At 55.0% G+C, this 57,135-nt stretch carries 46 protein-coding genes, 1 pseudogene and 1 riboswitch (1 of these 48 only partly in view); of the genes and pseudogenes, 19 read left to right on the top strand and 28 right to left on the bottom strand.

Going from position 1 to position 57,135, the window contains the following annotated elements; genetic code table 11:
* On the bottom strand, positions 1 to 886 hold the 5' portion of the coding sequence (gene pepN, locus HP566_RS18775; RefSeq protein ID WP_249978839.1) for an aminopeptidase N. 1,745 nt of this gene lie to the left of the window's left edge; the window shows 886 of its 2,631 coding nt (coding positions 1-886); its start codon is at positions 884 to 886; its stop codon lies off the left edge, out of view.
* A gap of 82 nt (positions 887 to 968) precedes the next feature.
* Positions 969 to 1,454 carry a YajQ family cyclic di-GMP-binding protein gene (locus HP566_RS18780; RefSeq protein WP_249978840.1) on the bottom strand — a complete coding sequence of 162 codons (486 nt, stop codon included), beginning with the start codon at positions 1,452 to 1,454 and terminating at the stop codon, positions 969 to 971.
* Positions 1,455 to 1,662: 208 nt separating this feature from the next.
* Between HP566_RS18780 and cobO the strand changes: the two genes are divergently transcribed.
* Positions 1,663 to 2,262: a cob(I)yrinic acid a,c-diamide adenosyltransferase gene (gene cobO, locus HP566_RS18785; protein ID WP_249978841.1), complete on the top strand. Its 600-nt coding sequence runs from the start codon at positions 1,663 to 1,665 to the stop codon at positions 2,260 to 2,262.
* An 85-nt stretch (positions 2,263 to 2,347) separates the two neighbouring features.
* On the opposite strand, the gene HP566_RS18790 is transcribed toward cobO, so the two are convergent.
* The 11 genes from HP566_RS18790 to HP566_RS18840 all read right to left on the bottom strand — a co-directional run bounded on the left by HP566_RS18790 (position 2,348) and on the right by HP566_RS18840 (position 15,512).
* Positions 2,348 to 3,643: an adenylosuccinate synthase gene (locus tag HP566_RS18790; RefSeq protein ID WP_249978842.1), complete on the bottom strand. Its 1,296-nt coding sequence runs from the start codon at positions 3,641 to 3,643 to the stop codon at positions 2,348 to 2,350.
* Positions 3,643 to 4,836, bottom strand: a complete 1,194-nt coding sequence (locus HP566_RS18795; RefSeq protein WP_249978843.1) for an ATP phosphoribosyltransferase regulatory subunit — start codon at positions 4,834 to 4,836, stop codon at positions 3,643 to 3,645. The genes HP566_RS18790 and HP566_RS18795 overlap by 1 nt, the downstream gene beginning before the upstream one ends.
* 198 nt (positions 4,837 to 5,034) lie before the next feature.
* Positions 5,035 to 5,919: a protease modulator HflC gene (gene hflC / locus HP566_RS18800; RefSeq protein WP_249978844.1), complete on the bottom strand. Its 885-nt coding sequence runs from the start codon at positions 5,917 to 5,919 to the stop codon at positions 5,035 to 5,037.
* Positions 5,920 to 7,200 carry an FtsH protease activity modulator HflK gene (gene hflK, locus HP566_RS18805; RefSeq protein ID WP_249978845.1) on the bottom strand — a complete coding sequence of 427 codons (1,281 nt, stop codon included), beginning with the start codon at positions 7,198 to 7,200 and terminating at the stop codon, positions 5,920 to 5,922.
* A 165-nt stretch (positions 7,201 to 7,365) separates the two neighbouring features.
* Positions 7,366 to 8,676, bottom strand: a complete 1,311-nt coding sequence (hflX, locus tag HP566_RS18810; RefSeq protein ID WP_249978846.1) for a ribosome rescue GTPase HflX — start codon at positions 8,674 to 8,676, stop codon at positions 7,366 to 7,368.
* Positions 8,677 to 8,713: 37 nt separating this feature from the next.
* Positions 8,714 to 8,962 carry an RNA chaperone Hfq gene (gene hfq, locus HP566_RS18815; protein ID WP_009099947.1) on the bottom strand — a complete coding sequence of 83 codons (249 nt, stop codon included), beginning with the start codon at positions 8,960 to 8,962 and terminating at the stop codon, positions 8,714 to 8,716.
* A gap of 151 nt (positions 8,963 to 9,113) precedes the next feature.
* Positions 9,114 to 10,052 carry a tRNA (adenosine(37)-N6)-dimethylallyltransferase MiaA gene (gene miaA, locus HP566_RS18820; protein ID WP_249978847.1) on the bottom strand — a complete coding sequence of 313 codons (939 nt, stop codon included), beginning with the start codon at positions 10,050 to 10,052 and terminating at the stop codon, positions 9,114 to 9,116.
* A 37-nt stretch (positions 10,053 to 10,089) separates the two neighbouring features.
* Positions 10,090 to 12,012: a DNA mismatch repair endonuclease MutL gene (gene mutL, locus HP566_RS18825; protein WP_249978848.1), complete on the bottom strand. Its 1,923-nt coding sequence runs from the start codon at positions 12,010 to 12,012 to the stop codon at positions 10,090 to 10,092.
* 22 nt (positions 12,013 to 12,034) lie between these two features.
* On the bottom strand, positions 12,035 to 13,468 hold the full coding sequence (locus HP566_RS18830; RefSeq protein WP_249978884.1) for an N-acetylmuramoyl-L-alanine amidase: 1,434 nt from the start codon (positions 13,466 to 13,468) through the stop codon (positions 12,035 to 12,037).
* 29 nt (positions 13,469 to 13,497) lie between these two features.
* Positions 13,498 to 14,007 (bottom strand): tRNA (adenosine(37)-N6)-threonylcarbamoyltransferase complex ATPase subunit type 1 TsaE, encoded by a 510-nt coding sequence (gene tsaE / locus HP566_RS18835; protein WP_249978849.1) that lies wholly within the window; start codon positions 14,005 to 14,007, stop codon positions 13,498 to 13,500.
* Positions 14,008 to 14,018: 11 nt separating this feature from the next.
* A complete protein-coding gene (locus HP566_RS18840) occupies positions 14,019 to 15,512 on the bottom strand; it encodes an NAD(P)H-hydrate dehydratase (RefSeq protein ID WP_249978850.1) in 1,494 nt (497 codons plus the stop codon).
* 90 nt (positions 15,513 to 15,602) lie between these two features.
* Here HP566_RS18840 and queG point away from each other — a divergent pair, with 90 nt between their 5' ends.
* On the top strand, positions 15,603 to 16,724 hold the full coding sequence (gene queG, locus HP566_RS18845) for a tRNA epoxyqueuosine(34) reductase QueG (RefSeq protein ID WP_249978851.1): 1,122 nt from the start codon (positions 15,603 to 15,605) through the stop codon (positions 16,722 to 16,724).
* Between the two features lie 10 nt (positions 16,725 to 16,734).
* On the opposite strand, the gene orn is transcribed toward queG, so the two are convergent.
* Positions 16,735 to 17,325 (bottom strand): oligoribonuclease, encoded by a 591-nt coding sequence (orn, locus tag HP566_RS18850; protein WP_249978852.1) that lies wholly within the window; start codon positions 17,323 to 17,325, stop codon positions 16,735 to 16,737.
* A gap of 146 nt (positions 17,326 to 17,471) precedes the next feature.
* On the opposite strand from orn, the gene rsgA reads away from it, so the two are divergent.
* The 3 genes from rsgA to asd all read left to right on the top strand — a co-directional run bounded on the left by rsgA (position 17,472) and on the right by asd (position 20,410).
* The gene (gene rsgA, locus HP566_RS18855; RefSeq protein ID WP_249978853.1) at positions 17,472 to 18,491 is read left to right on the top strand and encodes a small ribosomal subunit biogenesis GTPase RsgA; all 1,020 of its coding nucleotides are present in this window, start codon (positions 17,472 to 17,474) and stop codon (positions 18,489 to 18,491) included.
* Between the two features lie 24 nt (positions 18,492 to 18,515).
* Positions 18,516 to 19,358, top strand: a complete 843-nt coding sequence (locus tag HP566_RS18860; protein WP_249978854.1) for a sulfurtransferase — start codon at positions 18,516 to 18,518, stop codon at positions 19,356 to 19,358.
* Between the two features lie 218 nt (positions 19,359 to 19,576).
* Positions 19,577 to 20,410 (top strand): archaetidylserine decarboxylase, encoded by an 834-nt coding sequence (gene asd / locus HP566_RS18865; protein ID WP_249978855.1) that lies wholly within the window; start codon positions 19,577 to 19,579, stop codon positions 20,408 to 20,410.
* A gap of 3 nt (positions 20,411 to 20,413) precedes the next feature.
* Here asd and epmA read toward each other — a convergent pair whose 3' ends face one another.
* Both epmA and efp read right to left on the bottom strand, forming a co-directional pair.
* Positions 20,414 to 21,394, bottom strand: coding sequence for an EF-P lysine aminoacylase EpmA (gene epmA, locus HP566_RS18870; protein WP_249978856.1), 981 nt, complete (start codon positions 21,392 to 21,394; stop codon positions 20,414 to 20,416).
* A gap of 99 nt (positions 21,395 to 21,493) precedes the next feature.
* Positions 21,494 to 22,060: an elongation factor P gene (gene efp / locus HP566_RS18875; protein WP_249978857.1), complete on the bottom strand. Its 567-nt coding sequence runs from the start codon at positions 22,058 to 22,060 to the stop codon at positions 21,494 to 21,496.
* Between the two features lie 105 nt (positions 22,061 to 22,165).
* Between efp and epmB the strand changes: the two genes are divergently transcribed.
* The 10 genes from epmB (at position 22,166) to atzF (ending at position 35,334) form a co-directional block, all read left to right on the top strand.
* Positions 22,166 to 23,188 (top strand): EF-P beta-lysylation protein EpmB, encoded by a 1,023-nt coding sequence (gene epmB / locus HP566_RS18880; protein WP_249978858.1) that lies wholly within the window; start codon positions 22,166 to 22,168, stop codon positions 23,186 to 23,188.
* Between the two features lie 317 nt (positions 23,189 to 23,505).
* Positions 23,506 to 23,628: riboswitch (guanidine-I (ykkC/yxkD leader) on the top strand.
* 57 nt (positions 23,629 to 23,685) lie between these two features.
* On the top strand, positions 23,686 to 24,762 hold the full coding sequence (locus HP566_RS18885) for a putative urea ABC transporter substrate-binding protein (protein WP_249978859.1): 1,077 nt from the start codon (positions 23,686 to 23,688) through the stop codon (positions 24,760 to 24,762).
* A gap of 59 nt (positions 24,763 to 24,821) precedes the next feature.
* Positions 24,822 to 25,649 carry an ABC transporter permease gene (locus HP566_RS18890; RefSeq protein ID WP_249978860.1) on the top strand — a complete coding sequence of 276 codons (828 nt, stop codon included), beginning with the start codon at positions 24,822 to 24,824 and terminating at the stop codon, positions 25,647 to 25,649.
* On the top strand, positions 25,646 to 26,440 hold the full coding sequence (locus HP566_RS18895; protein ID WP_249978861.1) for an ABC transporter ATP-binding protein: 795 nt from the start codon (positions 25,646 to 25,648) through the stop codon (positions 26,438 to 26,440). The genes HP566_RS18890 and HP566_RS18895 overlap by 4 nt, the downstream gene beginning before the upstream one ends.
* Complete coding sequence (locus HP566_RS18900; protein ID WP_249978862.1) at positions 26,437 to 27,159, top strand: urea amidolyase associated protein UAAP1; 723 nt, start codon at positions 26,437 to 26,439, stop codon at positions 27,157 to 27,159. The genes HP566_RS18895 and HP566_RS18900 overlap by 4 nt, the downstream gene beginning before the upstream one ends.
* A 10-nt stretch (positions 27,160 to 27,169) precedes the next feature.
* A complete protein-coding gene (locus HP566_RS18905; protein ID WP_249978863.1) occupies positions 27,170 to 27,811 on the top strand; it encodes an urea amidolyase associated protein UAAP2 in 642 nt (213 codons plus the stop codon).
* A 266-nt stretch (positions 27,812 to 28,077) separates the two neighbouring features.
* The gene (gene uca, locus HP566_RS18910; RefSeq protein WP_249978864.1) at positions 28,078 to 31,713 is read left to right on the top strand and encodes an urea carboxylase; all 3,636 of its coding nucleotides are present in this window, start codon (positions 28,078 to 28,080) and stop codon (positions 31,711 to 31,713) included.
* The gene (locus HP566_RS18915) at positions 31,710 to 32,789 is read left to right on the top strand and encodes an isopenicillin N synthase family dioxygenase (RefSeq protein ID WP_249978865.1); all 1,080 of its coding nucleotides are present in this window, start codon (positions 31,710 to 31,712) and stop codon (positions 32,787 to 32,789) included. The genes uca and HP566_RS18915 overlap by 4 nt, the downstream gene beginning before the upstream one ends.
* Complete coding sequence (locus HP566_RS18920) at positions 32,786 to 33,499, top strand: hypothetical protein (protein WP_249978866.1); 714 nt, start codon at positions 32,786 to 32,788, stop codon at positions 33,497 to 33,499. The genes HP566_RS18915 and HP566_RS18920 overlap by 4 nt, the downstream gene beginning before the upstream one ends.
* 14 nt (positions 33,500 to 33,513) lie before the next feature.
* A complete protein-coding gene (atzF, locus tag HP566_RS18925; RefSeq protein WP_249978867.1) occupies positions 33,514 to 35,334 on the top strand; it encodes an allophanate hydrolase in 1,821 nt (606 codons plus the stop codon).
* Here atzF and HP566_RS18930 read toward each other — a convergent pair.
* Positions 35,328 to 36,431 (bottom strand): hypothetical protein, encoded by a 1,104-nt coding sequence (locus HP566_RS18930; protein WP_249978868.1) that lies wholly within the window; start codon positions 36,429 to 36,431, stop codon positions 35,328 to 35,330. The two genes, atzF and HP566_RS18930, sit on opposite strands and share 7 nt — an antisense overlap.
* A 453-nt stretch (positions 36,432 to 36,884) precedes the next feature.
* On the opposite strand from HP566_RS18930, the gene HP566_RS18935 reads away from it, so the two are divergent.
* On the top strand, positions 36,885 to 38,195 hold the full coding sequence (locus HP566_RS18935) for an amidohydrolase family protein (protein WP_249978869.1): 1,311 nt from the start codon (positions 36,885 to 36,887) through the stop codon (positions 38,193 to 38,195).
* 150 nt (positions 38,196 to 38,345) lie between these two features.
* Here HP566_RS18935 and HP566_RS18940 read toward each other — a convergent pair whose 3' ends face one another.
* Entirely contained in the window at positions 38,346 to 39,239 is an 894-nt protein-coding gene (locus HP566_RS18940; protein ID WP_249978870.1) for an ion transporter, read from the bottom strand.
* Positions 39,240 to 39,490: 251 nt separating this feature from the next.
* Between HP566_RS18940 and HP566_RS18945 the strand changes: the two genes are divergently transcribed.
* Positions 39,491 to 40,336 (top strand): DUF6694 family lipoprotein, encoded by an 846-nt coding sequence (locus tag HP566_RS18945; protein ID WP_340163091.1) that lies wholly within the window; start codon positions 39,491 to 39,493, stop codon positions 40,334 to 40,336.
* Positions 40,337 to 40,393: 57 nt separating this feature from the next.
* On the opposite strand, the gene serB is transcribed toward HP566_RS18945, so the two are convergent.
* The 5 genes from serB to pgi all read right to left on the bottom strand — a co-directional run bounded on the left by serB (position 40,394) and on the right by pgi (position 49,834).
* On the bottom strand, positions 40,394 to 41,599 hold the full coding sequence (serB, locus tag HP566_RS18950; RefSeq protein WP_249978871.1) for a phosphoserine phosphatase SerB: 1,206 nt from the start codon (positions 41,597 to 41,599) through the stop codon (positions 40,394 to 40,396).
* Between the two features lie 3 nt (positions 41,600 to 41,602).
* Positions 41,603 to 43,858, bottom strand: coding sequence for a DNA topoisomerase IV subunit A (parC, locus tag HP566_RS18955; RefSeq protein ID WP_249978872.1), 2,256 nt, complete (start codon positions 43,856 to 43,858; stop codon positions 41,603 to 41,605).
* A 74-nt stretch (positions 43,859 to 43,932) separates the two neighbouring features.
* A complete protein-coding gene (locus tag HP566_RS18960) occupies positions 43,933 to 45,900 on the bottom strand; it encodes a methyl-accepting chemotaxis protein (protein ID WP_249978873.1) in 1,968 nt (655 codons plus the stop codon).
* A gap of 120 nt (positions 45,901 to 46,020) precedes the next feature.
* Positions 46,021 to 47,916, bottom strand: coding sequence for a DNA topoisomerase IV subunit B (gene parE, locus HP566_RS18965; protein WP_249978874.1), 1,896 nt, complete (start codon positions 47,914 to 47,916; stop codon positions 46,021 to 46,023).
* 223 nt (positions 47,917 to 48,139) lie between these two features.
* Positions 48,140 to 49,834 (bottom strand): glucose-6-phosphate isomerase, encoded by a 1,695-nt coding sequence (gene pgi / locus HP566_RS18970; protein ID WP_249978875.1) that lies wholly within the window; start codon positions 49,832 to 49,834, stop codon positions 48,140 to 48,142.
* Between the two features lie 114 nt (positions 49,835 to 49,948).
* Here pgi and cmoA point away from each other — a divergent pair, with 114 nt between their 5' ends.
* The gene (gene cmoA / locus HP566_RS18975) at positions 49,949 to 50,692 is read left to right on the top strand and encodes a carboxy-S-adenosyl-L-methionine synthase CmoA (RefSeq protein ID WP_249978876.1); all 744 of its coding nucleotides are present in this window, start codon (positions 49,949 to 49,951) and stop codon (positions 50,690 to 50,692) included.
* Between the two features lies 1 nt (position 50,693).
* Positions 50,694 to 51,710 carry a tRNA 5-methoxyuridine(34)/uridine 5-oxyacetic acid(34) synthase CmoB gene (gene cmoB / locus HP566_RS18980; protein ID WP_249978877.1) on the top strand — a complete coding sequence of 339 codons (1,017 nt, stop codon included), beginning with the start codon at positions 50,694 to 50,696 and terminating at the stop codon, positions 51,708 to 51,710.
* A 292-nt stretch (positions 51,711 to 52,002) separates the two neighbouring features.
* Here cmoB and HP566_RS18985 read toward each other — a convergent pair whose 3' ends face one another.
* The 5 genes and pseudogenes from HP566_RS18985 to HP566_RS19005 form a co-directional block, all read right to left on the bottom strand.
* Complete coding sequence (locus HP566_RS18985) at positions 52,003 to 53,796, bottom strand: phospholipase effector Tle1 domain-containing protein (protein WP_249978878.1); 1,794 nt, start codon at positions 53,794 to 53,796, stop codon at positions 52,003 to 52,005.
* Positions 53,789 to 54,277 carry a DUF3304 domain-containing protein gene (locus HP566_RS18990; protein ID WP_249978879.1) on the bottom strand — a complete coding sequence of 163 codons (489 nt, stop codon included), beginning with the start codon at positions 54,275 to 54,277 and terminating at the stop codon, positions 53,789 to 53,791. Before HP566_RS18990 ends, HP566_RS18985 begins: the two co-directional genes overlap by 8 nt.
* A 47-nt stretch (positions 54,278 to 54,324) precedes the next feature.
* The gene (locus HP566_RS18995; protein ID WP_340163092.1) at positions 54,325 to 54,801 is read right to left on the bottom strand and encodes a DUF3304 domain-containing protein; all 477 of its coding nucleotides are present in this window, start codon (positions 54,799 to 54,801) and stop codon (positions 54,325 to 54,327) included.
* The gene (locus tag HP566_RS19000; protein WP_249978880.1) at positions 54,795 to 55,658 is read right to left on the bottom strand and encodes a DUF4123 domain-containing protein; all 864 of its coding nucleotides are present in this window, start codon (positions 55,656 to 55,658) and stop codon (positions 54,795 to 54,797) included. The genes HP566_RS18995 and HP566_RS19000 overlap by 7 nt, the downstream gene beginning before the upstream one ends.
* A pseudogene (locus HP566_RS19005) lies at positions 55,655 to 57,135 on the bottom strand (type VI secretion system Vgr family protein); the annotation flags it as partial. The gene HP566_RS19000 and the pseudogene HP566_RS19005, both read right to left, overlap by 4 nt.

Raw genomic sequence — 57,135 nt, forward strand, 5'->3', positions numbered from 1 at the left:
CTTCAACATTCTGGAAAGTCGCATCGGTGGCGGTCTTTGGATGGGTCAATACTGCCGCCGAGTTAAAGATATTAAGCCCTTTGTTCTCCATCGCTCCCATATTGAAGTCATTGACAGCGACAATCATAAAGAGATCTAAATCATATTCACGGCCATAGGTGTGTTCATCCCACGCCATCGCACGCTTAAGTGAGGCCATCGCATGGCCGGTTTTATCGAGATTCTCTTTTTCCACCCACAGTTGTAGCGACACGTCACGACCACTCATGGTGACGAAATGGTCCTCGACTTTATGCAGATTACCGGCAACCAGAGCAAACAAATAGCAGGGCTTCGGGTGGGGGTCTTCCCAGGTAACAAAGTGGCGGCCGCCTTCAAGAGTGCCCTTATCAACCGGGTTGCCATTAGCGAGTAACACCGGCTCGCTTGTGGCATTACCAATCACGGTCACCTTAAACGTCGCCATGACATCAGGCCGGTCGGGATAAAAGGTAATGCGCCTGAAACCTTCAGCTTCACACTGAGTGCAATACATACCGTTGGACTGGTAGAGCCCTTCTAACGCTGTATTGCTACCAGGGGCAATTTCCACCTCGCTCTCTAAACTGAACGCAGCGGGCACATTATCTATACGCAGGCTTTCATCATTAAGCTGGTAGTGTGCTTCAGCAAGTGGTGTGTCGTCGATGGCAAGGCTTATCAGCGTTAAGTGTTCACCATTCAGTACCAGCGGCGCGCTGGCTTCGGCTTCAGCATGTCGCTCAATCAACAGTCGTGCTTTGACGCGGGTAACGGCAGGGTCAAGATCAAACGTCAGCTCGGTATGGGTAACCTGGTAGGCGGGCGGCTGATAGTCGCTTAAATAAACCGGCTGCGGATCAGACATAGTGCGTGACTCCTGTAAGCTTTTAAGGGGTGAGATAGCACAGAGCCAAAAAGTGCTATCGCGTCAACGTTTAACGTGATGATTAGTCACGGAAGTTATCGAACTGTAGTGGCAAATCCGGCCCCTCCTCTCCTCGCAGTAGCGCCATCACGCTCTGTAGATCATCACGCTTTTTACCAGTGACGCGCACTTTTTCACCCTGGATTTGGGCCTGCACTTTTAATTTACTGGCTTTGATGCGTTTAACCACATCCTTGGCTTCGGCTTGATCAAGCCCTTGCTTTAGCACTACTTCCTGGCGCGCCTTTACCCCAGATAACACGGGATCTTTAATATCCATGCAGCGAGCGTCAATACCACGGGCAATCAAACGATTGCGCAGCACATCCAGCATTTGCTTAAGCTGAAAATCCACCTCTGCCTCTAACTGCACTTTATCGCCTTCCAGCGTAAAACTCGCATCCACACCTTTAAAATCAAAACGCGACTGGACTTCCCGGTTTGCCTGATCAACGGCATTGGAGGCTTCGTGCTGATCAAACTCGGATACGATATCAAATGAGGGCATGATGTAATTCCTGACAAGACATGACCCCCTATTCTAGAGCAGCAAGCCCCCACCCGGCCAATCCTCTTCCCAACGAATCGACTGAAGCACGACGAACCCCGGACAAATAGGCATATAGCTACACAGAAATTATCGGCAGGATGTTCATTGCCAGGCGGATACCTTACCCTGCTACGCTGTTTCCCATCAGGTTCTTCTGGAAGGTGCCATGAGTGATCGCGATACACGCCATAAAGCTGCCATGGAAAAATTAAAAGCCCATGTCGATGAGAAGGTGGCCAAGGCCACTGAGCAACGTGGGCTGATACTGGTCAACACCGGCAACGGCAAAGGCAAAACCACCGCCGCCTGGGGCACGGTTACCCGCGCATTAGGTTACGGGTATAAAGTCGGCGTCGTTCAGTTTATTAAAGGGTTGTGGGAGTGTGGCGAGCGCAATCGCCTGGAAGAGGATGCCAATTTAAGCGTTGCGATTATGAAGACTGGCTTTACCTGGGATACCCAGAATCGTGAAGCGGATACCCAGGCTTGCCAGGAGGTATGGCGGGAAGCTGAGAAAATGCTGGCTGATCCGGCAACCTACCTGGTGGTGCTGGATGAAATCACCTATATGCTGAAATTTGGTTATCTGGATATTGCTACCGTTAAACAGGCACTGATTAATCGCCCAGCAGAGCAAACCGTCATTATTACCGGGCGAAATGCGCATCGCGAACTCATCGCTATGGCGGATACGGTGACAGAAATGCAGGAAGTGCGGCACGCGTTTCATCATGGGCTGCAAGCACGCCGCGGCATCGACTTTTAATTTTTGCTGCTCCGCAACACCAAAAAAGGGGCGAATCAATCGCCCCTCTGTTCACTAACGCAGTGTGTTGATGAAGTCTGCCGATTTAATCTTCAAAAGGATTGCGCAGTATGATCGTCTCAACTCGGTCCGGGCCGGTTGAAATAATATCGATGCTGGTGCCCACCTGCTCCTCAAGGAAGCTGATGTAAGCACGGGCATTCGCTGGCAGGTCTTCGACCTTTTTGGCACCCAGGGTGGACTCTTTCCAGCCCGGCAGATCGTGATAGAGCGGCTCAACGGCTTCATAGCCTTCCGAGTCAACCGGATTATCCAGCACATCACCATCTTTGCTGCGGTAGCCTACACAAACACGGATGTTCTCAAGGCCATCCAGTACATCAAGCTTGGTCAGGCAGATACCGGAGACAGAGTTGATCTGCACCGCATGGCGCAACGCCACGGCATCAAACCAGCCACAGCGACGCGGGCGACCGGTGGTGGCGCCGAACTCATGTCCGCGCTCGGCCAGATGACGGCCATGGTCGTCAAACAGCTCGGTGGGGAAAGGGCCAGACCCGACACGTGTGGTGTAGGCTTTGGTAATACCCAGCACGTAATCCAGATAAAGTGGGCCAACGCCTGAACCGGTGGCCGTACCACCCGCCGTGGTGTTGGAGCTGGTCACATAGGGGTAGGTGCCATGGTCAATATCCAGAAGTGAGCCCTGGGCGCCCTCAAACAGGATGTTCTCTCCCGCTTTGCGTAAGTCGTGCACCATACTGACGGTGTCAGACACCATTGGGCGCAGCTCTTCAGCCATTTGCATGGCGCTATCGAGCACTTCCTGGAAGTCCACCGCTGGCTCACCGTGGTAGTTGACCAGTACGAAGTTATGGTAATCCAGCACTTCGCCGAGTTTGGAAGCAAACCGCTCACGATGGAGCATATCACCCAAACGCAGGCCACGACGCGCCACTTTGTCTTCGTATGCGGGCCCAATTCCACGACCGGTGGTACCAATTTTGGCGACACCACGGGCTTTCTCACGTGCCTGATCCAAACGCACGTGGTAAGGCAGAATCAGTGGGCACGCAGGCGAGAGACGCAAACGCTCGCGCACGGGTACACCCTTTGCCTCCAGCTCACGAATCTCTTTGATCAGTGCTTCGGGCGAAAGCACCACCCCATTACCAATTACACAGGTTTTGCCTGGGCGCAGTACACCGGAAGGGATCAGGTGAAGAACGGTTTTCTCACCATCAATCACCAGGGTATGGCCTGCATTGTGGCCACCTTGGAAGCGGACTACCGCTGAGGCTGATTCGGTGAGCAGATCAACGATCTTACCCTTGCCCTCATCACCCCATTGGGTACCCAGGACTACGACATTCTTACCCATTATGCACTCGTCTCTTGTGTCAGGGTCGCTGTCTGCCAACGACCATCGATAAACTCAAGACGGCGGTCACAACTGTGCTCCGCCGGCCCAGTACGCTGCCCAGGCAGCGCTTGAATCACGCGTTCTCCCTGCTTACGCAGCGCAGCAATGGCAGCGTTAAGCGACTCTCCCTCTTGGGCGGGTGCCCAAATAGCACCCCGGCTGGGCGAGGCCAACGCCAGCGATGCCAGTTGCTTTAAATCCATCGAAAAGCCCGTCGCAGGACGCGCTCTTCCGAAAGCACGCCCCGTGTCATCGTAGCGACCGCCTTTTGCCAGGGCATGGCCGTAGCCAGGTACATAAGCGGCAAACATCATTCCGGTGTGATACTGATAGCCACGCAGTTCAGCCAGATCAAAATAGAGCGAGACATCAAAACGTGCCAATACACCTTTATAGAGCGCTTCCAACTGATCCAGCGCCGCTTTAACGGGGGCAGGTGCACCTGCAAAACGTTCGCGGGCCTGGTTCAACACGCTGGCATCACCGTGCAACTCACCCAATGCCATCAGCATATCGGCTAACACCGGGTCGCTAACGCTGGCGTTAACCTGCTCGGCAAGCTGTCCAGGTGATTTTAGCGCCAGTGCTTCAAACAGTGCACGCTCTTGTTCACCGCTGAGCGCCGCCGCCTCCGCAAGGCTGCGATAGATACCAATATGCCCCAGTGCGAGGTGGACTTCTTCAGCGCCTGCGGCTTTTAAACTGGCCAGCGCCAAATGAATAATTTCGCTGTCAGCTTCCAACCCGGCATGTCCAAACAGCTCAACGCCTACCTGAACCGGGCTACGCCCCCCCTGATGCTGATCAGCCTTGGCACGCAGTACATTAGTGCAATAACACAAACGCACCGGCCCCTGGCGCTTCAGGGAGTGGGCATCCATGCGGGCCACCTGAGGGGTGACATCCGCAGACGCCCCCATCATACGGCCAGTCAGTTGATCAGTGAGCTTAAAGGTCTGAAGATCCAGATCCGTGCCGGTACCCGTAAGCAGTGAGTCCAGAAACTCCACTGGAGGCGGCATGACCTGGTCATAGCCCCAGCAATGGTAAAGATCAAGCAGCGCGCGGCGCAGCTCTTCCATGCGGCTTGCCTGAGGCGGCAGCACCTCATCCATGCCGTCAGGCAACAGCCAGCGGTCAGCGATGGTCATGTGAACAATCCTGCGAGACGATGAAGGCCCATGTTGCCGCTTCGCTATCACCCCGTCAGGCGTTAACAAAACAGCATTAGTGAAACGAGGGCCACAAAAAAACCGGGCGACGCCCGGTTGATAAAGTCTACCACGTTTGCGCGTTAGTTGAACCCCGCCAAGCATGTATAAACTCAGCGGGATTCCATCGGCATGATTTTACTCGGCGCCAGAAGGTGCTGCGCTGCGTAAATAGCGGAAGAAGTCGCTATCCGGCTCCAGTACCAGCAGGTTACCATCACCTGCGAAGCTTTCGCGGTAGGCATTCAGGCTACGCCAGAAGGCGAAGAACTCCTGGTCCTGACCATATGCCTGAGAAAAGATGGCGGCGGCTTCCGCATCACCTTCACCACGCAACGTTTCAGCTCGCTCGTTAGCCTGGGCGATAAGCACCTGCCGACGGCGATCCGCATTGGCCCGAATACGCTCTGCTTCTTCCTGACCTTGAGCGCGCCATTCGCGGGCTTCACGCTCCCGCTCAGAGCGCATCCGCTCAAATACAGCTGCCGATACGTCTTCAGGTAAGTCAATGCGCTTGATACGAATATCGCGAACGGCCACCCCAAGCTCTTCACGCATCAGTTCATCAAGTTCGCCTGTAGGTCCGGTCATCAGATCATCACGACGTTCAGCAATGATTTCCTGCAGGTTAAGGCGGCCGAACTCATTACGCAGGCTTTCGTCAACACGCGGCTGGATGAGGCGAATGGCCATCATCTCATCACCAGCGGTCGCTTCGTAGTAACGTGTTGGGTTAATCACCTGCCACTTAACGTAGGAATCAACAATGACCGCTTTCTGCTCAAGGGTCAGATAACGGCTGGTATCGGTATCCAGCGTCAACAGGCGAGTATCAAACTTACGGATCGTCTGGGCAATGGGTATCTTGGCATGCAATCCAGGCTGGATGTTCTCCTCGATAACTTCACCAAAGCGTAACTTAACCGCACGCTCGGTTTCGTCCACCACATACAGGCTGTTGCTGGCCAGCCACGCCACGGCGGCAAGGCCACCTACGATTAGCAGGGATCGATTATTAATCATTTAGCGGCCCTCCCTGCGAATGGCGTTGTTGCTTGACGACGATGCGCCACCCTGGCTGCTGCGCAGCGAATCCAGAACCCGCGGATCAATCGTTTCACTATTGCTGTCATTAGCACTGCTGCTACTGCTGGAACTCACGCTGCCACTGCCTGAACCACCTCTCAGTTGGTCCAGAGGCAAATACATCAGAGGAGCGTTTTCGCTAACGTCCAGCAAGACCTTGGGCGTACTACCAAATACCTCCTCAATAGCGTCCAGATACATACGTTCGCGCATAATGTCAGGCGAGTTACGATACTCAGTTAACAACGCATTAAAGCGGTTTGCCTGACCCTGCGCTTCAGCCACTACCGATTCACGGTAACCCTGACCCTGCTCTACCACACGCTGAGCCTGACCCTGCGCTGCAGGAATAATGGCATTGGCGTAGGCCATACCTTCGTTGATCGTACGCTGGCGATCCTCACGGGCACGAATCACATCATCGAAGGCATCAATAACGGGTGCGGGTGCCGACGTGGACTCGATGTTGATCGTTTGCAGACGAATACCTGCACCGTAGGAATCCAGATAGGTCTGCAGACGGCTGGCTACCGAGCTGCCAAGAATTTCACGACCAGAGGTTAAAATATCAATCATATCAGTGCCGCCAACCACGTGACGCAACGCTGAATCCAGAGCATTCTCAATAGAAAGCGCCGGATCGCGAACATTAAGTACGAAGTCACGGGGATTGGAGACCTGGTACTGAGCGGAAATTTCCACTTCAACAATGTTTTCGTCGCGAGTAAGCATTGACTGGGTCTGCGATACAGACCGCACGCGTGTCACGTTTACCATACGCACATCATCAATAAGCGGGGGATTCCACTGCAGACCTGGATCAACAATATTCTGGTATTCACCAAAACGCAGCACCACACCACGCTCTGACTGATCGACCAGATAGAAGCCAGAGGCAGCCCAAATAGCCAATGCCACAATAACAAGAAGGCCGGGTAACGCTAAGGAGTTACGGGGTTTGCCACCACCGCTTTTACCGTTACCACCACCGCCTTTTTTACCGCCTCCACCTAACATGCCGTTAAGTTTGTCTTGAAATTTTTTCAGCGCTTCATCAAGGTCTGGAGGACCTTGATTATTGCCTCCGTTGTTACCCCCGTTATTGCCGCCATTATTACCACCGTTCCCTCCACGATCACCACCGCTGTTACCACCGCGTCGACCACCGCTGCTCCAGGGATCATGCTGGTTACCACCACCAGGCTCATTCCAGGCCATACTTCGTCTCCACTAAGGTATTCACCTGCACGCGGCCCCGCTATGAAGCGAGGCCGCCGTGCTTTTTAATATTGTTGCTATATCAATCCTGTACCATTTCTCGACAAATAAATTGATAAACACTGTCGTTAAAAACGGTTTCTCAGAACCGTGGCACGTAACGGGCTACCACTCGTCAGATTCGCGCAATGCTTCTGGTAAATAGGCGTTGGCACGCTCTCCCAGCTGCGCCATTAGCTGATTAAAGTCGCGGCGAGGCAGACGAACATCCAACACCGAGTGTCCCTGCTCATCGAAAGACTCTTCCCGAACGGCATTTAGTTCATGCAAGCCGGCCCTCAACTTACCCTGTTCAGGTGCCAAAGTTAAAGAAAAGCCGATAACATCGCCTGCCAGGCGCTCAGTTAATGCCTCATGCAATAAATCCAGCCCCTGGCCCTGCTGGGCCGAGATCCAAACCACTTCCGGCAAACCATGCCCATCCCGCTCAATGCGTGGCGCACTGTCCACCTTATCAATTTTATTCATCACTTTGAGGACAGGCACGCCATCGGCACCAATTTCCTCAAGTACCTGCTCCACCTGTTCTACGTTCAATTCCCGATCTGGGTCAGCCGCGTCGATGACATGTACCAGCAGAGTCGCTTCAGCGGCTTCTTGCAACGTAGCCCGAAAGGCTTCGACCAATTTATGGGGCAAATGACGAATAAAACCAACCGTATCTGCCAGCACCACCGGCCCTACGTCTTCTATCTCAAGTCGCCGTAGTGTTGGATCCAACGTGGCAAACAGCTGATCAGCCGCATATACCCTGGCATCGGTCAGCGAATTGAAAAGCGTTGACTTACCGGCGTTGGTATAGCCCACCAGTGAAACACTATGAATTTCTGCCCGTACACGAGCACGGCGGTTTTGCTCACGCTGACTACGCACTTTATCAAGCCGTTTATGGATTGATTTAATGCGACCACGCAGCAGACGCCGGTCTGTTTCAAGCTGGGTTTCGCCTGGCCCCCGCAGACCGATACCGCCTTTCTGGCGCTCAAGGTGCGTCCAGCCGCGGATCAGGCGAGTGGACATATATTCAAGTTGGGCAAGCTCAACTTGAAGCTTACCTTCATGAGTTCTCGCCCGCTGCGCAAAGATATCAAGTATCAAACCGGTACGATCCAGCACACGGCACTTGAGCTCGCGCTCAAGATTACGCTCCTGAGAAGGGCTTAAACTGTGGTTGAAGATCACCAACTCGGCTTGGTGAGCTGCGAGCATTGCTCGCAGCTCTTCGAGCTTACCTGACCCAATAAAGATGCGGGAATCAGGGCGCTGTCGGCTGGCTGTGAGCAATGTCGCAGGCTCTGCACCAGCAGAGCGCACGAGTTCCAAGAACTCACCCGGGTCTTCACGTGCTTGTTCATCATGGAAATCAACGTGAACAAGTACTGCCGTTTCACCGGCATCTGGGCGTTCAAAAAACAATCAATACCTCATTGGACTCTCTTGCTATCCCGCGGTGTTAGATATCCGCATCCGGAGCGGCTGGATCTTGTGCTGGCAAGCGCACGTTGCGCGAGGGCACCACCGTGGAAATAGCGTGTTTATAAACCATCTGACTGACGGTATTGCGCAACAAGATGACAAACTGGTCAAACGATTCAATCTGGCCCTGCAGCTTAATGCCGTTTACCAGGAAAATAGAGACCGGAATGCGCTCCTTGCGCAAAATGTTCAGGTACGGGTCTTGAAGGGACTGCCCTTTGGACATGTTGCTCTCCCTAAAACTGTCGTTGGGGTTGGTTATCAAATGGCGTGCCCTACTGGTGCTACGCCGCAATCTTGTTGCCCGAAAGGCCCGGTGTGTCAAAAGAGCTAGCCGGCCACTCGAAAACACTTGCTTACGAACTCACTATCTTACGCTAAGCACCGCTTTCACGCACGAATTTCAGCACCTTATCCAAAGCATCCGGCTGCTGTGCGTCCACCCACGTTAGCGATGGCCAACTTCTTAACCACGTTAACTGACGCTTGGCGAGTTGACGAGTCGCAATAATTCCGCGCTCCAGCAACGCCGCCCGATCATACTCTCCATCCAGATATTCCCATACTTGACGGTAGCCAACACTTTTCATTGCTGGAAGGCCAATATGCAAGTCACTACGCTTTCTGAGGGCGGCCACCTCATCTATCAAGCCCTGGTCCAACATTGTTTTAAAACGCTGTGCAATACGGCCATGTAAAACGTGTCGATCATTAGGTGCCAGTGCTATCGACAGCACCTGCCAGGGAAAGGTTTCCGGCTGCTGCTCCGCCCATAGCTCACTCATGGGACGGCCACTCACATAAAAAACCTCCAACGCCCGCATCAGGCGTTGCGGATCATTGGGATGAATACGCGCTGCTGATACAGGATCTACCTGTGCAAGGGTACGGTGCAAACCTTCCAGCCCCGCAACCTGGCGTTCTGCTTCCAAGCGATCGCGAATGTCAGCATCGGCTGATGGCAGATTGGCAACCCCCTCCACCAGGCGTTTGTAGTAAAGCATCGTACCGCCAACCAGTAGGGGCACCTTGCCTGCCGCGCTAATTTGACGCATCTCGTGTAGTGCATCGTCACGAAAATCAGCGGCGGAATATGGTTGCGCAGGGTCACGGATATCAATCAACCGATGCGGTGCCCGAGCAAGCTCAGCAGCACTGGGCTTGGCACTGCCAATATCCATCCCTCGATACACCATGGCTGAATCAACACTAATCAACTCATGGCCTAACTGTTCATGCAGCGCGATAGCGGTATCGGTTTTTCCAGCCGCTGTTGGGCCCATCAAAAATATCGCCCAGGGGCGTGTATCAGCCATCTGCTCGCAGCACTCCGTTCACCGTCATCACCATCTCTTATTGGCCACGCAGAAACAGGCGATCAAGCGCCTTCATACTCATTTGGGTCCAGGTAGGGCGACCATGGTTACACTGATCACTGCGCTCGGTACGTTCCATGTCACGCAGCAGCGCGTTCATCTCATCAATGGTTAAACGCCGGTTGGCCCGCACGCTACCGTGACACGCCATGGTAGAAAGCAGCTCATGAATACGTGCCTCCACCTGGTGTGTGCGGCCAAAGCGCGCCAACTCTTCGAGCATCTCACGCACCAGTGCCTCGGGATCTGCCTGGGCCAACAGGGCTGGCAACTGGCGAACAAGCAGGGTCTCTGGGCCAGCCACATCCAGTTCAACACCCAGTTGGGCAATGGCATCGTGCTCACTTTCTGCCGTAGCGACCTCTGCCCGACTGGCAGCCAAAGAGACAGGCACCAGCAGAGGCTGGGTATCTATGCCCTGGGTAGCCGCCAACTGGTTCTTCATCCGCTCGTAAACGATGCGCTCATGGGCCGCGTGCATATCCACCAGCACCAGCCCCTGTGCATTCTGCGCCAGGATATAAACACCATGCAGTTGCCCCAATGCAAAGCCAAGTGGCGGCGCACTCGTTGCATCATGCTCGGGCATTTTGAAAGGTGCTTCACGCACTTCGTTGGCACTGGGGGTGCTATTGGAAGGGGCACCCGGCTGCGGGGTCAGTAGTGTTTCTTCGTGATTGGGATGGAGCGCATGGTAGCCCTGCATAAAACGGCGCACACGCTCAGCCCCTGGATGACGCGCAGGTTCACTCGCCAACGCCATACCCTGTTGCTGCCAACGCGGTGCAGGAGTCTGGTCATCGTCATCAGCTACGCTGCTTCCGCTCTCATCTGCTGGCCGCTCCTGCTCAGCGTCAGGCTGCTCATCGGCGGGCCTGGGCGCAGCCAAACAGTGGTGCAGGCTGGAATAGAGAAAATCGTGCACCATTCGACCATCACGAAAGCGTACTTCATGCTTGGTGGGGTGCACATTGACATCGACGACATCCGGGTCAAGCTCAAGGTAGAGTACAAATACCGGGTGACGACCGTTGTAGAGCACGTCACGGTAGGCTTGGCGCACTGCATGGGCCACCAGACGGTCGCGTACCACACGACCATTGACAAAGAAGTACTGCTGATCTGCCTGGGAGCGGGAGTGCGTTGGCAGCCCTACCCACCCACTTAAACGCAGCCCACCAGCTTCCCGCTCAATATAGCGGGCATGTTCAATAAAGTTTTTACCGAGCAGCGATGCAATGCGCCGTTCACGGGCAGCGGGAGTCCCGCCCGGCGGCAGTTGGTGCACCACCTTTTGGTTATGACGCAGCACCCAGGCAATATCGTAACGAGACAGCGCCTGACGGCGAAACGCCTCTTCCACATGGGCAAACTCGGTTTTTTCAGTGCGGAGGAACTTGCGCCGTGCTGGTGTATTAAAAAACAGATCCCTGACCGCCACACTGGTGCCACGTGGGTGAGGAGCAGGCGTCACGCGTGCTTCCATACCACGTCCTTCTGCCACCACGCGCCAGCCTTGTCGAGGGTCGCTATCCGCATTGGAGATAAGCTCCAGGCGTGACACCGAACTGATAGATGCCAAGGCTTCGCCACGAAAGCCCAGCGAACTGACACCTTCGAGATCCTCAAGGCTGCTTATTTTGCTGGTAGCATGGCGAGCCAGCGCCAAAGGTAAATCCTGTTCGCTAATGCCAATACCGTCATCGCGCACTTTGATCAGGCGCGCGCCCCCCTGCTCAATCTCCACCTCTATGCGCCGACTGCCTGCATCAATAGCATTCTCAATCAGCTCTTTAGTGACTGATGATGGGCGCTCGACCACCTCCCCCGCGGCTATTTGGTTAGCCAAACGGGGGTCAAGCACTTGAATTCGCGTTGGCGAAGAGATTAATTCAGTCAACCATCACCTCAGATACTTTTCATCAGGAACTGGGTATACGTAACACCTGACCTACGCGAATAACATCGCCATTGAGGTCATTGGCCTGCCTCAGCTGATTGACCGGCACACCATGGCGCACCGCAATCGCCGAGAGCGTATCGCCCGACCGAATACGGTACTCATTACCCGTTGGGCGGTGCTGATTATCCCGCTGCCACGCCAACAGGCTGGCAGGCGGCGGATTACGCTCAAAATGTTCACGCAAACCACTAAAAATAGCGGTTGAAAGCCCCTGCTGGTGAGCGGGGTCGCGCAGTCGCCGCTCTTCTTCCGGGTTGGAAATAAAGCCCACCTCAATTAGCAGCGAAGGAATATCCGGCGACTTGAGTACCATAAAGCCTGCCTGCTCAACACGGGACTTATGTAGCCGGTTGACCCGCCCTAACTGCTCAAGCACCTGCCCACCGATAGAGAGCGAATCATTTAATGTCGCCGTCATGGTGAGGTCCAGCAGCACACCACGTAGCACCTGATCCTTATCACGCAGCGATAGGCTACCATCAACGCCGCCAATCAGGTCAGAACGGTTTTCACTGTCGGCCAGCCATTGGGCCGTTTCCGACGTAGCACCGCGTTGGGAAAGCGCATACACGGAGCTACCCTGGGGCCGCGGGCTGGTAAACGCATCCGCATGAATCGAGACAAAGAAATCGGCTTTTTGCTCCCGGGCAAGCTGGGTGCGCTGTCGCAGCCCAATAAAGTAATCGCCGTCACGAATTAGTACCGCTTTAAAGCCATTTGTTCCATTCACCTCAGCTGCAAGGCGCCGTGCAATCTCCAATACAACATCTTTTTCACGCGTACCTGCCGGGCCGATAGCACCCGGATCTTCACCACCGTGACCGGCATCAATGGCAATAATGATATCCCGTTGGGGATGGGGCTGGGCAGGCTGTACCTCAGTAGGCGCTTGATCGGGCATGGGTGTCGCTTCGCTACCCGGCACCTGCGCCTGTACATTGGCCTGCCTGGCCATGATTTCCTGATCGCGGATCATCGCTTCAATCGGATCAATCGGATTCTCCACTGCACTCTCGCCGGGGTACTCCATATCTACTACCAGGCGATGACCATACTGATCATTGGGCGGCAACGTAAAATGGCGCGGCGATATTTCCCGATTAAGCTCCAATACCACCCGCAAGCCACCACCATCGCGTACGCCTGTACGCACGGCATCAATGGCACTGCCATCCAGAGGCAGCGTTGAGGCATCGGTATCCATCTGACTGTCATCAAGATCGATAACCAGACGCGAGGGGTTATCCAAAGCAAACACATTTGCGCTGGTCGCAGCAGACAGATCAAACACCAAACGCGCATGATCCGGAGCGGACCAGAGTCGCATACTTTCAACCGTTGCCGCCTGTAGCGACGATACGCCTGCTACAAGGGTTAAACATCCTGCCACCATTGCACGGGCTAAATGGCTTATCGTGCTGTTCATATCCATTGAATCACACCACTCTCCTCAGCACTTTCCCGCTGTTCATTGCCACATAAAGCCTGTAACTCGGCGACAACCTGCCTTCCCCGTTCACTAACCGCCGTCAGTTCCGCCAAGCGGCCCGTGTCTTTCACATGCAGAGTGACGCGCAGATCAGCCTCTGGCAGCCAGCCCTCGCCACGGCTTGGCCACTCAATAAGGCACAGAGCATCATCCGCCAGCACATCTCGGCCACCAATAAATTCAAGCTCTTCAGGGTCCACCAGACGATACAGGTCCAAGTGGTAAATGCGCTGAAGACCAAACTCATACGGCTCAATCAAGGTGTATGTCGGGCTTTTTACCGCACCTTGATAGCCATACGCCCGTAATACACCACGGGTAAGCGTGGTTTTACCGGCCCCCAAATCACCCTCCAGGTAAACACGCCCGCGACCTTGCAACGCCTGACCTAACGCTTCACCAAACGCGACATGGGCCATTTCATTATTCAATTGCACCTGCATGTAGGCTGCCTTCACGGGTTGATTAAAACTCGAGCATAGGATGCCAGATCGCTCGCCAGCAGGCCACGTTCTCCCGTTGCTTTCGCCGCATCATCCGCAGCCCGGGCATGAACCATGGCACCTAGCCACGCAGCTTGTTCAAGAGTGTCACACTGAGCCACCAAGGTACCCAACATACCACTGAGTACATCCCCCATCCCACCGCTGGCCATCCCCGGATTACCATAAGGGCATACCATCAATCCACTTGGACCAGCCACCAGACTGCCAGCGCCCTTCAATATCACGATCCCGCCACGCGTTTTCTGAAGTGTACGTACCGCGGCGGGTCGGTCTGCCTGAACATCAGCAACGGAGCACCCCAACAGACGGGCGGCTTCACCTGGATGCGGCGTTAAAATCCAGTTATCACGACGCATATCGGGCCAGCGGCTGGCCAATAGGTTAAGCGCATCGGCATCAACCACTAATGGTACATCTGACGTAAGCGCACTTTGCAAAATAGCCTGCCCCCAGGCCCCCTGCCCTAACCCCGGCCCCACCACGACCACATCGACCTGGGAAGTGAGCAAGCCTGCATCAGCGCCTCCTTGAACGCTGCGAGCCATGACTTCCGGACAACTCACCAAACTGGCCGTAATATGTTCAGGGGCAGTTGCCAGACTTACCTTGCCCGCCCCCAGACGGGCAGCTGCCTGGGATGCCAACAGCGCAGCCCCGCCCAGCCCAGGCGCGCCTCCCATTATCAACACATGCCCTAAACTGCCTTTATGGCTGGTGCGCGCACGCGGTTTAAAGACTTCAGCCAACAACACATCATCCAGCCGCCAGGCAGTGGGTGGAATATCAAAAAATGCGCGGGCTTTCACCCCAAGAGGACGGAAATCAATCTCGCCTGTATAGGCGGGAGCATCCCCGGTATGCAGCCCGATTTTGTCGCCGATAAACGTTACGGTACAGGTTGCCTCCACCGCCAGCCCCAGCACCGCTCCCGTATCCGCTGAAATGCCGGAAGGTATATCCAGTGCCAGCACCAGCTGGCTTGCCATGTTGATGGCTTCAATGGCACGCCTTACCTCCCCCTCGACATACCCTGCCACCCCAGTGCCTAATACAGCATCGACAATCACTTCACCTACCAGCGTGGTGTCTGGCTGCCATGGCTCACATCCCACGCCAGCAGCAGTGGCAAGTTCAGCCGCACGGGCTACATCGCCCTGAAGCACCTCTATGGGCTTAATGGAAATACGCTGCACCTTTAACCCCGACTGCCTCGCCAGTGCTGCCAACACATGACCATCACCACCATTATTACCGCTCCCACATATCACCGTCACACTTCTCGCATGGGGCCAGCGCGAGCGGAAACTGTGCCACGCGCTAGAAGCCGCTCGCTGCATTAATGCAAAGCTCTCGATTCCCCCCGCAATGGTTCGTCGATCGAGCTCACGTACTTGAGCCGCAGTGTAAAGGGGACGTAGCGAGGAAGTACTCAACGTGGACACGATCTCTCCTTTATCTATTTATTGGCAGCGTGTTGTCATGGCAACTTATGAGTTAGCATAGCGCGCTTGAAGCGCTACCGTTGACTGACAATGCCACGTTCCACCACCTTTTCATTATCAAGTGACGACCTCTTACACCTTGCTGGCCTCATTAAGACCTGGGGTCGTGAGCTTGGCTTTCAGCAAGTGGGCATTACGGATACCCAATTGGAGGCCCATGAGGCACGCCTGAATACGTGGCTGGATAAAGGCTATCACGGCGAAATGGGCTTTATGACCATACATGGCACGAAGCGTACCCGCCCGGAAGAGCTGGAACCGGGTACACAGCGTGTTATCAGCGTGCGCATGGATTATCTACCTGCCGAAGTAGAGAGTGCCAAAGTGCTGGGTCAACCCCAGCGCGCCTACATCTCCCGCTATGCCCTGGGGCGCGATTATCACAAATTAATCCGCAAACGCTTAGCATTACTGGCAAAAAAAATTGACCAGCAAGTGGGTGGGTTCGGCTATCGCGCCTTCGTGGATTCCGCTCCCGTGATGGAGCGCGCCCTGGCACAAAAGGCGGGGCTTGGCTGGTTTGGCAAAAACGCCATGCTGCTTAACCCCAAAGCCGGCTCACTGTTTTTTCTGGGTGAACTGTATACCGACCTCCCCCTGCCGGTGGATGAGCCTTTTGCCCATGAGCATTGCGGTAGCTGCAACGCCTGCCGCAGCGCCTGCCCTACCGGCGCGATTGTGGACGATAAAGTCGTGGACTCCCGCAAGTGCATCTCTTACCTGACGATTGAGCTGCATGGCGCTATCCCCATCGAGTTTCGCCGGGCCATGGGGAATCGCGTATATGGCTGCGATGACTGCCAGTTGGTGTGCCCCTTCACCCGTTTTACCAACACCACCCAGGAGACGGACTTTTACCCGCGTCACGACCTTGACCGCACTTCGCTTATTCAGTTGTTTACCTGGGGCGAGGCAGAGTTTCTGGATAAAACAGCGGGCAGTCCCATTCGTCGCATTGGCTACGAACGCTGGCTACGCAATATTGCGGTTGGCCTGGGTAACGCGCCATGGAGCGAGGCCGTAGAAGCAGCACTGTGGGCACGCCGGGCTTATCCCAGCCCTCTGGTGCGTGAGCATGTGGAGTGGGCATTGGAGGAGCAGCGCATCAAGCGGGAAGCACGTATCGCAACTACTCCACCAACAGCGCAATAGCCGCTAACGCTTACTTATCACCGTTTTCGGCAGCGAGTTTCAAAAACGTACTGCGGTAGTGGGCAAGCTCAGCAATCGATTCTTTAATATCATCCATTGCCAAATGAACATTCTGTTTTTTAAAGCCTTCCAGTGCGCCCGGATTCCAGCGCTTCGCCAACTCCTTGACCGTAGAGACATCGAGATTGCGATAGTGAAAGAAAGCCCAAAGCTCAGGCATTTCCCGCTCCAGAAAGCGGCGGTCCTGATGGATACTGTTGCCACACATGGGCGAAGAGCCTGCGACAGCGTATTGGCGCAGAAAGTCGAGGGTTTGCTGCTCGGCTTCGGCAGTTGTCACCGTGCTCGCCTTCACACGGGCTATCAGACCTGACTCCCCGTGCGTCTTTTGATTCCAGTCATCCATTTTATCCAGCAGGCTGTCGGGCTGTTTAACGGCAATCACTGGCCCTTCTGCCACTACCGTTAGCTGGGCATCGGTGATCAGAGTCGCCACTTCGATAATGCGCTCTTTATCTGGCTCCAGGCCGGTCATCTCCAAATCGATCCAGACTAACAGATCATCACGGGGCGTGGCGGCTTGTGCAACTTGCTCACTCATTGCTTTGATTCCTTGACCAGAATCGTCATTCAACATGACGAATGAAGTAAAAGTGTGGCTTATATTACCCTAACCAGCACCCTATACAGGACAGTGGGCCGCCCAGATGGGTACAATGCCACCATTGTACCGAGCATCGGGTGGTCATGAGCAAACGTAAATTAAGCCGCCAGCAGCGCTGGCGTGTAGAGAAGATTCAGGCCGAACGCGCCCAGCGTGCTGAAAAGCGCGACGCGCAGGATGCCGAAAAACTCTCTGCGGGTGAATATGGCCCCGAACAGCCAGGCCGGGTAATGGCGCATTTTGGTCGCACACTGGAAGTACGTGATGCCAATGGCACGCCTGTTCGCTGCCACCTGCGCGCCAACCTGGACGGCATGGTCACCGGCGACCGGGTTATTTGGAGGGCGGGGCAGGACGGTTCTGGTGTCGTGGTGGCGCGGGAAGAGCGCGATAGCGTGCTTAAGCGACCTGATCCGCGCGGCCAACTCAAACCGGTCGCCGCTAATATTGATCAATTGTTGATCGTATTCGCCGTCGAGCCAGCCCCCCATCCCAACCTCATTGATCGCTATCTGGTGGCCGCAGAAGCCACCGGCATTACCCCTGTACTGGTACTCAACAAAACCGATCTGCTACCGAAAGATGGCGGCAAACTCGGTCGTCTGTTAGAGCGCTATCGCTCCCTGGGCTATCCGGTGGTGCGCACCACCACTGCCAGTGAAGCCGGGCTGGACGAACTACGCCAACAGCTGGAGGGGCGCACCTCAGTATTTGTGGGCCAGAGCGGTGTAGGCAAATCATCACTGATTGACCTGCTACTACCCGATGAAACCCTGCGTATTGGTGCACTGTCTGAGGATTCGCGTAAAGGTACACACACCACGACCACCGCGAGGCTATACGCCATGCGCAGTGAGGAAGTGACGAACGGCGAACTGATCGATTCCCCAGGCATCCGCGAGTTTGGCCTGGTGCATCTGGACGAGCAGGAAGTTACCGATGGATTTATCGAATTTCACCCGTTTATTGGCCACTGCCGCTTCCGCGACTGTCGTCATCGCAACGAACCCGGCTGTGCTTTACTCAAAGCGGTGGAGGCAGGCAAGATTCATCCAGAACGCTTTGCCAGCTATCGGCGTATTCTCGATAGCTTAAATGCATAACCTAATCTGTTTAGGGGGCCGAACATGAACACCGCAAGCCACTCGTCGGAAACCAACCTACTGCCGCTAATTATCGAGCCGGAACAACTTCAAGAGCACCTGGACGACCCTCAGCTACTCATTATTGATGTGCCAGTGAATGGCGACAGCTACCGTCAGGGCCATGTTCCGGGCGCCATCCACCTGGACTTTCGCTACCTGATGAGAGGCGAGGGGCCAGTGCCAAACGATGTGCCTGATGTTGAGGTACTTTCACGGCTGTTCAGTGCCCTGGGCCTGACACGGGACAGGCATGTGGTGGCTTACGACGACGAAGGCGGTGGCTGGGCAGCACGCTTGCTTTGGACACTGGAATTGATTGGACATACCCGCTACTCCTACCTGAATGGTGGCATTCATGCCTGGCGGGATGCCGGTCTTCAGGAGAGCACCGAGCCAACAGCGCCCACACCGAGCGACTACCATGCCGATATCCTTAATCCACAGGTAGCAATTACTTGCGATGAGATAAAAGAAAAGCTCAACGACAAACAATTCGCGGTGTGGGATGCCCGTTCTAAAGCAGAATATGATGGCGAGCGTGGCAACAACAGGCATCTTGGTCATATCCCCGGTGCCGTCAACATGGATTGGCTTAACGCCATGGACCGCAACCGTGCCCTGCGCATCCGCGACTACGCCGAACTCATGACCGAACTTGGCGCTCTCGGCCTAACGCCTGAAATGGAAATTGCCACTCACTGCCAAAGCCACCACCGCAGCAGCTTTACCTGGCTGGTTGGCAAGGCACTGGGGTTTAATATGCGTGGCTATGCCGGTTCCTGGGGCGAATGGGGCAACCGCGACGACACACCAATTGAGAAGTAACTCTCAATAAAGTGCTATCCCGTAAGGACTAACGTTGTTAGGAAGGAATGTTTACACGGCCTCGGATAACGTCGTGCGAGAACAGGTTGAAGCGAGGGTCTTTTGCCATGGATGGCAAAAGTAGCACCCAAGGACGGGTTTACAGCGCCCTCGCGGAAACCTGTTCTTGCACAGAGCCGCTCATTTAGGCTTTTAGCCACTGCTACGAAGATATTATTGTGACTCTTTCCCAAAAAGCCTTTTCGTTACTTCAATACCCACTGCCACAGCATGCGCTCTCGCGCCTGACAGGCAAGGTCGCTCAATGCGATAACCCTTGGGTGAAAAACACCTTAATCAAGGCGTTTATCAAACGCTTCAATGTGGATATGAGTCAGGCACTGGAGCCAGACCCCACAGCATACGCGACGTTTAACGACTTCTTTACCCGTGCATTAACAGTAGATGCCCGTCCGCTGGGTGAAGGTTTGCTAAGCCCTGCGGATGGCACGCTTTCCCAGTACGGACGCCTGACGGCAGGCCAACTGGTGCAAGCCAAAGGCCACACTTACTCTGCCCAGACACTACTGGGCGGCTGCACTGATCTAGCCGAAGAGTTTCTGGGAGGTAGCTTTGCCACGGTCTACCTTTCCCCACGCGACTACCACCGGGTACATATGCCGATGACGGGAATACTCCGGGAAATGATCTACGTTCCAGGACGGTTATTCTCGGTCAATCAGGCAACTGCGAATCATGTACCAGGCCTATTCGCCCGCAATGAGCGCCTGGTATGTATTTTTGATACCGAGCATGGCTCCATGGCGATGGTACTGGTCGGTGCAATGATTGTAGCGGCCATTGAGACCGTTTGGGCGGGCCAGATAACCCCACTTTCCGGCCACCCCCAACGCATGCGCTTTGGGCAGCCGGTCACTTTGGCAAGAGGCAGCGAAATGGGGCGCTTCAAGCTTGGCTCCACTGTCGTAATGTGCTTCGCCAACCCGATCACCTTCCAAAATCACGCCTTGGGAAGCATGGTGCAAATGGGCCAAACTCTGGGCGATCTCTAATCGTCAGCAGTTCGGCGTAGAGAACGTAAGCACGTCTTCCAGGCGTGCCTTACCCAGCGCCAGTTGAATCAACCGATCCAACCCCAACGCGACACCGGCACTCTCCGGCATACCGCTCTCCAACGCCGCCAACAGCTGTTCATCCATATCGACCTCTGTCAGCCCCAACCGACACCGTTCGGCGTTATCCTCGGTAAACCGTAAACGTTGCTCTTCCGCATCCGTCAACTCGTCATAACCGTTAGCCAGCTCTATACCGTTCAGATACAGCTCAAAACGTGAAGCCACCCACTCCCCATCGGCATCCTGATGGCGACGAGCCAATGCCGCCTGACTGGCCGGGTAGTCCACCACAACACTCAGTTCATGCTGGCCCAGGCGTGGCTCAATCACCATACTCATTAATAAATCCAGGCAGGTATCCCGACTCTCCCCCGCCAACGATTTGGCTGGCATCTGGCCATGTTCCGCCGCCAAAGACCGCAGCATTTCAAGGGAGGTGGTAAAAGGGTCTATCGCCAAATGGGTATGAAATAACTCCCGGTAACGATAATGGGTGACCGGCCCGGCATAACTGGGCAACACATTTGCCACCAGTGTGGTGGTTTCATCGATCAGCTTCGCCAGAGAAAAACCAGGGCGATACCACTCCAGCATGGTAAATTCGAGATTATGCCGGGCTCCAACCTCACCATCACGAAAGCTTTTGGCAAGCTGAAAAATGGGGCCGCTACCCGCCGCCAGCAGGCGCTTCATATGAAATTCCGGAGAGGTTTGCAGCCATAATTTACGCTGCCCTCTACCGGTTCGCGCCAACGTTGCAAGTGAGACAAGATGTACATCCGTGCTCCCTCCCTGCCCCAAAATCGGCGTTTCCACTTCCAGCACGTCCCGCTCTACAAAAAAGGCCCGCACTTTAGCGATCAAACGCGCGCGCGCGCGTAGCGTTTCCATATCCGCTGTCGGCTGCCAGCTTGCCGTCATCACTCTCTCCCTAACGTAATAAAGCCACGCATGATTATCGCGTGGCTTTATAAAACATATACTTTAGCGGCACATTCACCGCTTTTCGTCCATCGCAGCTCAAGCCCTGGAGACGTACTCGCCAGAGCGCGTATCAATCTTCAATACTTCACCCTGATTGATAAACAGCGGTACGCGCACAACAGCACCTGAAGAGAGCGTAGCAGGCTTGGAGCCGCCTTGCGCAGTATCGCCCTTCAAACCTGGATCAGTTTCCACCACCTCAAGTTCGATGAAGTTCGGCGCCGCTACCGCAATAGCATTATCATTCCACAAGGTAACGGTATAAGCTGCTTGCTCTTTTAGCCACTTTTCAGTGTCCCCCAGCGCTTTTTTCTCAACCGCATACTGCTCAAACGAGCCATCGGTTTTCATAAAGTGCCACATTTCACCATCGGTATAGAGATATTCCATCTCTAATTCCATGACATCGGCGCCTTCAAGAGACTCACCGGACTTAAAGGTGCGCTCCCACACACGTCCTGTCATCAGGTTACGCAGTTTAACGCGGTTGAACGCCTGGCCCTTACCCGGCTTCACATACTCGTTCTCGACAATCGAGCAGGGATCGCCGTCGAGCATTACTTTCAAACCGCCCTTGAATTCATTGGTAGAATAGTTCGCCATATTGCCTCTCAATTATCTATTACAGTATGTGATGCGCGAAGCCACGCCTCGCTATAGATATCGTTCTTAAATGAGTGCGCGCATGATAACCCGAAGGAGGGCTTTTTGCAGGAGAACATTATTATCGCTGGTAAGCACGCCGCTGCCCAGGTATCACCCTCTTGGCAACAGCAGCTTTCCCGGGCGATTCGCGACCCTATCTCCCTGTGCCAACGGCTTGGGCTAAGTGACCAGTGGCAACCCGGCGCACAGGAGGGGCACCAGCTGTTTGAGATCTGCGTACCAGAAGCCTATCTTTCGCGCATAGCCCCCAACAATCCGGATGACCCACTGTTACGCCAGGTGCTGCCTACCAGTAAAGAAGCGCAGGTAGTATCCGGCTATGTGGTCGATCCACTGGAAGAGGCTGCCCACCGACCAGCGAAAGGCTTGATTCACAAGTACCCAGGACGCGTGCTACTCATCGCCAGCCCGGCCTGTGCGATCAACTGCCGTTACTGCTTTCGCCGCCACTTTCCCTATAGCGATAACTCGCCATCACGAAGTCAATGGCAGGAAGCGCTGGCTTATCTGCATAATGATCCCACCATTCACGAAGCCATCCTTTCCGGTGGCGACCCACTGGCCGCCAGCGACCGCCAGCTGGCATGGCTCGTTGAGCAGCTTGAAAGCATTCCGCATATTAAACGGCTGCGCATTCACACACGGTTGCCGGTGGTGATTCCAGACCGGATTGATGAGATGTTACTTGGCTGGCTTGCCAGCACCCGTTTACAAAAGGTGGTGGTACTCCACATCAATCACCCCAACGAAATTGATCAAGCCGTGGTAGACGCCTGCCAGCGCTTAAAACAAGCGGGCGTAACCCTACTCAACCAAAGCGTGCTACTGAAAGGCATTAATGACAGTGTTGCCACGTTGGCCCAGCTTTCGGAGCGCTTATTCGCCGCAGGTGTACTGCCTTATTATCTGCATGTGGTTGATCCGGTACAGGGTGCCGCCCACTTCGATGTACCCGATGAGGAAGCCAAAGCATTGGTCAGTCGCTTACTGGAACACTTACCGGGCTTTCTAATGCCGCGCCTGGTACGTGAAGTGCCCGGCCGGACCAGTAAGACCCCCCTGTGAACACAACAAGCTGATGACAGGTCGTCGTGAAGACGACCCTGTTCCATCCATCATGCACTCCCAAACGCTCTGTCGATGCCCCTGCAAGCACTCTCGCGGTTGCCATAAAAACCGGTAACGGTCCATGACCGTGCACTCTGCAACACAGCGCACCATTACTGCACACCCAATCCTCAAGTTTCATCTGGTAAGCCAATAAAGAAATTCTGCAAGCAGTTAAATCTCAATATTTTTTTGCTAATAGGCCACTATTTTGCTTTGAGGAATAGTGCAATACATGGGGTATTGGCCGCTTACGCTGCCACACAATTCAGTTTCCAATAGATCGCTAGGGTTCCGACGCCATCAATGTAACGCCCCTGATGGACGTGGCTGGTCCGAGAGCAATCGACCTAACGCCAAGGCGCGAGGTTACACGGCGGGATAAAAGCCCGGGAGGATAAGGTGCAGTGATGCGCCGATGCCCCCGAGTTTACTCTTAGCCGCTGGAGGCTGTTATGACCCTTGCCAATCGCATCTCTCCGAAAACGCTGACATTATCCACACTGTCTGCCACGCTGCTGGCATCCACTTTTGCTGTCACTCCCATTCAAGCCCAGGAACGCGATGACTTCAGCGTATGCTGGTCGATCTACGCTGGCTGGATGCCCTGGGCCTATGCAGATATTGAAGGGGTCGTTGATAAATGGGCTGGCCAATACAGTATCAATATCGACGTGATACAAGTTAACGACTATGTAGAGTCCATTAACCAGTTCACTTCAGGCAATGTAGATGGCTGCGCCATGACCAATATGGACGCCCTGACCATCCCAGCCGCCAGCGGCGTTGACTCCACCGCACTTATTATTAACGACTACTCCAATGGCAACGATGGCATTGTCCTCAAAGGTAGCGATGATCTTGCCGATATTGCCGGGCGCCAGGTCAACCTTGTTCAGTTCAGCGTTTCACACTATTTCCTGGCCCGTGCTCTGGAAAGCGTTGGCCTGACCGAACGTGATATTGAAACGGTCAATACCTCAGATGCGGACATTGTGGGACTCTTCTCCAGCGCAACCACTGAGGCAGTGGCTGCCTGGAACCCACAACTCAGCGCTATCGCTGATATGCCCGACAGCCATGTGGTGTATACCTCGGCGGAAATTCCCGGTGAAATACTCGACATGATGGTCGTTAACACTCAGACCCTGGCGGACAACCCCGCCCTTGGTCATGCCCTGGTAGGCGCATGGTACGAGGTAATGGGCTTGGTGGAAGCTGACGATGAACACGCACTGAGCATCATGGCAGATGCCGCAGGCACCGATGTGGAAGGCTACCGGCAGCAGCTAGCGGCAACCTACCTTTATACCGATCCTGCTGAGGCCATTGAGCTGATGGAAAGCAGCGATCTGCTCGATACCATGGAGCGGGTGGCTGAATTCAGCTTCGAACATGGCCTGTTAGGGGATATGGCGCCGAATGCAAATGTGGTGGGAATCGAAACCCCCAGTGGCGTTTTTGGTGATGAAGGCAACATAAAACTGCGCTTCGACCCAAGCTTTACACAAGCTTATCTCGACGCTCAGTAGTTACCACAAAAGAGCGGTTTCAAGACCGCTCTCTGTTCTCATCACCTATGGATATTGCCATGAAGCGCTTGATAAACCTGACGCCTCCCCGTGGCGGCCGCTGGCTGCTCGGCTTCGTGCCATTTTTATTGTTGGGCATGCTTTACCTAAGCCTCTCTAACGCGCGATTGGCTGAAAACCCCAATGATCGCTTACTGCCTACGCCAGCCACTATGGCGCAATCGTTTCATCATCTCGCCACGGCAGAAAACGTTCGTACCGGCCAGATTGTGTTGTGGACAGATACCTTTGCCAGCCTCGAACGCCTACTCATCGGCATTGGCATCAGTGCCCTGATTGGGCTTGTGGTCGGCATATTGAATGGCGGCATTCCGCTGATCCGCGCCAAATTATCACCTTTAGTGACCGTTGCCTCCCTGATCCCACCGATGGCAATACTGCCGATTCTATTCATCGCCTTTGGTACCGGTGAAGCGTCTAAAATTGCCCTCATCGTCATTGGGGTGACGCCGTTCCTTATTCGTGATCTTCAGGGCCATGCCCTGCGGCTTCCCGACGAACAATTAATCAAGGCACAAACTCTGGGGGCCAGCTCCTGGCAAGTGCTACTAAGGGTTCTGCTACCACAGCTAACGCCCAGGTTATTAAACGCCACTCGTTTGGCACTTGGCAGCGCCTGGCTGTTTCTAATTGCCGCCGAAGCTATCGCCGCTCAGGAAGGTCTTGGCTATCGTATTTTTCTGGTTCGCCGCTACCTCTCCATGGATGTGATCCTGCCCTACGTGGCATGGATTACCCTGTTGGCGTTCCTGCTGGATCAATTGCTGGCCTGGGTATCACGTCTTGCCTTCCCCTGGTATCACGCTGGTGAAGGAGACAAATCATGAGTCTGCTTTCTGCCAAGCGGCTGGAAAAACACTACGGCCACCATGTGGTGTTGGAAAACCTCAACTTCAGTGTTGAACCCGGCGAATTTGTCACGTTGGTGGGCGCCTCAGGATGCGGCAAAACCACCTTTCTAAAAATGCTGCTGGGCACCGAAAATCTTTCAAAAGGCAGCTTACTACTGGATGGCCAGCCCATACCCAATGAGCCTGGCCCCGACCGCGGCGTGGTGTTCCAAAAGTACTCCGTATTCCCGCACTTGACCGTGCTGGGCAACGTGATGATTGCTGAAGAGCTGAACAGTGCCAAGCTACTGGGAAAAAGTTTCGGTGCCGCCAAACGCCGCGCAATAGATAACGCCCGCGCACGTATTGATGAAGTTGGCCTAGGCCACGCGCTTCATAAATATCCTCATGAACTCTCCGGCGGTATGCAGCAGCGCCTGGCTATTGCTCAAGCACTAATGATGCGGCCACGCATGCTACTGCTGGACGAACCTTTTGGGGCGCTTGACCCCGGTATTCGGCAGGATATGCACGGCTTGATCGCACGCCTTTGGCAGGAGCAGCAGCTAACGATCTTTATGATCACTCACGATCTTAAAGAGGCCTTTGCACTGGGCACCCGGCTCTGGGTCTTTGATAAGACTCGCCACGACCCCCAGGCCCCGGAAGCATACGGCGCCACCATCACTTACGACCTACCTATCTCCCAGGATCAGCCCTCAGCGGCTTTCAAGGAAGCACTACACCACGGCTGCCTGCAAACATTCACCGAGGAGACGTTTTCATGAATAGCGAGCCGAGCTACACCACTCACTTGCCCGGTGGTCATCACTGGTCACTGCGGCTACGCCGTGGCACCACGCTGACATTGACCGCCCAAGCGGTCGACAGCAATGTCGGGCTGCTATGTTACAACCCTGAAAATCTGCTGGAACGCTTGAACCTGCCTGACACCTTAAAGTGTCAGCACACCTTTAAGCTTACCCAGGGCCACTGTCTTTACTCGGATATGGGACGCATCTTTGCGTCTATTACCCATGACGACCTTGGCTGGCACGATAGCGTTAGCGGAAACCTGATGCCCCATCATCTGCTGGAGAAAGGCTGGCAACCAGTCAGCTACCAGCAGGCTCATAACGACTGGACCCGCACCGGCTTCGACGCCTTTTTGGTCGAACTCGCCAAGTATGGCCTTGGCCGCCGGGATATGGCGGCCAATCTCAACCTGTTCTCCAGAGTCGAAAGTGATGACCAGGGTACGCTGCGCTATGTGCCTGGACACTGTCAGCCAGGCAACAGCATCACGCTGCGGTTTGAAATGGACACCCTCGTCCTGCTGCACACCTGCCCTCACCCACAGGACCCCAGCGCTGAGTACCCACGTCGTGGCGTCGATATCGCACTAGGCACCGCTGAACCACCTACTGAAGACGACCCCTGCTACCGCTCGCGCCCGGAAAACGCCCGCGGCTTCGCTAATAATCGCCTCTACCACCTCGGCTTATAAGAGGGACACCATGATTATCGAAAGCACACTACGTCCTGAAAACGCCCTGACCCGTACCACGGTTAATGCAGGTGATCACTACATCAGCACCGTCAAGCGCGGCCAAACCCTGCGCATTCTCGATTTAGAGGGCAACCAGGCTGCCGACACGCTGTTCTTCAACGCCGCGGATACCGCCGAGCGCTACAGTGCCATGGACACCGTTCGCGAACAGAGAGCGGTTTACCTGACGGCAGGTTCCAGGCTGATCTCCAGCGAAGGTCGCACCATGTTGACGATTACCGCCGACACGTGCGGCCGTCACGATACCTTGGGAGGTGCCTGCGCCAGCGAAAGCAACACCGTGCGCTACGATCTGGAAAAGCGCCATATGCACTCTTGTCGCGATAACTGGATGCAGGCGATTGCCAACCACCCGGAGTATGGTCTGACCAAGCGGGACATCACCCACAACATCAATTTCTTTATGAACGTGCCGGTGACTGCCGATGGCGGGCTGACCTTCGAAGACGGTATCTCCGCGCCGGGCAAGTATGTGGAAATGGTCGCCGAGATGGATGTGATCGTACTGGTCTCCAACTGCCCCCAGCTCAACAACCCCTGCAACGGCTACAACCCCACGCCTATCGAGCTGTTGGTTTGGGCAAGTTGAAATGGAGATTGAGTGCCGGACAAGTCAGGAGAGTAAGCGAAACGTCTTTTTCAGGGCCGGAAAGAGCTCCATGCAATTCCGGCATTCCCGCCATCCATGGCGGTCAGATGGAAAAGCCGAGCACCCATGGATGGGTTAACAGCGTTTTCGCGACTCTACTGACTTGGCAAAGAGCACTTGGAAAGCCCTGGGGACGACCCTAGTTGGCCAAGCAACCCGCGGGACGGCCCGCCATTGTCCATACGCTCAGGTTTGCAGACAACACTATGTCCATCAATAAAACGTTTAGCAAAGTATTGATTGCCAATAGGGGCGCCGTTACCGCCCGCATTTTACGCACTCTAAAAAAACTCGGTGTGGGCAGCGTGGTGGTATATGCAGATGCCGACCGCGATGCTCCCTATGTACATCAGGCAGATGAGGCCTACTCCCTGGGTGAAGGGAACGCCAGCGATACCTATCTCGATATCAATAAACTAATCGCTATTGCCAAGCAAAGCGGTGCTCAGGCAGTGCATCCCGGCTACGGTTTCCTCTCGGAAAACACCCGCTTTATTACCGCCTGCGACGCCGCCGGACTCACTTTTCTAGGCCCCACCGCAAAACAGATTAAACAGTTTGGCCTCAAGCACGAAGCACGCGCCCTGGCCAAGCTGGCAGGTGTGCCGCTGGTGCCCGGCTCAGATTTGCTGGGAAGCAGCGATGAAGCTAAGGCCTGCGCCGAGCGGATCGGCTACCCGGTGATGCTTAAATCCACCGCCGGTGGCGGTGGTATCGGTATGCAGGTATGCCAATCCCCAACTGAACTTGCGCGCGCATACGAATCGGTCAAAGGCCTGGGCGAGCGCAACTTTGGCGATAGCGGCGTATTTCTTGAAGCCTATATCGCCTGCGCCCGCCACCTGGAAGTACAACTGTTTGGTGACGGTCAAGGCAACGTGGTGGCACTCGGCGAGCGCGACTGCTCTACCCAGCGCCGTCATCAAAAAGTGCTTGAAGAGTGCCCTGCCCCCAACCTGCCGGAAACTTTGCGTCAGGCATTGCACGCCACGGCGGTTCAGCTAGGTAAAGCGGTTCACTACCGCAGCGCAGGCACTGTCGAATTCATTTACGACACCGAGCGTGAAAACTTCTACTTCCTTGAGATGAACACCCGCCTGCAGGTAGAGCATGGCGTGACCGAACTGGTATATGGCATCGATATTGTCGAGTGGATGGTGCGCCTGGGCGCGGGCGAACTACCCGACCTTAATGCGCTCACTCACAAACTATCCCCCTCCGGTCATGCAGTGCAGGCACGCCTCTACGCTGAAGACCCTGCCCATGACTTTCGTCCCAGCGCCGGGCTGCTTACCGAAGTAGCCTTCCCTGAGGGTGACGGCCTACGTATTGATCATGCTATCGAAGCAGGCCTTGAGGTATCAGCGCTGTTCGACCCCATGCTGGCAAAAATAATGGTTCACGCCCCCACCCGCGATGCTGCTATTACACAACTGGCCACCACACTGGAAGAAGTATCGGTGTATGGCATTACCACTAATCGTCGCTGGCTTGCCCACGTGCTGCGTGCACCACGCTTCCAGCAGGTAGACATCGACACCCACTGGCTCACCACCCTTGAATGGCAACCACCAGCCATTGAAGTGCTAACCCCTGGCACCTTAACGACCCTTCAGGATTACCCTGGTCGCCAGGGCCACTGGGATGTGGGCGTACCCCCTTCGGGGCCCTTTGACGACTGGTCGTTTAGGCTCGGCAACCGACTGCTTGATAACCCAGCGGATGCTGCCGGACTCGAAATCACCCTCAATGGCCCAACATTGCGCTTTCACCGGGCGACACAAATCGTTCTGGCAGGTGCCGAACTGCCCGCCACCCTGGATGATAGCCCAATCCATTTTTGGCAAATCATTGATATCCCAGCCGGAAGTATCCTGGCGCTCGGCAAGGTCAACGGTGGAGCAAGAGCGTATGTGCTGGTTCGTGGTGGCATCCAATGCCCACTCTATTTGGGTTCCCGCAGCACCTTTACGCTGGGGCAATTTGGTGGTCATGCCGGTCGGGCACTGCGTAGCGGCGATATGCTTGACCTGCCTGCATTATGCCCTGCCCCCGCAGCTAAACTGGAGGCCACGCTGATCCCGCATATTGGTGGCGATAAAGCTGAGACGGTCACCAAAATCGCCGTACTGTACGGTCCCCATGGTGCGCCTGACTTTTTCACTGACGACGATATTGAGCGCTTTTTCGACCACGACTGGGAAGTACACTATAACTCCAGCCGTACCGGCGTACGGCTGATTGGCCCACGGCCTGAATGGGCACGGGCAGATGGCGGCGAAGCAGGCCTGCACCCCTCCAATATCCACGATAACGCCTACGCTTTTGGCACCATCGACTTTACCGGCGATATGCCGGTGATACTTGGCCCTGATGGCCCTTCGCTGGGCGGTTTTGTCTGCCCTGCCACCGTGGTACGCGCCGAGCGCTGGAAGCTTGGCCAGCTTACCGCAGGTGACAAGGTGCGTTTCGTGCCAGTCAGCCTGGACACCGCCCGGGCACTGGAGGAGCACCAGCTTGCCGAGCTGGAGAGCCTGTCTACCCAATGTCTCCCCATAACACCATGCCAAACCCGTGGCACTCCCATTGTGCATCAGGTGAGCACTGAACAGGCAGGGGAAAGAATCGTCTACCGCCGCGCAGGAGATGACTTTCTGTTGATCGAGTTCGGCCCAATGGAACTGGATATCGCGTTACGCTTTCGGGTACACGCCTGGATGCTGTGGTTACGTGAACATTCGTTACCGGGGCTGCGGGAATTAACCCCCGGTATCCGCTCACTCCAAGTGCACTACGAACCGCTGGAGCTGAGCCTTGAGGCCTTACTCGCCCACCTGCAAAAAGCCGAACAGGCTCTGGCCGATGTGGAATCCCTGGAAGTGGAGTCACGCGTGGTACACCTACCGCTCTCCTGGGATGACCCCGCCTGCCAGGAAGCGATTGATAAATACCAGCGCAGCGTGCGTCCCGATGCGCCCTGGTGTCCCAGTAACCTCGACTTTATCCGCCGCATCAACGCCCTGGAGAGTGAGCAGGAAGTACGCGACATCGTATTTAACGCCCGCTATCTGGTGATGGGCCTGGGGGACGTTTATCTGGGCGCGCCGGTCGCCACGCCCCTGGACCCGCAGCAACGGCTGGTCACCACCAAATACAACCCTGCCCGCACCTGGACAGCGGAAAACTCTGTGGGCATTGGCGGCGCTTATCTATGTGTTTACGGTATGGAAGGCCCCGGTGGCTATCAGTTCGTGGGGCGCACTCTACAGATGTGGAACCGCTACCGTGCCACAGCCCATTTTGAGACCCCATGGCTACTACGTTTTTTTGATCAGTTGCGCTTCCACGAAGTCAGCCACGATGAACTACAGCAAATTCGCCGGGACTTCCCCCACGGCCGCTATGACCTCTGCATAGAAACCGCTCGCTTCCGGCTGGCGGACTACCAAGCTGAAGTAGACAAAAACAGCCAGGAGATTGATGCCTTCCGTACCCGTAGGGAAGCGGCTTTTCAAGCTGAAATGGCTGCATGGCGGGCTAACGGCCAATTCACCTTTGAAGACCAGGCACCTGCCTGCACCGAGCTAGAAACACTAAACGATAACGAACTGGGGATTGAAAGCCCGGTCACTGGCAGCTTATGGAAACTACTGGTTAAGGAGGGCGAACAGATAACTGCGGGCCAACCCGTGGCCCTGGTGGAATCCATGAAGATGGAAGTGGAAGTCACCGCTCACTGCGCAGGCCGGATTACCCGGCTGCCGCTAGCCGAAGGCGCAGCGGTGGCACCTGGACAACCGCTGTTAGTGCTCACCAATAATAAAGAGGAGGCAAACGTATGAGTTCCCCTACCCCAGACCAGCGCTTGGCAGATTTCCAGGACATTCCAGTGATTGATATTCACGACCTGCTCCATGGGGACGAGTTGGCGCGCCGAATGGTAGCCAATCAGCTGGGCCGCGCAGCGCGTGATGTTGGTTTCTTTCAAGTGGTGGGCCATGGGATTGATCACGCCCTGCGCGATGGGCTGATCACTCAGGCCAAACGCTTTTTTGCTCAGCCGGAGGCAACCAAAATGGAGCGCTACATCGGCCGCTACTCTCATCACCGGGGCTATGTTCCCCCAGGAGAAGAGTCCCCGGACCCGACCAAACCGGATATGAAAGAGGCTTTCGACCTTGCCTTTGAACTCACCAGCGATGACCCGGATGTCATGGCAGGAACACCCCTGCTCGGCCCCAACCCCTGGCCCGACCTGGATGGCTTCCGCGAGCCTGTCGCCGCCTATTACGATGCTGCTTATCAGTTGGGACGCGCACTGATGGGTGGTTTTTCACTGGCGCTGGGACTTGATGAGCAAAAACTGTTAAGCCACGTTACCAAGCCACCCAGCCAATTGCGGCTGATTCACTACCCGTACAATCCAGATGCCGAAGACGCCCAGGGCATCGGTGCTCATACCGATTACGAATGCTTTACCCTTTTGTTACCCACCGCACCAGGGCTGGAGGTGATGAATGGCAAAGGCGAATGGATTGACGTGCCTTTTCAGGAGGGTGCGCTGATCGTCAATATTGGCGATATGCTGGAAATCTGGAGCAATGGAGAGTTTGTGGCAACCTCCCACCGGGTACGCAAAGTGAAAGAAGAGCGCTACTCGTTCCCACTGTTTTTCGCCTGTGATTACCACACGGTAGTTGAACCACTGACCGAGCTGGTTGCTCGCCATGGACAGGCCAACTACCCCCCGCTGAAATCAGGTGACCACCTATACGCCCAAACCATTCAAACCTTTCGATACCTGCGCGAACGTTTGGCCCACGGCGACATTACTCTGCCTGAAGGTGCCCGCGCAGTGGGTAGCCTTGGGCAGCATGGCAAACGCAAGGAACAACATGATAAGGAACCGAAGGAATGAGTATTCACCTACCGGTGGTTCCTGGTCGCTATCAAGGCGCTTGGCAGCGCACACGGTATGCCGAACCGGCCAGTCCACCTCATCACCGGGCAGACACCACCACGCGGGTGGCTTGGCTACAGGGTAAACAATGGCATGCCGACCTGCGCCTACCTACTAATGGTCCTGATTTTACGGGCATTACCTGCTTAGAGGCATGCGACAGGCATCAGCTTGAGTGGCTGGCAAGCCTCACTGCCTTTGCCGGCATCACCCAGATTGAAGGAAGTGTATGCACCTGGCACCGCTTTCAAGATCTCTGCCCCAGCCTGGAACGGGATGTAGGCCAACTAATTTGGATGGATGACAACATAATAGAGGAGCGACACCCTACCGGATGCTACGTGGAGCATTGGCAGCGGCTTACTCGTCAGCCCGCCAGGGAAGTGATACATACGGATGAGCAGGGGCAACTGCGCTGGCTAGAGATCGGCGATCACGCTATTGCAATTACCCCTCGCCCCCTGGCAGCCAACACCGAAAACCTGTTTCTGCCGCTGGCGGATGCCGCCGACGACACCCTGCGCTGGCGCGCCAGCCTACGGTTCGACTATATGCAGCGCAGCCACGACGGCTGGAACATCCTGCTATCCACGCATCCATGGCGGGTGGGACGCCGAGTTACGGTAGTCAATGAACACAAAATATATTCCGAGATACCACCGAATTGAACAAGGAGCCAACCATGACACTCTCTCTTCCGCTGGATATGACAAGCCTCCACCATGCCTACCGAAAAGGCGAGCTGACCCCTTCTATGTTAATCGACGAACTACTGGCAACCGCTGATACTCAAGACAAAAACCCTGCCTGGATCACCCGCTTAAACCGTGAACAGCTGGCTCCTTACCTACAGCGCCTGGAGGGCGAATCTCCAGAGACGCTACCGCTTTACGGCATCCCCTTTGCGATAAAGGACAATATCGACCTGGCAGGCATTCCCACCACAGCGGGCAGCCCTGCATTTGCCTACACCCCCACGGAACATGCTTTTGTAGTGCAGAAACTCATCGATGCAGGTGCAATCCCCATGGGAAAAACCAATCTGGATCAGTTTGCCACGGGTTTGGTGGGTGAGAGGGCACTGGATATCTACGGTACGCCAGCCAATGCCTTCGACCCAACCCTGGTTCCCGGCGGCTCCAGCAGCGGCTCGGCGGTAGTGACAGCAGCCGGTATGGTCAGCTTTGCGCTGGGCACGGATACCGCTGGTTCAGGCCGTGTACCCGCCTGTTTTCATAACCTTTATGGTGTTAAACCCAGCTTGGGACTGCTCAGCACCCGAGGCGTAGTACCCGCCTGTGCAACGCTGGATACCATTAGTCTGTTTACGATCATCGCCGACGATGCTGCGAAAGTGCTCGACATAACCGCGGCCTATGATGATCAGTGCGCTTGGTCACGGGCGTATAACTTTGCTATACATGGTAAACGCTATGGTCAAGCCCCCTCCGCTTTTCGCTTTGGCGTACCGCTTGAATCCCAGTGGCAGACGGATGCGGCCTATAGCCAAGGCATGTATGCGGCCATTCAGGAACTGGAGGCACTTGGCGGCGAAAAAGTCGAGCTGGACTGCTCACCGCTACTGGCAGCAGCGCGTTTGCTATATGAAGGTCCATGGGTGGCTGAGCGCTACCACGCGATTCGCGAGTTAATGACAAGCAATCCTGATGCAATTCACCCGGTCACCTTCCAAATCACCCAGGGTGGCGCCGCACCGTTAGCCGTGGACGCCTTTGATGCCCGCTATAAACTCGCCAAGTATAAGCGCCAAGCCGATGCGCTGCTTAGCCAGGTGGATGTGATGCTCTCCCCCACCACGGTCACACACCCCAGCAAGGCCGAAGTAGCCGCCGATCCGATTGGCGTCAACTCCCGCCTGGGCACCTGGACCAACTTTATGAACCTGCTCGACTACAGTGCACTTGCGGTGCCAGTTGGCTTTACCGAGCGTGACCTGCCAGTGGGTGTCACGCTGTTTGGGCCAGTATTTGCGGATTTACAGCTACTCTCATTGGCCCGTGCACTTGAGTCGCGCTTGATGTTGCCGTTAGGCGCAACCGGTATCCCTCACCCACCGCTCATGGAGCTCTCCACGCCTTCCCAGGACGGCAGCATAGAACTGGTGGTATGTGGCGCGCATCTCACCGGCCTGCCGCTAAACCATCAGCTTACAGAGCGGGGCGGAGAGCTGGTCAGCACTACCCAGAGTGCACCACACTATAAACTGTTTGCTTTGGCAGGCGGGCCGCCTAAACGCCCGGCGATGTTACGGGATGCAGGCGGCCAATCCATTAAAGTGGAAGTGTGGCGCCTTCCCATCGAAACACTGGGCAGCTTTTTGGCCGGTATTCCCGCTCCGCTGGGTTTAGGCCAAGTAGAGCTTGCCGATGGTAGTTGGAAATGTGGTTTTATCTGTACGGCAGGTGCGCTGAATGAAGGTGGCAAGGCGCAAGATATCACGCAGTTTGGCGGTTGGCGTGAGTGGTTAAAAAGCGCTCAATGAGCCCCCGACCTGCGTTTCGAAAGCCGAGACAATATAACGATGCAAAACCGCAGCAGCGGCACCACACACCAGCGCAAAGGAGCCACAACCCAGCGGTAGCTAAAACGCATAATGAACAGCACTGGTAACAACACTACCAACCAGATAACAAACTGCCCCAGCCATGCTGGCCAACCCAACCACTTCGCCACATTAGCACCCAACGCACTAATCAAGCTGGGGTGTCTGACCACCACAAAAGCGGTCGTGGCAACAGCGCCCACCTTCGCGATACGCGACAAATGGGCGAATCGCCCGCCGCTTATCAAGACGCCCTGGCGTATACCGGCTCGTGCCCCCTGTGCCTCTACCAACCCCACCCGTGAGCCCTGGGCAACGCGACCGGCTCTTAACACTTTAACAGCGCTGGCCATCACCAACAGATCGACGCCTGCCCACCCCATATCACTTGCACCAATCTCATCACCACTGCGCCACTGGCTTTCCAGGCTGCGGATACCACTGGTAAAAAAATCTCCCACCCCCGAGACCACTCGCTCACTTTGCAACCATTTCACGCTACCCTCACTATCGGTGACAAATTGATTGAGCAGTGCATGCCCTTCTGTTTCCAGAAGAACAATGCCCATTTGCCCTCGGCGATAGGGAGACCATTCCATCAGAGGCGGTGCTTCCTCATCTCCCCACCAACGGCTCAACTGCTGGTAGCGTTCGCCAATCCAGTGCTGTGCTCTCAAGGTCGCAATATCATGGTCGCGGAAATAGCTGACAGGTAAAACCGCATCAGCTCCGAAACGCACCAGTACGCGCTGGAATGCAGCAGAGTCTGCATGCTCCCTCAATACACTGCGTGCCATGTCGCCATAGCGCAAAATCGCCAGATGAGCGCTCATCCATAGTGCCTGGTCAGCAGCATAGTGGAGAAAAATAGCGTTGAGTTCCGCAGACTCCTCCCTTAGCGATGTTTCCAGGGCAGGCAATGCACGCTGTGCTTCGAGGCGCACGAGGCGTGACTCAAAGGGTTCACTGGATGCCTGAGCGGCCAATCCACCAGCCAGCACAATGGCGGCAGCCAACATTATCGGCCAAAGACGCATGTTGCACTCTCCAGTTCGACATTCATGATCCATTCACTCAGCGATTCAAAACAACGCCCCACGGTAAAGACAAAGACACTGTAGAAAGGCTACCTCGCTTGGATGAGTCTACTTTATCTGCATGCAAAAAAACCGGCGCACATGGCACCGGTCAAGTCCGAAACAGCATAACAACCGCTAGCAACAACCTCAGGAAAGCGACATCGACAGATACAGCAAAAAAGAGAGGCTCGTACCAATTATTGTAGACATTGCTATCGCCAGGAGTTCCATGGTCATCATGCATATGGGCGCAATAGTCACTGAAATTCCTGTTTAGCAAATTATTAGCCACGTCATGGAGGCCACACACTCACCCTGTCCACTTAGCGCTACAGCCATTTTGTCTACACTGATACGGGAAACGCTTTTAAGCGATACCGCTTGAATAGCTACCCAACTGGAGGAATGGACATGAAAGGATTTCGAACTCCCCTTATTGCCGGGCTGCTGAGTGGCGCTGCGCTGCCCGCCATAGCGCAAGAGTATGTAATTGATGCAGGCACACTCTTTGATGGTAACCAGTTAAGCGAGAATGCTCGCATCGTCGTACAGGATGGCCGTGTGATTGAAGTGGGTACTCGTGAGGAAGTCGATACACCGGAAGGCGCCGAGGTTATCGATTACAGCCAGTACTTCATCATGCCGCAAATGATTGCCGGTCACAGCCATGTTGGAACCGTCCAGGGGATGGAGCATGGCGGTGATGTGTACTCCCGCGAAACCGTTGAACGTGACTTGGCACAGTTTGCCCGATATGGAATTGCTGCGGTTAATGCGTTAGGCATGAATCGCCCGTTGTTTCATGAATTACGTACCGAGATGCGCGGCCCGGATTATGCAGAAGCTGATCTTTATGGGGCAGGCACAGGCCTCGGAGCACCAGATGGCGCACCACCTGCAGACGCAATGAATACCGAAGAGGATCAAGTCAACCGCCCTGGAAGCCCCGAAGAGGCACGAGAAAGTGTACAAGAGATGTCCAACATGGGCGTTGATATGATTAAAGTCTGGATCGATGATATGGGCGATAATGTGCCAAAAATGGCGCCTGACATCTACACAGCGGTGTTTGAGGAAGCAACGGCCCAGGGACTGCTCTCGGCAGCTCACATCCATGATTACGCAGATGCCCGCGCCGCGATTGAGGCAGGCGTCAACGTTATTGCCCATGGCGTTCGCGACCAGGAGATCGACGATGAGCTGATAACGCTGATGGCTGAGAATGGCGTCTGGTATATCCCAACTATCAACATCAATGAATCCAACTACCTCTATGCGGAACACCCAGAGTGGCTGGAAGATGACTTCTTTACCATGGGAGCGAGCCCTGAACTGCAAGAGGCTATCGCAGATGAAGAGTGGCGCGAAAAGGCGCTGGAGGATGTGGATGAAGATCGTCAGGCCGTCGCTGTGAATATCGAAAACCTACGCCGCATTGTCGAACACGGTGGTGTTCGGGTGGTACTGGGCACGGATTCCGGCGCTACAGCAGTGCGTATTCCAGGCTTTGCCGAACACCAGGAGCTAGCCCTGATGGCCGAAGCCGGCATGGACCCACTGGATATTCTTATTGCATCCACATCAGCGGGGGCTGATATGTTGCGTATTGACGACCTTGGCCGCATAGAACCCGGTGCGCGCGCGCAATTTATTGTTATTGATGGTGATCCAAGTGAATCCATTACCGATACCCGCTCGATTGTAGAGGTAATACGCTACTAAGCGGCAGTCATACGCCCCACTATGCAAATCGCCGGGCGATGATGCCCGGCGATGTGCGACTGGATGCACTGAGACATCATCCGGCAGACTGGCTTACGATCACATCTTCACCCTTACACTTACCACAGGAGACTGAGCAGAACAGCACTCTCAACGTCCATCAGTTTTATGGTTTCCGGTATAACCGGCAGTCTCACCCGAAGGCTGGGATGGCTTCGCACCACTCTGAGCAAGCACCGCTTCCATACGGTCTAGCTGTGCTTTCAGCGTATGCACATCACTGCGCAGTGCCTGTAGCTGTGCAGAATCCCCTTCACCGCTATCACGATCCATCTGGGCACTCTCCTTCTGCATCACATCAAGCACAATACCGATCATCATATTTAAGAAAATAAAGGCATTAAGGAAAATGAAAGTTAAAAAGTAAATCCACGCATAAGGGTAAACCTCCATGGTGGGATAAAGCACCGCCGTTGCCCAACTCTCAAAAGTTGCCACCTGGAACAGTGTCAACATGGCCAGTGCGATGTTGCCCCATAGCCCTTCATCCACACTATTAAACAGGAAACTTCCCAGGGCAGCATAGATATAGAAAATGATAAACATCAGTAGCGCGACATAGCCCATTCGGGGAATGGATTTCACTAATGCCACCAGCAGCATCTGTAGCTCAGGTATCATCGACACAAGACGAAGCACCCTGAAAATACGCAGCAACCGTGCCAACAGCACCATTTCCGAATCGTCCATGGGAATCAGACTGGCAGTAACGATCAGGAAGTCGAAAACATTCCAGCCTTTCTTAAAAAAGCTGACTAAATTGCGCTCGGCTGCCATTCTGATCAGAATTTCAATCAGGAAGAATACTGTTACCCCAATATCCAAATAGAGTAACCACTGCTCTATACGGGTAGTTTCCTCATAGGTTTTTGCGCCAATCACCAACGCCGAAAGCACGATGATAGAGATCACAACCCCTTCGAACAGCTTGTTGGAACGCAGTTTTTCGAAGCGGTCTTGCCAGGTATTGAAGGGTTCACTCATGGAATCAGGAGTCTCTAAAACAGGTCAACGGAGCATTTTATACCAAACCACTACCTCGCCATACGAGTGTTACCTTTCCAAATTTCTGCTGTCAGTTGAACAGCAAGATGGCACCTCATCATTACCAATACTGTACAATGATAAAGAATAGCGTCAGACGCGCATGTATGGCTCTGTCAGAGGATAGTAGTGGTTGATACCACTTTCCGGTAAGCTCCTCCCGATTTGCTAGCCTGTTTTGAGGTGAAGATATGTGGAGCCTGCTTAGGCTGTCTGCACTATCACTAACTGCATTAGTGATAACGGGTTGCTCAGACCCCAAAATAGATACCAGTTCAATGCCTGCCGCTGTGGTCTCCGTTGAGAAGGTGCGCGATTCGCTACCTACTTACAAGCGGGACGAATTTGACCAGGCGTTGACTATTATCGCCATGTCGTCATTTAGCGGCATTGATATTCTCAATCCACAGCGAATGAATGCCGCTGAAATTGCCGAAACAGCTAACGCTTATATGCATGGACTCACTGGCGATGAGCTTATCGCGCGGGCAGATGAAATGCTGCGGCAACGCAGGGCACGGGAGCGCGAGCAGGCACTGAGAACACTGACCCGGCTGGAAGAGAAAGAAGCGAATGCCAAACGAGACAGTGAGCAGTTAGCACTCGTCACCGTTGATAAAGCCAACTACTACATCAGTACCAGCCCCTACGGTGCCCCAGAGCCTGTTATTGAACTCACGGTCACCAACAGCACAGAGCAGGCACTATCACAACTGACGATGCGGGGTGTGTTGACCAGCCCAGGCCGTGACGTCCCATGGGTTGATGAAACATTCTATTACATTGTGTCAGGCGGGCTTTCCGCGGGCGAAACAGGCCAGTGGAGTCTGGCACCCAACCGCTTTGGCCCTTGGGGTGATCCGCAGATACCACAAAATGTCACCCTTACACTGACACTCGAAGGGCTGCGTGATAGCGAGGGCAAACCGCTGTGGGATTCGCCACCGCTGACTGAAAATGAAACGGCCCGGCTGGAAGCGCTACGCAAGGACTATGCTGGAATTGCCCGCTCACCGGCGGAGCAAAATGATAGCTAAACGCTCTTCAGTTTTCAGGCGGTGCCCAGGCAACACCGCCTGACTTCTTACATCACGTTAGTCAATTAAATCAATCTGGCGATAGCCGATCAGATAAAGCACCGCATCGATCCCTAACGTGGAAATCGCCTGACGTGCCTGAGCACGCACCAGGGGCTTGGCGCGGAAGGCAATGCCGAGCCCTGCCTTCGACAGCATTTTCAGGTCGTTGGCTCCATCACCTACGGCGATGGCTTGCTCTAAGGTAAAGCCTTCTCGCAGAGCAATTTGTTCCAACAACTCCGCTTTACGCTCCGCATCAACAATCGGCTCTCTGACCTCACCGGTTACTTTGCCGTTCTCGATCACAAGTTCGTTGGCATGGATTTCATCAAAGCCCAGCAGCTCCTGAAGGTGGCGGGCAAAATAAGTAAAGCCTCCCGACAGAATCACCGTGCGATAACCAAAACGCTTTAAATTCACCATTAACCGCTCAACGCCATCCATAAGCGGCAGCTCAGCGGCGATCTCGGCCAATACCGACTCATCCAGACCTGCCAGCTTGCTCATACGCTCGCGAAAGCTCTCCTTAAAGTCCAGCTCTCCGCGCATAGCTCGCTCAGTCACCTCAGCGACTTCATCCCCCACACCGTGGCGGCGGGCCAGCTCATCAATCACCTCCGTTTTGATCAGGGTGGAATCCATATCAAAGCATACTAAACGTCGGTGGCGACGCCAGATGGAGTCTTCCTGAATAGCGATATCCACACCGTGCTGAGCACCCAGGGCAAGTGCCTTTTCACGCAGCGCTTCTATGTTGGCATCTTCACCCCGCAGCCAACACTCAACGCAGGCACCATTGGATGGCGCATCACCTTCCAGTGGCTCCCGGCCGGAAAGGCGATGGATCAACTCCACCGTCAGACCAAACTCAGCGGTCAGCGATCCCACTTCGGCCAGAATGCCCGCTGGTAAACGAGGCGCCAACAGCGTCAGAATTAGCCGCGGCAGGCTCGCCTGCTCACTCCAGCGCTGGTAATCATCACCACTTACGGCAATCGCCTGCACATCAAGTCCCAAGGTATCCCCTGCTTCACTAAGCGCGGCTTCCAAAGCACCATCGTGATCAAGCCCTACCAGCATTTCCAGGGAAAGCATGCCAAAGGTCACGCTTTGATTGATATCCAGAAGTCGTGCCCCACTACTGGCCAGCGCTTTCCCCAGACCAGCCAACTGGCCTGGGCGTGCAACTCCCGTGGCACGCACCAAATAACGTGTCGCCATGCATTACTCCCCTGCCTCTAAACGGTCTACCTTCTGGAAACCACGGGGCAACTTGCTACCTCGTCGGCCTCGTTCACCACGATAATATGCGAGATCTTCCGCCTTCAGCGTCAGCTTGCGCTTGCCAGCATGAATAATCAGTTCGTTGTCTGCGGTTAAAATAGCGATATCTCGCACCAGCTCCTCACGCCGCGCGGCACGAGGGCCAGGTATATCGAGCATTTTATTGCCTTTACCCTTGGCCATCTCTGGCAACTGCGAAAGTGGGAAGAGCAGCAGCCGGCCTTCGTTAGACACGGATGCAACCCAAAGGTCATCCCCTTCCGGCACTTCCACAGGCGGCATTACGCTACACCCCTTGGGTACGCTAAGTACCGCTTTACCTGCTTTATTTTTGCCAGTCAGCGCATCAAGCTGGGCAATAAAGCCATAGCCGCCATCGCTGGCCAATACAAACCGCCGGGTGGGCGGGGCCAGCATCAGTCCGGCCATTTGAGCTCCCGCGGCCACGTTAACGCGGCCAGTCACCGGCTCACCCTGGCCTCTTGCACTGGGCAGGTTATGGGCCGCCAGGGTATAGGCGCGTCCTGTGTCATCCAACAGTACCAGTGGCTGGTTGGTTTTGCCGCGTGCAGCCAGTTGGAAGCGGTCACCCGCTTTATAGGAAAGCCCTTCCGGGTCAATATCATGACCTTTAGCAGCACGAATCCACCCCTTCTCGGACAACACGACGGTAATAGGATCGGCCCCTAGCAGTTCCACTTCACTAAGGGCTTTAGCCTCGGAGCGCTCCACCAGCGGTGAACGGCGCTCGTCACCATGCTCTTTTCCCGCGGCACGAATCTCTTTTTCGATCAGTGTGGTGAGTTTCGCTTCGCTGCCCAGCAGACCTTGCAGATACTTGCGCTCCTTTTCCAGTTCATCCTGCTCACCGCGGATTTTCATCTCTTCCAGTTTGGCAAGATGACGCAGGCGCAGCTCTAAAATAGCCTCGGCCTGTCGCTCGGTGAGGTTAAACGCCGCCATCAGTGCAGGCTTCGGCGCATCCTCCTCGCGAATGATACGTATCACTTCATCGATATTCAGATACGCTGTTAACAAGCCTTCCAGAATATGCAGGCGGTCTTCGACCTTACCCAGGCGATGCTCAAGACGCCGACGCACCGTAGCACGGCGAAAGCGTAACCATTCTCCCAGCATATCCGGCAGCGGCATTACCCGTGGCCGGCCATCCAGCCCGATCACATTCATATTCACCCGCACGTTCTTTTCAAGATCCGTGGTGGCAAACAGGTGCGCCATTAACGCTTCAACATCCACGCGGCTAGAGCGCGGCTCAATGACCAGACGGGTGGGTTCCTCATGGGTCGACTCGTCACGAAGGTCGGCCACCATAGGCAGCTTTTTAGCCTGCATCTGGGCCGCAATCTGCTCCAGCACCTTGGCACCACTGACCTGATAAGGCACGGCAGTAATGACAATATTGGCTTCTTCACGCATATAGCGGGCGCGCAGCTTGACCGAGCCACGACCTGTTTCGTAAAGCTTGCGCAGATCGTCCTTTGGCGTAATGATTTCCGCGTCCGTGGGAAAATCCGGGGCGGGCACAAACTCCATCAGGTCGGTAGTAGTGGCTTGTGGATTACGCAACAGATGGCAGGTGGCTTCCACCACTTCGCTAACATTATGCGGGGGGATATCCGTTGCCATGCCAACTGCAATGCCGGTACCGCCATTAAGCAATACATGGGGTAAGCGGGCAGGCAGCACTACGGGCTCCTGCATGGTGCCATCGAAGTTGGGCGCCCAGTCAACGGTTCCCTGGCCTAACTCACTAAGCAGCACCTCGGCAAACCTGGAGAGTTTGGCTTCGGTATAACGCATGGCAGCAAAGGATTTAGGATCATCAGGACTACCCCAGTTGCCCTGACCGTCCACCAGTGGATAACGGTAGCTAAACGGCTGGGCCATCAGCACCATGGCTTCATAACAGGCACTGTCGCCGTGCGGGTGAAATTTACCCAATACGTCACCAACGGTACGGGCCGACTTTTTGTACTTGGCATTCGCATGAAGCGCCAGTTCACGCATTGCATAGATAATCCGCCGCTGTACGGGCTTCATACCATCGCCAATATTGGGCAGGGCTCGGTCTAAAATGACGTACATCGAGTAGTCGAGGTACGCTTTTTCCGTGTAATCGCGCAGAGATAGACGCTCGACGTCACCCTCCGCTACCTGAATATCCATGTCGATCATATCCTACCTTAACAACAAAACCGCCCCAGGCGGGGCGGCTGATAAGCGGACACGCGGCCACTTAACATGGCTCGCTATGTTAATTGATACCTTTCATTTGATGCATGGGACAGGGCAGCCGTTTGTGTACCGCCCTGGGAGCTACCGTGAAACTCATCCAGCAATCCTTTTAAGCGCTGGGCTTGCAACGACAGTTCATTGGCAGCACTGGCCGCCTGACTGACCAGGCCTGCGTTTTGCTGCGTTACCGTATCCATTTGCGTCACCGCCCGGTTGATCTCGTCAATGCCGTTGGTCTGCTCGCCGGAGGCTTGGCTGATCTCGCTAATACGTGCGGATACCTCTTCAATGGCCACCACAATCTCTTTCATGGCGCTTTCAGCTGATTGCGCATAGCCACTACCTGTAGCGATCTGCTCAGAGACGGCTTTAATCAAGCCATTAATGTTTCTGGCAGAAGCGGCACTGCGCGAAGCCAGCTCACGTACCTCACTTGCCACGACGGCAAAACCTCGGCCGTGCTCACCGGCACGCGCCGCTTCCACCGAAGCATTAAGGGCCAATATATTGGTCTGAAAGGCAATATTCTCAATCACATCAACAATTGAGGAGACCTCAACAGAACTTTCATTAATGGCCGCCATGGATTGGGCCAACTGCGAGACCTGCTCCCCGCCCTGCTTAACCTTTTCCGCCGACTCCTTCACACGCTGATCTGCTTCCAGAGCATTATCGGCATTGCGTTTCACCGTAGCAGCCATTTCTTCCATTGTGGAAGAGGTCTCTTGCAGTGAAGCCGCCTGTTGCTCAGTACGGCTGGAAAGCTCTGTATTTCCTGCCGCAATTTCAGTCGACTCGCTGGCAATGGCATCAGCCACTCCGCGCACATCGCCAAACAAATGTTGCAGTTTATCCGAGTAGCGATTAACCGCACTGCGCAGTTCACCGATTTCATCATCACGATAAATGGTTAGCTCACGGCTGGAACCGCTCTGGCCCAGTTGGTCAATTTGCTCAGTGGTGCCGCGAATCTGTCGCAACAAGATACGCCCACCCCACCAGCCAATTCCAAGCAGCAGTGCCAGCAGTGGTAAAATAAACATCAACAAGTCGCGCGTTAAAGTCCGCGCCAAGGCGGTTACCTGCTCACTGGGGGTTACCAAACCAAGCGTCCAGCCAGTATGTGGCATATCGAAAAAACGCACTGCAGCGGGCTGATCCAAAACGCCCGCACTGCCTACGTTTGCCTGCTCATCACCAGCCTCAACCGCCTCCACCACTGACTGCAGCCAAGGCATACTGCTTACGATATCCCTCAGGCCCTGCATCTCTTCCGAAGCCTGCTCAACACCCGGTAAATCAATCACATTGTGGTCTTTATCCAGCACAAAGGCATAGCCGCCGGTGCTGCCTCCATTTTCCGCTATAAAGGAGGCAACACCATCAAGCTGCATATCAATGGTGGCCACACCAGCAAAGGCGTTATCGATGTAGTAAGGCACACTGCAGGTTACCATCGCGACACCTGTTGTCGGGTCTCGATAAGCGGCAGACCAAACGCACTGCCCAGGCGTAGCATCACGGGCACTGCTGTACCAGGCTTCATCGTGATAAGGGTCAATATTGCTTGCATTGTAGTCATCCAGAAACTCCAGTTCGCCCTGGGCATTGCGAGCCCAGAAGAAGCTAGCGCGCTCGACCCCCGGTGAAAACACGCCGGGTTCAGGCCAAATACCACCGCCCGCAATCGTTGCATTGCCATTATCATCCACCACACTGGGAAAGGCCTGGTGGTAAATCTCCTCTTCACGCGGTAGTGATTCGGCCAAGGCCGCCAAGCTTGATGTATTGCCTTCGACCCTGGCCAGATGGCCATTGAGCGCATTGACGATCGAGTCCCCCGTACGCTCAATCAACGACTGGCTCGCATTGATAACAAGCGGCTGACCTCGCCACGCCATGACGCCATAAATACTGGCCGCCATCAGCAGCATAAGCACGCATGCAGACAACGTTAACTGCCGAGATATAGTGTTAAACAAAGCCTTCTCCCCATGAATGTACGTTCATTACGTTTTTTCGTTTGTGGCCTCTACATTCAACTATCGGCTAGAGTAAGCTTTCCTGTAACAACGCCCTGTTAACGCTTGCCTGCTTTTTGGCTATACCTCGACATCCGCGAGGTTGCCATAATCTTCCAGCCACTTTTTGCGGTCGCTGGCGCGCTTTTTGGCTAGCAGCATATCCATCATTTCCATGGTGCCATCGCCCTCTTCCAGGGTGAGCTGAACCAGACGGCGGGTTTCCACGGCCATGGTGGTTTCCCGCAGTTGCAGCGGGCTCATTTCCCCCAACCCCTTAAAGCGCTGCACATTGGGCGTCCCTCGTTTTTGCGCCATCTGCTTGAGAATGGCGGCTTTTTCGCTCTCGTCCAGGGCATAGTGCACCTCTTTACCCAGGTCAATACGGTAAAGCGGCGGCATGGCGACAAACACGTGCCCGGCATCCACCAGGGCGGGGAAGTGTTTTACAAACAGCGCACATAACAGCGTGGCGATATGCAGGCCGTCTGAATCGGCATCCGCCAGGATGCAGACTTTGTGGTAGCGCAGCTTTTCAAGATCGGCGCTGCCGGGGTCAGCCCCAATGGCCACCGCAATATCGTGCACTTCCTGAGAACCGTAGATATCGTGGGAGTCAACTTCCCAGGTATTCAGAATCTTTCCACGCAGGGGCAAAATGGCCTGGGTTTCCCGGTTACGGGCCTGCTTCGCGCTTCCCCCCGCAGAGTCCCCCTCGACCAGGAACAGCTCGCTTTGGGCCGGGTCCTGCCCAGAGCAGTCTGCCAGCTTGCCCGGCAATGCCGGGCCAGAAGTCACCTTTTTACGGGCCACTTTTTTAGACTTTCTCTGGCGCTGCTGGGCAGCGTTGATCACCAACTCAGCCAATTGCTCAGCCTGCTCAATGTGGTGATTCAGCCATAGCGAAAAAGCATCCTTCACAACCCCGGATACAAAGCCTGCAATGGTACGGGAAGAGAGCCTCTCTTTGGTCTGCCCGGCAAACTGGGGGTCAAGCATCTTCACCGATAGCACAAAGGAGGCACGTTCCCACAAGTCATCCGCAGTTAACTTGATCCCTCTGGGTAACAGGCTGCGGTACTCGCAGAACTCCCTCAGAGCATCCAACAGCCCTGAGCGGAAGCCATTAACGTGAGTTCCCCCCTGGGGGGTGGGAATCAGGTTGACATAGCTTTCCAACAGCGCTTCGCCACCTTCCGGCAGCCACTGAATGGCCCAATCGACACCATGTTCATCATCGCTGAAATGACCAACGAAGGGTTCATGGGGAAGCACTTCATAACCATCGGTCGCTTCGGCCAGGTAGTCGCGCAGCCCATCCGCGTATGCCCATTCGGTTTTGGTACCGTCAGGCTCCACCAGCGTGACTGCCAACCCCGGGCACAATACCGCCTTGGCACGCAGCAGATGCTTTAATTTCGACAGCAATAACCTGGGGCTGTCAAAATAGCTTTCATCGGGCCAGAAGCGTACTAATGTGCCAGTAGCACGTTTGGCAGCTTTACCAATCTCATGCAGCTCTTCAACTTTCTCGCCGTGCTCAAAGGCAATGGCATGCCGAGCCCCGTCCCGGGTGACCTCAACTTCCAAACGCCGGGAGAGTGCATTGACCACCGACACCCCTACGCCGTGCAGTCCGCCCGAAAACCGATAGCTGGATGAAGAGAACTTCCCCCCCGCATGCAGCTTGGTGAGAATCAGCTCGACCCCGGAAACGCCATGTTCGGGATGCAGGTCAATGGGCATTCCTCGACCGTTATCCAGAACTTCAATTGCGCCGTCGCCGTGGAGTACCACGCTAATGGCTGAGGCATGTCCGGCAAGCGCCTCATCAACACTGTTGTCGATGACCTCCTGGGCGAGGTGGTTGGGCCGCGAAGTATCAGTGTACATACCGGGACGCTTACGCACCGGCTCGAGCCCTGACAGGACTTCGATGGAACTCGCGCCGTACTGGGAGGCATCAAACTGAGTCATGTAACGTCGGTTCCTGAAAAATCTTACTCAACAAAATCATACTGGCAGCCGTATTGAATGCTGAACCCCATGATAGGCGGCTGGCAAAGGGTGACAGGATAGCGGAAAAGCAAAAAGCTGTATATCCAGCCATGACATTAGCCACAAGCCATGGCACGCAGCGGGTCATAGAGGAAGCCATATAGCCTCGCCCAGGAGCCCTTTCAGCTATCAAGGTGTCAACTCACTCCTGCTCAGCCGCCCAGAATGCCTCAATCAGCCCACGGCTGGAGGCATCCATACGGGTGATATCCCCTTTGCCATCAATAATCGCCTGGGTGTCGGTGGCAATCTGCTTGCCTAACTCCACCCCCCATTGATCGAAAGGATTAATGTCCCAGATTACCGCTTGCACAAATACTTTATGCTCATACAAGGCGATCAGCGCCCCCAGGGTGGTGGGAGTCAGCTTATCAAGCAGCACCGTGGTGGAAGGCTGGTTCCCCCGATAGCGTTTATGCTCTGGGCGCGGGCCGTCATCGTCAAGCGCATCATCCCCCAACATCAGCACCCGTGACTGGGCAAAACAGTTTGCCAATGCCAAACGGTGCTGGGCTTTCAGATGGCGGCGGGTATCCGGGTCTTCCACCTCATCATAACGTTTTAGTGGCGCGATGAAATCGCACACCACCGGCTGGGTGCCCTGATGGAGCAATTGATAAAAGGCATGCTGTGCATTAGGCCCCAACTGCCCCCAAAGAACAGGGCAAGTCGAGTAACTGACGGCTTGGCCCTGGCGTGTGACTGACTTGCCGTTGGATTCCATCTCCAACTGTTCCAGGTAGGCGGCAAAGTACTCCAGGCGACCGTCATAAGGCAGAATCGAATGGGCGCGTATATCGAGAAAATTGACGTTCCAGATGCCTGCCAACCCTAGCAGCACTGGCAGGTTATCCTCTAATGGCGCATCGCGGAAGTGACAATCCATGGCGTGGGCGCCTGCCAGCAGTTCACGGAAGTTATCCATCCCCACCACCAGTGCTATGGGTAAGCCAATGGTGCCCCACAGGGAATAACGGCCACCCACCCACTCCCAGAACATAAGCTGATGATCGGCGCTAATGCCCCATTCACTCATCTTTTCCGGGCTGGCAGAAACACCGATAAAGTGTTGGCGAATGATCAATTCAGCGCTAACCGCTGTAGCACTGGGCCACTCACTATGCTCCGTCAGGCGACTAAGCAACCAGTCACGGGCAGTGTTGGCATTTGAGAGCGTGTCTATAGTGGTAAACGACTTGGATGACAGCACAAAAATAGTCGTTTCGGGGTTAAAACGGCCCAGATAATCCGCCAGTTGGGAGCCATCCATGGTGGAAGCGAAGTGCACTTCCACTGGATGGATATTCTTCGGCCGATAATCCGCCAGGGCATGGGTCACCATCAACGGCCCTAAATCTGAACCGCCAACACCCAGATTCACCACATGACGAATCGGCTTACCGGTGGCACCGCGCCACTGGCCTGCGTGAAGCCTCTGCACCAGATGCTCCATTTGCGCAAGGCTCTCATGCACCGCGCTGACGATATTCTCCCCCTCCACCTCAAGCGTGGCATCGGCAGGTAACCTTAAAGCCGTATGCAGCGCCGGGCGGTTTTCGCTGACATTCACCCGCTTACCGCTTAATAGCGCTTCAATCGCTCCTGGTACTCCCGCCTCCTCTGCCAGCGCCAACAGATGCTCTAAGGTGTCATCGTCCCAACGCTGTTTGGAAAGGTCTAAGGTGAGCCCGGCTACATGACGGGTAAAGTGTTGCCAACGGCTGGCGTCGTCGCCAAACAGATTTTTTAAATGAACGTTTTTTAGCACCTGAGCATGCTGTTGCAGCGTTTGCCAAGCGGGTAGCGTATCGGGGGTTGTACGTGTTGCTGAAGCCATATGCCCTCTCCTGTGGCGTTTTTCCCTGCGGCAGGAATCTATTACTGATAGGTCTGTTCTGCTCTACCAAGGGCGCGTAAACTACGCATCCTGATTAATAATCCTGGCTTGCCCATGAGTGATGCATCTTACCGCGACGCTATCTTTTCAACACCCCTGGACAAGGTGGCGAGATTCTCCTTCGACGAACAGGTAGTCGCGTGTTTTCCTGATATGATCCGCCGTTCGGTGCCTGGCTACGGACAAATTCTCGGCATGTTGAGCTTAATTGCTCAGCGCCATCTGCGCCATGGCGCCCATGTCTATGACCTGGGTTGTTCGCTGGGAGCTTCTGGTTTAGCCCTTGCTGGCACCCTGCCTGCCGACGCTTTCCGTTATACCGGCGTCGACATCTCCCCGGCGATGGCGGCCCGTGCCAAGCAAACCTTTCATGACGAATGCCCTGACCACGCCATGCAGGTGGAAGAAGCCGACATACGTACTCTGGAGTATGCGCCTTCTGGCATGATCATTCTCAATTTTACGCTGCAGTTCCTGCCCCCCGCCGACCGGGATGCATTATTGAAGCAGCTTTACGAAGCGCTCGAACCGGGCGGTGTACTGATATTGTCAGAAAAAACCATCGACGCCGATGAGCGCGACAACGCCTGGCGCGTTGAACGTTACCATGATTTCAAGCGCGCTAATGGCTATAGCGATTTGGAAATCAGCCAAAAACGTACCGCACTGGAAAACGTTCTGATTCCGGATAGTCTGGATGCTCTGCATAACCGGTTGACCACGGCAGGATTCCCCCGCTCCATGACCTGGTTCCAGTACCTGAACTTTGCCTCGCTGATCGCTTTTAAGGAAGCTTAAAGTGTCACTGTTACCCGACGATCACCGTGTGCTTTATCAAGCGTTTTTAGATCAAGCCACCCTCGATACCTCGCTAACACCCTGGCTGGCCAGGCTACCAAGCCAGCTCGCCCAGGGGCTGGACAAGCAGCGCCATGGCGATCTTTCCGCCTGGGAAAAAGCGGTGGCTAAACTGCCCGCCCTGCCCAAAGAACGAAATGTAAGCCTTACCAGTGACACGGTCACAGTCGATATAGCGCTGAATGATAGCCAGCAACGCCAGTGTTTTAACCTGTTACGCAAACTGGCGCCATGGCGTAAAGGCCCCTTTCGCCTGGGCGGTATTGATATCGATACCGAATGGCGCTCTGACTGGAAGTGGCAGCGTGTAGCGCCTCACTTGGCACCGCTTAAATATCGCAAAGTGCTGGATGTGGGCGGAGGCAGTGGCTACCACGCCTGGCGTATGGCTGGCGAAGGGGCAGCCTTCGTACTGGTCATCGACCCATCACCTCGCTTTTACTGGCAGTTTCAGGCAGTCCGCCATTTTGTTGGCGATGCCGATGGTGGGCACACGCATTTCCTGCCGGTAGGTATTGAAGATGTGCCGGAAAACCTGGGATTTTTCGATACTGTATTTTCCATGGGAGTGCTCTACCACCGCCCTGCTCCACTGGAACATTTGCAGCAACTAAAAAGTGCACTCGCACCGGGTGGGGAACTGGTATTGGAAACATTGGTGGTGGAAGGCGATGCGCAAACCGTCTTTGTACCCGGCGAACGCTATGCTGCCATGCCCAACGTCTATTTTCTGCCATCGTCGCAAGCACTATGCCATTGGCTTAACCGTTGTGGTTTTACCAATGTACGCGTGGTGGATGAGGCAGTCACCACGCTTGATGAGCAGCGCTCAACCGAATGGATGACCTACCAGTCGCTGGCGGACTTCCTTGACCCCAACGACCGCAGCCGCACTATTGAAGGCTATCCAGCGCCACGCAGGGCAGTGATTTTGGCCAATAAGCCAGAGTCCCCCTAAGGATGCCAAAAGCTCGCCAAAGTGAACCTCTCTTTGCCGCCGGGAGCAGTGTGACATAGCCATTGTAGCTGACAGCAGTAATATCCTTACCCAGCAGGCTGCCTTCGTTCACCCCATCCAACAGCAATCCCTCTTCCGGGGTGATATACAGGGCATAGCCCACCACCAACCATCCGACTGATAAAAATTCGGACCCTCCCGGTCACGCTGTTGTATAAATTCCGCACCATCGCAAAGCTGCTGAACGGGGTCGATACCGGCGTAGTCGCCGAAGGGCAGCAGTATTCTGGCCTCAAGGCTCGTCAATACCTCGCCATGTTATAAAGCGATACCCACTAGTAATTTTTGAGGGCTGGTGGTTCCGGTAAGCCATCTCTTCCGGCTGCTTGTCATGCAAACCGTAGGCGAACAGCAACCCCACAGGTTCAGGCAGTTCAGGAGGCGCCTCTTCCCTTGTCCACTGATACCAACGGTTAGCGAGTGGCGAGTGATGGCGAAGCGTTGCCCGAGCATGCAAATAGGTATTTCTGTCTGGTGAGCGTTCCCGTCGGCGTATATCCTGTGCTTCTTTATCTATCTCTTCGAGCCAGTCCCAGGTTTGTTTGAGTGAGGCCACCGCCGCATCAATCTCAGCACGTTCTGCCGCTTGAAGCGACCACTCTTCTTGAGCGCCTGAAACAGCTGCCACTAGCGAACCCAGGGTGCGATGGTAGTAGCGGTTGGGCAAAGCATCTTCGCGCGCTTCCAGAGCGGCCAGGGTATCCTGGTAGTCACGATAGCGCTGTGCCAGCCAAGCCAGATAAATCAGGGTGTGTATGCGGAAGTTCTCATCCGTAGGGCGTTGTTGAGCACTGGTATGGCGTTGGTAGTAACGCGCCAAGGCAGGTAATGAGTAGCCTTCGATTTCATCGTTAAGCGCAAACAGTTGGGCAGTAAGCTCGTCCTGCTCCTTAAGTGTATCCAATGGTGGAAAGGGTACCCCAGCGATCGTGGCACGGCGATACATACGGTGCAGCGCCGCACGCGAAAGTTCGGCACTGGCTTTCTGTTCATCGGCTTTCAGCCCACCGCCAATATCTTCACTAATGCCTGGGCACAGCTCTTCATGCCACTGTGAATGTTGTCCTCCCAGTGGACGGCAACGGCGATAAAAACGGCGCTCATGGGCGGCGATCAAATGCAGTGCCCGTTGGCAGCCTGGGTGGAGCTCCCCGCCATCATCCAGCACTGGCGTTAACGGGTGAAACCAATCCAGCGGCCCCATTTCCGCATGGGTACGATCCACACAGTCCAACAAGCCTACGAATACTACCTCCACATTGCTACCCTGATAAATAAAGCGCTCCTCATCCTGGTCGCACACTTCATCCAGTAGCCGTCGCACAAACGCCTTCGCCATCGCAGCCCCAAAATCAAAGCCAAAGATAGAGACACGTATTTTGGCCAGCGGTAGCTCACTGTTTTGCTTAACATCTGCGACACTGTTTTGGAAATCGCGCACAGCGGAGGAAATACGGGTGTGGCTGCCGCTCATCAACAGGTTAGCGGCAATGGAGGTGTCGCGAATAGGCGCAATGGCTTCAATGCCCGTGCGAACGGCGGCATCCCTGGCCTGCTTCACCCAGTTCCAGGGCTGTGTGATCGATACCTTGAACGAGCGACCAAAAACATCGTACCAGCGCCCTGAGCCACCACCGGAGGCAACGTCCATTGCTGCATCCATGGCACTAGAGCGCAGCTGCCCTTCACCTGTCCCGACTGCTTCGCTAGGCACGCGGTGCGTAGCACCTACCACATCATCTGTTAAGCTGGAATCAAAAGGTGTGCCTAGGCCAGAGTAGTAGTGCCTATAAAACTTATGAGAAATCGTTCCTTGCGCCCGTTCAGGGTAAGCGCTAAATAAACGGCCAATATTGCTTACATTTCCACTCTGTATGTCTTGCTCAAGATTTCTGCTAATGCCATCAAAAAAGAAGCCAACGTCCAGAATTTGGCTGCAATTAGTCCCTCCTCTATCCTCACCAGCAGTCGTAGCGTTAGATGCATTCAATGCTTGAAGACACTCTAATGTACTTTGGTCAATCATTTTGCATCTCCTCTCGTTGTTTCTCAGCTAGAGGAGATTGCAGGTCTGGACTCCAAGCAAGCTCGACTTGATTTTCTGGTAGGAAATGAACGTGCAAATACTGATCTTCTCGGCTATAGGGTGGCATGGGCACTGTCATGCTATGTCTTTCTTCCTCCACTCCCTGACGCTTCTGCTCACCCGTCATACTTAGTATCCAAACTACCTCAACAGAATCCCCTTTAAAGGACCAGCAGCAGGTAGTTCCACCTCCCGTATACAAGCCGCCAGTGTAAGCAGATAGATTCCCCCCCCAGTTTCCATCAACCCAAAAGCTATAAATTGGTCGATCTATATAGCTATGGCCCATCAAGGAGCCACTCTTTGATGTATTAAAAAGCATATTCCACGCTATCCAAACAACCAGAGTAGCGGCCAACAGCACTTGAAGCCAAACCGGTATCAGACGCATATAACGGCTAATTGCCCAGCGAACTAACATGGCAAATAATTCCTTTTCGTCATAATAACTCCATTAACATTGCTCTGTTACTCAACGCGGAGCCGCTCAGAGAGTGGAGACTGCAAGTCTGGGCTCCAAGCAAGCTCGACTTGATTTTCTGGTAGGAAATGAACGTGCAAATACTGATCTTCTCGGCTATGGGGTGGCATGGGCACTGTCATGCTATGTCTTTCTTCCTCCAGACCAGCCTCGATATCTTCAGGAGTGACATCTAGAATCCACACTACTTCAACAGAATCCCCTTTAAAGGACCAGCAGCAGGTAGTTCCACCTCCCGTATACAAGCCGCCAGTGTAAGCAGATAGATTACCCCCCCAGTTCCCATCAACCCAAAAGCTATAAATTGGTCGATCTATATAGCTATGGCCCATCAAGGAGCCACTCTTAGATGTATTAAAAAGCATACTCCAAGCCAGCCATAGAATGGCCATGGCGGCCAATAACACCTGAAGCCAAACCGGTATTAAGCGCATGTAACGGCTAATTGCCCAGCGAACTAACATTCTTCAGCCTGTTGGTACGTAGTTATCAATAAGTCAGCCAGTGTGGCCTCGCTGTTAGCAGCGCGCTGTAAAAGCGTTTGCATCTCTTCGGTGGCCCAGGCATCTTTTCCCTGGCTTAACTGTATGTAGACATAGGTGCGGCGGTCGGCAGTGGTGGTTAAACCGTGACTGTCAGCTTGCATAAGCGCCTTGGCGACATGACGGGGCCGTTCACAACAACATATTCCTTCGAATAAAGACGGTGAAGAATCGACTAGCTCGGCAGTTAACTGCATAACCTCCGGCTCACCGTGCAGGGAGTGCCAGCGAGCGTCATCGACGATCAGCTGCCACGCAGTGCCCTGTGCCAGTGGCGCTTTCCCTTCCAGCGCTGCCCAGCCTGATGTTTCGTCTCGGTACCACCAGCGGTTCACCCCTGCGAACAGCACGTTTGCTGGATTATCAAGCGCATCCTTATGCAGTTGTGTAATCACATCAGGAAGGTAAAAGCGTAGGAGAGAGTGCTGCTTCTGAGGGTTTTCCACCACCATGGCTGGGGCCAGATGGCTAGCCAGTTCAGTACCTGCCAGTGGACTTTCGATCCAGCCTTGCAAGGCACAGGCGATGCCGTCAAGCATTAGCAGTTTATCAAGCCTGTCTTGTCTAAGACCTAGCACCCAAGGGCCTTCGCGCTGCAAATGGGGCTGGCTGTCATCTTTCATCAGCGGCCAGTAGTGGCTGTCTTTAACCAGCTCACTGAACAGCGTTGTTCGTGCGGTCACGGGTAAGAGAGCCAGCTCGATCAAGGCATAGCGCTCTATTTCAGGTGATTGTGTTGATGAGGAACCTTGCCATGGGGGAAGAGTATCGGCTGTCATGATTGCTCTCCTGGTATTGCACTCTGGCCTTCAGCTAATGCTTTCAGCCAACACCCTTCGCATACGTCTGGCAGTTTTAGGTTGGCCGTCAGAAGGGCACCTTGCGAGAGCGGATCAACCCGCTCATGCACCTCCGCCGCCACATGCCCCGGTAGTAGCGGGCCTTCCACCGCCTGCCCGGTGCCATTGCCTGGGCGGCCGCCTGCGTTAACGCGTACCTTGGGGCCTACCAGGGTGATGCCGCCGCCATCCAGCTTGATGAAACTGCCCCCGGCATTCAGGGTGAGTTCATTACTCGCTTCCAGCACGACTTTGTGGCCCGCTTTTATGTGTAGCTCTCGGCCACTTTCGCTTAGCCAGGCTTGGCCCGCTTTGATATGCAGCGAGCCTTGCACGTTGAAGTGCTGCTGGCCTTTGGTGTGGTCGAAGCGGTTACCATGCACGGTGTGGTGGTCGTCGTTATCGATCTCGCTGATGCGGTCGTTGTTAACCCGCAAGAAACTGTCGTGGCGAATCTCTTCGCTGCGGTCGTTAAGGGTGAGCAGGTCGAGGTCTTTCTGGGCGTGGAGCCAGATCTGTTCTTTCCCGGCCTCATCTTCAAAGCGCAGTTCGTTAAAACCCTTGGCCTTGTGGCTCTGGGTGCGGAGGGTCGTGCGGGTTTTGTGTTGCGGCAGCGGATACGGCGGGGTATTGACGGCGTTGTAGACCCGACCGGTGATCAGCGGTTGGTCCGGGTCACCTTCGAGGAAGGAAACAATCGTTTCACTCCCAATGCGCGGGATGGCGATACTGCCGTAACCGCCGCCCGCCCAGCCTTGGGCGACCCGCACCCAGCAACTCGCGTCTTTTCCAGTGGCTGCGCCGCTAGCCCCGGCGGTATCCGGCTTGGCGTAGCGGTCCCAGGGGAACCGCGCCTTAACCCGGCCATGCTCGTCGCAGTGAATCTCTTCGCCCTCGGGGCCGACCACAAAGGCGACCTGGGGGCCATCGACCCGGGGTTTGGGGGTGGGGGTGGCCCGCCAGGGGGTATCGCCGGGAATCAGCGTGATCTGGTTGTGATAGCGGGTCATGGCTTCCGAACCTGCCCGCCCCTACAGGTTGGCATCGCCTTGCAGCTCATTACCCAGAGCGAAGCCATCCTCTTCCAGCGCCTGGGGTTGTTCACCGTGGTGAAGAACGCTAATCGCCTGCCAGTCGCGGTTAAGGCGGGCGGTGTCGTGGTCGGTGAGGGTGAAGCGTGTACCGGGGGCGAGTTCGGGCAGGTCGCTTTCTGCTTGCGCCGTCACCGCATCGCGGCGTAAGTGCTCCAGGCGAATACGGGTAAAGGGTTTACCCGAGGCGTCCTGCTTGTAGCGACCGGGGTAGTCGTAGTGTTCGTAATCGTCTCGCTGGCCGTGCTGTTCAACATCGCGGCCCTGGTGTTCGTGTAACTGGGCATAGCCAGGGTGTTTAAAGCTGTAGTCTTTGAGCGTGGCCG

Source organism: Vreelandella olivaria (assembly GCF_023507745.1).
In the GTDB taxonomy this organism is placed as follows: domain Bacteria; phylum Pseudomonadota; class Gammaproteobacteria; order Pseudomonadales; family Halomonadaceae; genus Vreelandella; species Vreelandella olivaria_A.

Coding starts and splice junctions, on each gene's coding strand:
- HP566_RS18795 (WP_249978843.1), bottom strand. CDS start 4,836: ATGACCATCGCTGACCGCTGGCTGTTGCCTGACGGCATGGATGAGGTG.
- HP566_RS18940 (WP_249978870.1), bottom strand. CDS start 39,239: ATGAGTGAACCCTTCAATACCTGGCAAGACCGCTTCGAAAAACTGCGT.
- parC (WP_249978872.1), bottom strand. CDS start 43,858: ATGATCGACATGGATATTCAGGTAGCGGAGGGTGACGTCGAGCGTCTA.
- miaA (WP_249978847.1), bottom strand. CDS start 10,052: ATGGCTGATACACGCCCCTGGGCGATATTTTTGATGGGCCCAACAGCG.
- HP566_RS18920 (WP_249978866.1), top strand. CDS start 32,786: ATGAGTATTCACCTACCGGTGGTTCCTGGTCGCTATCAAGGCGCTTGG.
- rsgA (WP_249978853.1), top strand. CDS start 17,472: ATGAGCAAACGTAAATTAAGCCGCCAGCAGCGCTGGCGTGTAGAGAAG.
- HP566_RS19000 (WP_249978880.1), bottom strand. CDS start 55,658: ATGACAGCCGATACTCTTCCCCCATGGCAAGGTTCCTCATCAACACAA.
- HP566_RS18905 (WP_249978863.1), top strand. CDS start 27,170: ATGATTATCGAAAGCACACTACGTCCTGAAAACGCCCTGACCCGTACC.
- HP566_RS18935 (WP_249978869.1), top strand. CDS start 36,885: ATGAAAGGATTTCGAACTCCCCTTATTGCCGGGCTGCTGAGTGGCGCT.
- HP566_RS18930 (WP_249978868.1), bottom strand. CDS start 36,431: ATGCGTCTTTGGCCGATAATGTTGGCTGCCGCCATTGTGCTGGCTGGT.
- orn (WP_249978852.1), bottom strand. CDS start 17,325: ATGAGTGAGCAAGTTGCACAAGCCGCCACGCCCCGTGATGATCTGTTA.
- atzF (WP_249978867.1), top strand. CDS start 33,514: ATGACACTCTCTCTTCCGCTGGATATGACAAGCCTCCACCATGCCTAC.
- HP566_RS18790 (WP_249978842.1), bottom strand. CDS start 3,643: ATGGGTAAGAATGTCGTAGTCCTGGGTACCCAATGGGGTGATGAGGGC.
- HP566_RS18900 (WP_249978862.1), top strand. CDS start 26,437: ATGAATAGCGAGCCGAGCTACACCACTCACTTGCCCGGTGGTCATCAC.
- serB (WP_249978871.1), bottom strand. CDS start 41,599: ATGGCGACACGTTATTTGGTGCGTGCCACGGGAGTTGCACGCCCAGGC.
- parE (WP_249978874.1), bottom strand. CDS start 47,916: ATGACTCAGTTTGATGCCTCCCAGTACGGCGCGAGTTCCATCGAAGTC.
- HP566_RS18890 (WP_249978860.1), top strand. CDS start 24,822: ATGAAGCGCTTGATAAACCTGACGCCTCCCCGTGGCGGCCGCTGGCTG.
- pgi (WP_249978875.1), bottom strand. CDS start 49,834: ATGGCTTCAGCAACACGTACAACCCCCGATACGCTACCCGCTTGGCAA.
- HP566_RS18985 (WP_249978878.1), bottom strand. CDS start 53,796: ATGATTGACCAAAGTACATTAGAGTGTCTTCAAGCATTGAATGCATCT.
- epmA (WP_249978856.1), bottom strand. CDS start 21,394: ATGACGGCAAGCTGGCAGCCGACAGCGGATATGGAAACGCTACGCGCG.
- HP566_RS18915 (WP_249978865.1), top strand. CDS start 31,710: ATGAGTTCCCCTACCCCAGACCAGCGCTTGGCAGATTTCCAGGACATT.
- HP566_RS18945 (WP_340163091.1), top strand. CDS start 39,491: ATGTGGAGCCTGCTTAGGCTGTCTGCACTATCACTAACTGCATTAGTG.
- cmoA (WP_249978876.1), top strand. CDS start 49,949: ATGAGTGATGCATCTTACCGCGACGCTATCTTTTCAACACCCCTGGAC.
- efp (WP_249978857.1), bottom strand. CDS start 22,060: ATGGCGAACTATTCTACCAATGAATTCAAGGGCGGTTTGAAAGTAATG.
- cobO (WP_249978841.1), top strand. CDS start 1,663: ATGAGTGATCGCGATACACGCCATAAAGCTGCCATGGAAAAATTAAAA.
- HP566_RS18780 (WP_249978840.1), bottom strand. CDS start 1,454: ATGCCCTCATTTGATATCGTATCCGAGTTTGATCAGCACGAAGCCTCC.
- hfq (WP_009099947.1), bottom strand. CDS start 8,962: ATGTCCAAAGGGCAGTCCCTTCAAGACCCGTACCTGAACATTTTGCGC.
- HP566_RS18885 (WP_249978859.1), top strand. CDS start 23,686: ATGACCCTTGCCAATCGCATCTCTCCGAAAACGCTGACATTATCCACA.
- HP566_RS18830 (WP_249978884.1), bottom strand. CDS start 13,468: ATGGTGGCAGGATGTTTAACCCTTGTAGCAGGCGTATCGTCGCTACAG.
- HP566_RS18995 (WP_340163092.1), bottom strand. CDS start 54,801: ATGTTAGTTCGCTGGGCAATTAGCCGTTACATGCGCTTAATACCGGTT.
- uca (WP_249978864.1), top strand. CDS start 28,078: ATGTCCATCAATAAAACGTTTAGCAAAGTATTGATTGCCAATAGGGGC.
- hflC (WP_249978844.1), bottom strand. CDS start 5,919: ATGATTAATAATCGATCCCTGCTAATCGTAGGTGGCCTTGCCGCCGTG.
- queG (WP_249978851.1), top strand. CDS start 15,603: ATGCCACGTTCCACCACCTTTTCATTATCAAGTGACGACCTCTTACAC.
- HP566_RS18860 (WP_249978854.1), top strand. CDS start 18,516: ATGAACACCGCAAGCCACTCGTCGGAAACCAACCTACTGCCGCTAATT.
- HP566_RS18990 (WP_249978879.1), bottom strand. CDS start 54,277: ATGTTAGTTCGCTGGGCAATTAGCCGTTATATGCGTCTGATACCGGTT.
- HP566_RS18895 (WP_249978861.1), top strand. CDS start 25,646: ATGAGTCTGCTTTCTGCCAAGCGGCTGGAAAAACACTACGGCCACCAT.
- hflK (WP_249978845.1), bottom strand. CDS start 7,200: ATGGCCTGGAATGAGCCTGGTGGTGGTAACCAGCATGATCCCTGGAGC.
- tsaE (WP_249978849.1), bottom strand. CDS start 14,007: ATGCAGGTGCAATTGAATAATGAAATGGCCCATGTCGCGTTTGGTGAA.